We start from the raw sequence: 57,671 nt of genomic DNA, 5'->3' as shown, positions 1-57,671 counted from the left end.
ACCAGCCGCACGACCTCCAGTGCGTAGGACTCGCCGTCCGCCGCCCAGTCCCACAGCTGCACGGTCACCTGCCGCTCGGGCCCGCGCCCGGACACCTTCGGCGGCGGCGCGGTCGGCCGCAACCGGCCGAGCTTGTCCAGCTCGGGCACCGCGGCCACGAACAGGCCACCGGGCCGCAGCACCGTGCGGGCCAACAGCAGCGCCTGGTCGAGCGCGTTCTCGTGGGCCAGCCGGGGCAGCAGGTCGTCACCCGCGCGGACCGCGTCGACGGGCGGGCCGTCCTGGTGCCGCCCGACGTCCAGCAGGTCGATCACCACGTGGCTGCCGTCGCCGAGCACGGCGGCGACGACCTCCGTCAGGGGGTCCTCCGGCAGGGGTACGACGTCCGGGGCGGCGGTCACCGGGCACACAGTAGGCCCAACGGATCAACGACCGCCAACGCCGGGACCGGCGGGGCGTGGAACGCCCGTGACGGGGGCATACCAGTACCGAAGGGTCACCGCCTAAACCCCGCAGCGGCCGTTGCACAATGTTACCGACGGGTTTACAAAGGGGAGAGCCCGGATGTTCACCACTTGACAGAACGATGCCCATCCCAGTGAACTCGTAACCCGTACGGCCCAATCAATGACTCCACCTGGAAGGCACCAACGCCCTGCGTTGGCGGGTAGGGTCACTGGGGCGTGATCTCATGACAGCGGGGAGTCACAATGACCAACGCTGCCGGTCGACCCAACCTGTCCGTCGACGAACTCGACTCGACGGGCCACGGCAGTCTTGCGCAGCTTCTCACCACGGGACCGTTCCCCGAGGCGCTGAGAGCCGCGATCAAAGCGAGCAGGCTGAGTCTCGACCGCATCCAGCACAGGCTCGCCCTGCGCGGGGTCACCATCAGCGTCGCCACGCTGAGCTACTGGCAGTCCGGCCGCCGCCGCCCCGAGCGACCCGAGTCCCTGGAGGCGCTGCGCCACCTGGAGACCGTGCTCGGCGTGCCGCAGGCAGGCCTGTCCGCGCTGCTCGGACCGCCGCGCCCGCGCGGCAGGCGCTCCCGGCCGACGACGATGATGCCGATCGACGCCCTGTGGGCGCGCCGCGAGCGGGTGGCGAACCTGCTCACCAAGGTGGACACGTCCTCGGACGTGAAGCTGGGTCGGATCAGCCAGCACGACCGGATCGAGATCGCCGCGGACGGCGGACAGCGCTCGGTGTGGGTGCGCCAGATCCTGCGCGCGGAGCAGGACGGCCCGGACCGGTGGGCGCTGGTGTTCGAGACCGAGCAGGCGAACGTCCTGCCGCAGGTCGTGAACCTGCGCAACTGCCACCTCGGCCGGGTGGTCGAGGACACCGAGGCCAACATCATGGCCGCCGAGATGATGTTCGACCGGCCCCTGACCAGGGGCGAGACCATCATCATGGAGTACGAGCTGCTGTTCGCCGAAGGCCACTACCCGGCGGGCAACAACACGTTCGCCCGCAAGTTCCGGCTGCCGGTGCGCGAGTACGTCATCGAGGTGCGGTTCGACCAGTCCAACCTGCCCGCGCGCTGCCAGCAGTTCAGCGTGCCCGCCGGCGACGACACCCCGTCGCGGCGGCGCAACCTGGCCTTGGACGCGGCGGGTGGCGTGCACGCCGTGGCGCTCGGTTTCGGGCCCGGCGTGTTCGGCATCCGCTGGGAGTGGCCGAAGTAACACGTAACGAAAAGGGCCCCGGGAGCGCGCTCCCGGGGCCCTTTCCCGTCGATCAGATGTAACCGTTGATCTTCAGCGAGACCGAGCGGATCGAGCCGCGGTCGGACGAGACCGCGTCCACGACCTTGAACGTCCACGTGCCGTCCACCGGCGCGGCGAGCAGCGCGCCGAGCGGAGTGGTGGGCCGCCACGTGCCGGTGTACGGCGCCAGGTTGCTGGTCACCGAGGAGAACGGCTGCGCGGCGGTGTCGTCGAACACGACCTGGCACAGGTTGTTGCCGGTCGAGCCGTTGCGCTGGAACACCGTCGCGGTCGCGCCGGACGGCGAGGTCAGCGTGCCGACCAGGTCACCGACGAACGAGTGGTCGATCCCGACGGTGGTCGCGCCGGTGGCCGAGCTGCACGTGTCGCCGTCGACCGAGAACACGAGCTTGGAGCCCGCGCCGACGCCGCTGACCGGGATCTGCACCGTGGCGCCGGTGGGGTCGTTGTCCGGGATGGCCACGGCCGGCCCGGCGTAGGCGAAGGTCTTCGCGTCGCGGGACGGCTCGCCGACGTTGAGCGTGAACGAGCTCGTGGTGGGCGAGGTGGTGCCCGCGAACGTCACCTTGGCGTCCAGTCGGACGGACGAACCGACGCCCAGGGACGCGGGCACGGTCACCTTGAACGTGTTGGTGACCGTCTGGCCGACCTCGACGTTGCCGTAGTACTTCGACCGCGGCGCGATCGTCACACCCGCGGTGGGCGTGGTGAGCACGAGGCTGGTCGACGCGGCCGTGCCGTCACCGTTGTTGACCACCGGCACGGTGACCGTGGCCGTGGTGCCCGGCTTGAGGTACTGGCTGCCGTCGCTGTCGTTGACCACGGACGGCTTCGCCGCCTTCGCCAGCGCCTGCGGCGAGGCGCCGGTGTAGGCCAGCACCAGGTCGGCGCGCACGACGCCCGCGCCGGTCCGGTTGTCGGGGCCGGCCTCGGCGATGTCGATCGCGGTGGCGGTCAACGCCTCGCGCACCTCCGCGGGGGTCAGGCCGGGGTTGCCGGACAGCACCAGGCCCGCGATGGCCGCCGCGTTCGGCGCGGACGCCGACGTGCCGAAGAACGGGTTGAAGCCCGCCACGCTGGTCTGCACGCCGTCCGCCGCGGTCAGGTCGGGCTTCTGCCGGACCTCCTCGCGCGGGGTGCCGTCGGGCGCGAAGAACACCCGGCGCGGACCGTCCGAGGTGAACCGCTCGGGCTTCTGCGTGCCGTCGAACGCGTTCGGGTACGGGCCGCGCGGGTTGGCCGGGTCGCCCGGCTCCAGGTCGAACGGCAGCGGGTTGTTCGCGGGCGCCGCCGCGACGCTGATCGCGCCCTTGGCCGCCGAGTGACCCCGGGTCACGCCGGGCGTGGCGAACTTCTTGAGCCCGTCGGAGGAGTCCTTGAACCGGCCGCCCAGGGCGGACAGCGCCAGGTACTTGTCCTCACCGCGGAACTTCACCACGGCCAGCCGCAGGCCGAACGCGCTGGTGGGCGTGTTCAGCCGCTCGTACGGGTCCTGGCTGCCGTCCTGCACGCCCTGGCTGAACGCCACCACGTTGCCCTGCGCGTTCGCCAGGTACAGGTCGTAGTCGTTGAACGACGACGCCAGCGGGTCGGACCAGAACAGCGTCACGGGCACGTTCGCGGAGCTGTCCGACAGCGGGTTGAACACCTGCTTCGCGTCCGGCGACGGGTTGAAGTCGTGCGCGGTGCCGGCGAACTTGCCGACGCCGACACCGGAGTCGACGAACTGGCCCTCCCAGTGGCCCGAGGTGCCGTCGGCGACGTTGCCCTCGTTGCCCGCGGAGGAGAAGAACAGCGCGCCGTCGGCGGTGACCGCGTCCACGGCCTGCGCGATCACGCCGTCCTGGAACGGCGACTCGTTGAAGTAGAGGATGTCGTCGACGATGACGTCGCAGCCCAGTTGGAAGCGCAGGGCGCGGATGTTGTCGGCGAAGCTCGCGTCGCCGTTGATCGCGGTGGCGAAGCCGAGGCTCGCGTTCGGCGCGATGTCGTGGAGGATCTCCAGCATCGCGGTGCCCTCGTTGCCGTCGCCCTCCTGACCGGCCAGGACCTCGACGCCGGCGGGGAGCTCGCCCGCGGCCTGCGAGAGGGACAGCGAGTCGACGCCGTCGGACAGCGCGCACAGCTTCACGCCCGTGCCCGTGACGCGGAAGTCGTCGCGGGCGGTGTCGGCGGCGTGCGCCCGGTCGCCCTCACCGGTGCGGACGGCCTGCGGCGCGATCAGCGCTCCGCGGGTGCGCTCCTCGATCTGCCGGGCCTTCTCCTCCTTGGAGGGAGCCTGGTCGGCCTTGCGGCCCTGCTCGTGGAACGTCTTGAACTCGACGGCCGTCTCGACCCGGCGGACGTCGCCGCGGGCGGACAGCTTGGTCAGCGCACCGAGCGGTAACTGGGCGCGGACCGTCTTGCCCTCCGTGGACACCGCGCGGATGCCGCCACCAGCGGCACGGACGGCGGCGACCAGGTCGTCGGTCACCTTGAACGCGCGGATGTCCACCACGACGGTGTTTCCGCTGTGGACCTTCACCCCGGTCTGGAGGGCGGGGAGCTTGCCGAGCGTGGTGGCGTTCGACCGCCGGCGCTGCTCGACGACGAGCGCGCTGTCCACCTTGGACTCGGCTTCGGTGAGCGACTTCTTGATGTCCTGCAGCGCCGCGATCTGCGCGGCGGTCCGATCCTCGACGCCCTTGGACGCCCTGGTCGGGTCGGCGGCCGCGGGCAACACGACGCCCGCGGTCAACAGCACGGCGGCACCCGCCGCGATCAGGGCGTTTCTTCGTGAACGGCGTTTCGGTGAGCGCACAGGCGTCTCCCCCAGATCGTGCGTGCCCCCGACGCACGCGGCCTGCGGTCGGATGTCTCCGGCCGAGGGGTCAACGTATTGCGCACGGACAAGTACCGTCTGCCACCGTTCGGCCTACTTCTCAGACGGTGAATCCATCACATTTCACAGTACAAAAGCATCTGTCCACAGCTGACCGGTCCGCCCGGACAGGGCGTCGAGCAGCGCCGCGGCCTGGTTGTCGGTGAGCGAGGCGATGAAGTCGACCACCGCCCGGCCACGGGCCAGCGCCCGCACCGCGTCGGGGCCGGACGGCGTCTCGCCCGTCGCCCCTACCAGCACCGACGGGTCCGTCCTGGCCAACGTCGCGTACTCCTCACCCGCCAGCTCGACCAGGTCGTGCAGCCGGCGCGGCAGCCGGTTCGCCTCGTGCCGGTCGGTTACCCACTGCTCCAGCGCCTCGACCAGCGCGGTCAACAGCCTCGCCTGGCCGCGCTGGTGCAGCGCGAGGTCCGGGCGCAGCAGCACGAACCGGCGGTGGACGAACTTCAGCACCTGCACCTCGTGCCACTGCGGCACGGCCAGCACCACGTGCCCCGAGCGGGTCGTCGGCTCCTCGACCACGCCGACCGAGTCCACCAGGCGACGCGTCCACCGGGCGGAGAACCCGGCCACGGCCTGCTCCGCCTCCACCGAACCGTCGAACGGCACCGCCAGCAGACCGTCCACCAGCTCGGCCCGCACCTTGGCCACGGCCTGCGCGAACGCGCCGTCGTCCACCGCCCACGAGTCCTTGGCGTGCAGCCGGCGGCGCAACGCCTCCAGCGAACGGCCCGGTCGGCGTTGCTGGGCGGCCAGGTCGGCGGCGCTCAGCGCGGCCAGCTCCAACGCGTGGTCGAGCCAGGTGTTCAGCTCGGTCGACACGGTGGCGTGCTGCAGGACACCGACCCGGTGGAAGTCCTCCAGGTCGTGGATGGCGTAGGCGATGTCGTCGGCCGTGTCCATGACCGACGCCTCGACCGTCTGCTGCCACGGCTCCAACCGGCCCCTGTAGAACGCACGGGCCTGCTCGACGTCGTCCACCTCGGTGACGTAGGCGGAGAACTTGCTGGAACCGGTGCCCGGCCCGTCGGGCGGCTCGGCGGCACCGCGCGGCGGCGCGGGCAGGTCACGCGGGTGCGGCTTCGGGTACGACAGGCGCGTCCACGGGTACTTCAGCATCGCCGCCCGCACCGCCACGGTCAGGTCCAGCCCGACCGCGGCCGGCCCCCTCACGTCGGTGGTCGTGACGATGCGGAACGACTGCGCGTTGCCCTCGAACCCGTCCGACAACCCGAACCGGTGCCGGGCCAACCGGTCGAGGACCTGCTCACCGAGGTGCCCGAACGGCGGGTGCCCCAGGTCGTGCGCCAGGGACGCGGCCTCCACCACGTCCGGGTCGCAACCGCCGAGCTTCTCCAGCACGGTGGCGACGTCCGCACTGGTGTGCAGGCGCTCGGCGATGGCACGAGCGGCTTGCGCCACTTTCAGGCTGTGCGTGAGGCGGTTGTGCACCAGGAGGCCGGACCCGGTCGAGCTGACGACCTGCGTGACGCCGCCCAGCCTGGCGAAGAACGGCGAACTGGCCACCCGGTCCCGGTCGACCCGGAACGGGCTCGTGGCCAGGTCGGCCTGGACGGTGGCGGTCCCGCCGGAACGGCGCTGCGTCCGGGGGTCGGCGGGGTCGTGGTGCATGGCCGAGAACTTAGTCGCGCGGTTCAGCGGCGTCGACCCGACGCGTGACGCGAAAAAGCCTTCAGGGGCACTCGGGTGGACGAGTGCCCCTGAAGGCGAAGTTATGTTCGGCGGCGTCCTACTCTCCCACACCCTCACGAGTGCAGTACCATCGGCGCTGGAAGGCTTAACTACCGGGTTCGGAATGGGACCGGGTGTTCCCCAACCGCTATGACCACCGAAACACTATGAAATTACCAACCCGTAGGCACCCGACCAGACACTCTCGTGCCCGACCAGATGGTCCGGTTCGGTTCTTTCAGAACCGCACAGTGGATGCGTAGCGTCTTCGTAACAAGTCCTCGGCCTATTAGTACCGGTCAACTCCAGCCGTTACCGACCTTCCATCTCCGGCCTATCAACCCAATAGTCTCTTGGGGGCCTTAACCCACAAAGGGTGGGATACCTCATCTAGGAACAGGCTTCCCGCTTAGATGCTTTCAGCGGTTATCCCTTCCGAACGTAGCCAACCAGCAATGCCCTTGGCAGGACAACTGGCACACCAGAGGTCCGTCCGTCCCGGTCCTCTCGTACTAGGGACAGCCTTCCGCAAGTATCCTACGCGCGCGGCGGATAGGGACCGAACTGTCTCACGACGTTCTAAACCCAGCTCGCGTACCGCTTTAATGGGCGAACAGCCCAACCCTTGGGACCTACTCCAGCCCCAGGATGCGACGAGCCGACATCGAGGTGCCAAACCATGCCGTCGATATGGACTCTTGGGCAAGATCAGCCTGTTATCCCCGGGGTACCTTTTATCCGTTGAGCGACCACGCTTCCACAAGCCATGGCCGGATCACTAGTTCCGACTTTCGTCCCTGCTCGACCCGTCGGTCTCACAGTCAAGCCCCCTTGTGCACTTGCACTCGACACCTGATTGCCAACCAGGCTGAGGGAACCTTTGAGCGCCTCCGTTACCCTTTGGGAGGCAACCGCCCCAGTTAAACTACCCACCAGGCACTGTCCCTGATCCGGATCACGGACCGAGGTTAGACATCCAGTACGACCAGAGTGGTATTTCAACGACGACTCCACCATGACTGGCGTCACAGCTTCACAGTCTCCCACCTATCCTACACAAGCCGAACCGAACACCAATACCAAGCTATAGTAAAGGTCCCGGGGTCTTTCCGTCCTGCCGCGCGTAACGAGCATCTTTACTCGTAATGCAATTTCGCCGGGCCTGTGGTTGAGACAGTCGAGAAGTCGTTACGCCATTCGTGCAGGTCGGAACTTACCCGACAAGGAATTTCGCTACCTTAGGATGGTTATAGTTACCACCGCCGTTTACTGGCGCTTAAGTTCTCAGCTTCGCCCCGAAGAGCTAACCGGTCCCCTTAACGTTCCAGCACCGGGCAGGCGTCAGTCCGTATACATCGTCTTGCGACTTCGCACGGACCTGTGTTTTTAGTAAACAGTCGCTTCTCGCTGGTCTCTGCGGCCGAAAAATCCTAGCCCGCAAGGGGCTTCAAATCCCTCGGCCCCCCTTCTCCCGAAGTTACGGGGGCATTTTGCCGAGTTCCTTAACCACAGTTCGCCCGATCGCCTCGGTATTCTCTACCTGACCACCTGTGTCGGTTTGGGGTACGGGCCGCATGAACACTCACTAGAGGCTTTTCTCGGCAGCATGGGATCACCCTACTTCGCCTCAATCGGCTATGCATCACGTCTCAGGATATATGAGCTGCGGATTTGCCTACAACTCTCCCTACACGCTTACACCAGTACTACCACTCACTGGCGGAGCTACCCTCCTGCGTCACCCCATCGCTTGACTACTACAAGTTCAGGTCCCGCGCTCCACGTAGTCCATCATCCGAAGAATCAGAACAGGCTTCGGGCGGTTAGTATCACAAGGTTCGCCATGGGCGCGTTCACACGGGTACGGGAATATCAACCCGTTGTCCATCGACTACGCCTGTCGGCCTCGCCTTAGGTCCCGACTTACCCTGGGCGGATTAGCCTGGCCCAGGAACCCTTGGTCATCCGGCGGCAGAGTTTCTCACTCTGCTTTCGCTACTCATGCCTGCATTCTCACTCGTCCAGCCTCCACCACTAGGTTCCCCTGCAGCTTCAGTGGCTGAACGACGCTCCCCTACCCATCCAGAGACAAGCTCTGAATGACACGGCTTCGGCGGTGTGCTTAAGCCCCGCTACATTGTCGGCGCAGGACCACTTGACCAGTGAGCTATTACGCACTCTTTAAAGGGTGGCTGCTTCTAAGCCAACCTCCTGGTTGTCTGGGCGACCCCACATCCTTTCCCACTTAGCACACACTTAGGGGCCTTAGCCGGCGTTCTGGGCTGTTTCCCTCTCGACTACGAAGCTTATCCCCCGCAGTCTCACTGCCGCGCTCTCACGTACCGGCATTCGGAGTTTGGTTGATTTCGGTAAGCTTGTGGGCCCCCTAGACCATCCAGTGCTCTACCTCCGGCACGAAACACACGACGCTGCACCTAAATGCATTTCGGGGAGAACCAGCTATCACGGAGTTTGATTGGCCTTTCACCCCTAACCACAGCTCATCCCCCAGGTTTTCAACCCTGGTGGGTTCGGGCCTCCACGCGGTCTTACCCACGCTTCACCCTGGCCATGGCTAGATCACTCCGCTTCGGGTCTAGACCACGCGACTCTGACGCCCTATTCGGACTCGCTTTCGCTACGGCTACCCCACACGGGTTAACCTCGCCACGCAGCACTAACTCGCAGGCTCATTCTTCAAAAGGCACGCCGTCACCCCTAAAGGCTCCGACGGATTGTAGGCACACGGTTTCAGGTACTATTTCACTCCCCTCCCGGGGTACTTTTCACCTTTCCCTCACGGTACTAGTCCGCTATCGGTCACCAGGGAGTATTCAGGCTTAGCGGGTGGTCCCGCCAGATTCACAGCAAATTCCACGAGCTCGCTGCTACTTGGGAACATCACTAGGAGATGTCGGGTTTTCACGTACGGGACTTTCACCCTCTACGGCCACGCTTTCCAGACGCGTTCCGCTAACCACGACATTTTATGACTCCTTGCCAGTCCGGCAGAACTAGCCAGTAAGTCCCACGACCCCGTACACGCAACCCCTGCCGGGTATCACACGAATACGGTTTAGCCTCTTCCGCTTTCGCTCGCCACTACTCACGGAATCACGGTTGTTTTCTCTTCCTGCGGGTACTGAGATGTTTCACTTCCCCGCGTTCCCTCCACATACCCTATGTGTTCAGGTATGGGTGACCCCACATGACTGGGGCCGGGTTTCCCCATTCGGAAATTCTTGGATCTCAGCTCGGTTGACAGCTCCCCAAGACTTATCGCAGTCTCCTACGTCCTTCATCGGCTCCTGGTGCCAAGGCATCCACCGTGTGCCCTTAATAACTTGCCACAAAGATGCTCGCATCCACTGTGCAGTTCTCAAAGAACAACCAGACACCACCTCGCTACTGCCAACGCCTACCCAGTCACCTGAGCGGTTCGAAGGCGGAGGTCGCCCTGTCGTTTCTCGCTGAAAGAGACACTCACGTGTTCCCTCAGGACCCAACAGCGTACCGAACACTAGACCAAGCCCCCACACGACCCTTCCACGCCCCCGAAGGAACAGTACTAACTCGTGCGGCAACAAGACCGAATGCATTAGCCAGCATCCACATCATTGAGCGACCATCCGACGATCGTTCGCCGCCGGCATGGCTCTCCACCGACCACCCGAAGGTGACCGATGAGGAATGCTCCTTAGAAAGGAGGTGATCCAGCCGCACCTTCCGGTACGGCTACCTTGTTACGACTTCGTCCCAATCGCCAGTCCCACCTTCGACCGCTCCCCCCAGCAAGCTGGTTGGGCCACGGGCTTCGGGTGTTACCGACTTTCGTGACGTGACGGGCGGTGTGTACAAGGCCCGGGAACGTATTCACCGCAGCGTTGCTGATCTGCGATTACTAGCGACTCCGACTTCACGGGGTCGAGTTGCAGACCCCGATCCGAACTGAGACCGGCTTTGTGGGATTCGCTCCACCTCACGGCTTAGCAGCCCTCTGTACCGGCCATTGTAGCATGTGTGAAGCCCTGGACATAAGGGGCATGATGACTTGACGTCATCCCCACCTTCCTCCGAGTTGACCCCGGCAGTCTCCCATGAGTCCCCGCCATTACGCGCTGGCAACATGGAACGAGGGTTGCGCTCGTTGCGGGACTTAACCCAACATCTCACGACACGAGCTGACGACAGCCATGCACCACCTGTACACCAGTCCGAAGAGGCCTACATCTCTGCAGGTTTCCGGTGCATGTCAAGCCCAGGTAAGGTTCTTCGCGTTGCATCGAATTAATCCACATGCTCCGCCGCTTGTGCGGGCCCCCGTCAATTCCTTTGAGTTTTAGCCTTGCGGCCGTACTCCCCAGGCGGGGTGCTTAATGCGTTAGCTGCGGCACGGAGGACGTGGAAGTCCCCCACACCTAGCACCCACCGTTTACGGCGTGGACTACCAGGGTATCTAATCCTGTTCGCTCCCCACGCTTTCGCTCCTCAGCGTCAGTATCGGCCCAGAGACCCGCCTTCGCCACCGGTGTTCCTCCTGATATCTGCGCATTTCACCGCTACACCAGGAATTCCAGTCTCCCCTGCCGAACTCAAGTCTGCCCGTATCGACTGCAGGCTCCACGTTAAGCGTGAAGTTTTCACAGCCGACGCAACAAACCGCCTACGAGCTCTTTACGCCCAATAATTCCGGACAACGCTCGCACCCTACGTATTACCGCGGCTGCTGGCACGTAGTTAGCCGGTGCTTCTTCTGCAGGTACCGTCACTTGCGCTTCGTCCCTGCTGAAAGAGGTTTACAACCCGAAGGCCGTCATCCCTCACGCGGCGTCGCTGCATCAGGCTTTCGCCCATTGTGCAATATTCCCCACTGCTGCCTCCCGTAGGAGTCTGGGCCGTGTCTCAGTCCCAGTGTGGCCGGTCACCCTCTCAGGCCGGCTACCCGTCGTCGCCTTGGTAGGCCATTACCCCACCAACAAGCTGATAGGCCGCGGGTCCATCCTGTACCGCCGGAACTTTCCACCCACCACCATGCGGAGGCAGGTCATATCCGGTATTAGACCTAGTTTCCCAGGCTTATCCCAGAGTACAGGGCAGGTTACCCACGTGTTACTCACCCGTTCGCCGCTCGTGTACCCCGAAGGGCCTTACCGCTCGACTTGCATGTGTTAAGCACGCCGCCAGCGTTCGTCCTGAGCCAGGATCAAACTCTCCAATAAGGAATGAGTTCGATCGCTCCGAACAACACTGACAAGTAATGTCAGTTGTCCAGTAACAATCTCAAAGGAAACCTCTTGACGAGGTTCATAAATTTACTGGCTATTCGGCACGCTGTTGAGTTCTCAAAGAACACGCGCTCACCATCTTGTCCCGCGTCTTACCGCGGTTCATTCCGGGGCTTTGTGTTTCGTTCTGGTTGAAGCTTAGCTCGTTCGTTTTCGCGGTGTCAAATCGGCCGGTTTCGGCTTCTCGGCTCCGCGATGAACTCGCTTCGCATTCACTTTGTCTTACCGTCCGGAGCCGAGGCAGCACGCTGTGCTGCTGATTCTGTCCCGGGGGCTTGTGTTCGCCGCGCTCCGTTCCGGTCTCTCTCCGGCCCGTTCCGCGCTGGCAGAGAGAAAGTTACACCCCGGCCCACGTGGAGACAAATCGGGGGGTCACTTACGGCGTCTCCGCAGCTAGGCGTGGTGCGCTCCTCCGGGACAGTGGATGCTGTGCCGGTGCAGCTCTCCCCTCGGCTCGGCCGGTACGCGGTCCACGTCGTCGTGGTCGCGGCTTGCTACTACGCGGGTGCCCGGGTCGGTCTCCTCCAGGCCCTGGTCAACGACCAGGTGACGCCGTTGTGGCCGCCGACCGGTGTCGCGGTGCTCGCGCTGCTGCTGGGCGGGCAGAGGATGTGGCCGGGCGTCGCGCTGGGCGCGTTCGCGACCAACTCGACGCTGGCCGATCTCGGCGCCACGTTCCTCATCACGGCCGGCAACACGCTCGCACCGGTGGTCGCCTACCTGTTGCTGAAGAGAGCCGGCTTCCGGCCGGAGATGGATCGCACGCGGGACGCGCTCGCCCTGGTGTTGTTGGGCGGGTTCGTGGGCATGGCGGTCAGCGCCACGATCGGCTCGGGCACGTTGCTGGCGACGGGCGTGATCGACGGTTCGCTGTTCTGGTCCACGTGGACGGTGTGGTGGACCGGTGACGCGCTGGGCGTGTTGGTGTTCGTGCCGATCGTGCTGGCACTGCGCCCCCTGCGCCTGCGCGACCACCCCGTGCGCCGGTGGGTGGAGGCGGTCGCGCTGGTGGTGAGCACGGCGGTGGTCATGGCGGTGGCGAGCACGCACGACCTCCGGCTGATGTACTTGGTGTTCCCTTTCCTGATCTGGGCGGCGCTGCGCTTCCAGCACCTGGGCACGGCACCGTGCGCGTTGATCGCGACGACCCTCGCCGCACGGGGTGCGGCGCGCGCCACGGGCCCGTTCGCGGATTTGGACCTGGTGGTGCGGATGGTGACGTTGCAGGCGTTCAACAGCACGGCGGTGTTGACGGCGCTCTTGCTGTCGGCGGTGATCGCGGAGCGCAACGCGGCGCGGGCGGCGATCGAGCGCACCGTGGCGCAGCTCTCGGACGTGGTCGCGCGGTACCAACCGCTGGCACTCGGCGACCTGCTGCCCAAGCCCCCGGAGAAGCGTTGATGGACGTGGTGGTGGTCGGCGGCGGGCCGGCCGGGCGGGCGTTGGCTCGGGCGTGCGCGGCGCGTGGTCTCGGCACGACGGTGGTCGACCCGAACCCGGCGCGTCCGTGGCGGGCGACGTACGCGGCGTGGGCGGACGAGTTGCCGGACGACGCGCCGGTCGCGGTGAGCACGTCGAGGGCGCGTGCGGTGACGACGGCGGAGCACCTGATCCCGAGGGGTTACGCCGTGCTGGACAACGAAGGGCTGCGGCGGCTCCCGGACGAGGTGCGGGTGGTCGCGGGTCGGGTGGTCGACCGCACGACCACGTCGGTGACGTTGGCCGGCGGGCGGGTGCTGACCGGGCGGGTGGTGGACGCGAGCGGCGCGCTGGGTGGTCGCGCGGCGCAGACGGCGGTGGGGGTGGTGGTGCCCGCTGCGTCGGCGACGCCGTTCGTCGGACCGGACGAGGCGTTGATCATGGATTGGCGCAAGCCGCCCGCGGCGGCGACGAGCGACCCGACGTTCCTCTACGCGATCCCGGTGTCGGCCGACGAGGTGTTGTTGGAGGAGACGTCCTTGGCCCGCCGGCCGGGTCTGCCGTTGGCCGAGCTGCGGCTCCGGCTGCACGCGCGCTTGGCCGCGTGGGACATCGCGGTGCCGGAGGGCGAGGAGAGGGTGCGCATCCCGTTGGACGGGCAGGCGCGGGACGGGGCGTTCGGCGCGGCGGCGGGGTGGGTGCACCCGGCGACCGGGTACAGCGTGGCGGTGGCGTTGCGGCGGGCGTCGGTGGTGGCGGACGCGCTCGCGCACGGCCGGGAGGTGGAGAGGTCGGCGGCGGAACGGGCGGTGCGCGCGTTGCGGCTGAGAGGTCTGGCGGCGTTGCTCGCGTTGCCGCCGGACGAAGTCCCGGAATTCTTCAACAGCTTTTTCGAATTGTCCGCCACTCATCAACGCGCCTACCTCGGCGGGCCCGATGACCTGCGCGGCACCGTCCAGGCGATGCTCCGGCTGTTCGGCTCGGTGCCGTGGGTTATGCGCGGTCGGCTGGCATTCCCTGTGCAATCGGCCAAAAGTGCGAGAACACTCGGTTAACGGTCTCGGCAAAAGAAGATCGACCGGGCACGATCGACCGCGTGCCCGCCTTGCTGGATGACGTTCGCTTCGCCTTCCAGCCGTTGTTCAACCTCCACACCGGAGGGGTCGTGGCGGTTGAAGCGCTGGCCCGACCGCACGACGGCACCGTGCAGGACCTGCTGCGGATGGCGTTCCGCGCCGGGTACCTGGCCAACACCGACGTGGCGCTCGCGTGCCGCGCGATCCGGCACGCGGCCGACCACGGCCTGGGCGTGCCGCTGCACGTCAACCTGCTCGCGCTGACCATCGCGGACAAGCCCGAGCTGATGGCCCCGCTGTACGGGGCGCTGCGCGACGTCGGACGCGGCCCGGCCGACCTGGTGGTCGAGGTCGGCACGCCGTACTCGCGCGCGCCGCGCCGGCTGCTGGTCAAGGGCATCGAGCGGCTGCGGCAGGACGGGTTCCGGATCGGGCTGGACGGCGTGGGCGAGGGTGACTCGCCGTTGTCGCTGCTGGCCGAGGTGCGGCCCGACGTGGTCAAGCTGGACCGCGAGGTGGTGGTGGCGCTGCCCACCGACGCCGCCCGGTACGCGACGGTGCAGGCGTTGCAGCACCTGTGCGAGCACACGGGCACGCAGGTCGTGGCCGAGGGTGTGGAGACGGAGGCGGAGCTGGCCGCGTTGCGTCGGCTCGGCGTGCGGCTCGCGCAGGGCAACCTGCTGGCGAGCCCCCAGCGGCGGCCGAAGGTGGACGCGACGATCGCGGCGGTGTTGAGCGAGGTCAACGACCCGGAGGCGGTCACGAGCACGATGACCGGGCCGTTGCGCCGCAAGGCGGGGCCGAGGGTGACCGACTTCCTGCACCCGGCGACCACGCTGCCCGACTCGGCGACGTCCGAGGAGGTGCGGGACGTGCTGGCGAACCAGCCGACGGTCAGCGGCGTGGTGCTCGTGGACGGCGAGGGCAGGCCGCGGTGGACGGTGGACCGCAACCGGTTCCTGCTGGCGGTGACGGGGCCGTTCGGGCACGCGCTGCACGCCAAGCGGGAGGCGGCGCGGTTGGCGGACCGGCCGAAGCTGATCGGGGCCGAGTCGAGCGCGTTGGAGCTGCTGGACGTCGTCGCGCACGCCAACCGGGAACGCACCAACGACGACCTGGTGGTCGTGGACGACGACGACCGCTGCCTGGGCGTGGTGCGGGTCGCGGACGTGGTGCGCGGGGTGGCGGAGATGAAGGTGGAGCAGGCGGCGGCGCTGAGCCCGTTGACGCGGCTGCCGGGCAGCGACTCGATCGCGCGCGAGGTGGACCGGCGCATCCTGGGCGGCGAGCTGTTCGCGGTGGCGTGGCTGGACGTGGACGCGTTCAAGCGGGTGAACGACTCGGTGGGGTTCGCGGCGGGTGACGACCTGATCCGGGCGATCGGGCGGGCGCTGACCGACGGCGCGGCGGCGTACCCCGGTGTGCAGGTGGGTCACGTCGGCGGCGACGACTTCCTGGTGGTGGCCGGGTTGAACGAGATCGTGCCGTTCGCCGCGGGTGTGCTGGACGCGCCGTTCGAGGCGGAGGGTCGTGGGGTGACGTTGTCGTTGGCGACGTTGATCTGCGCGGCCGGGTCGGTGGGGTCCTACCGCGAGGTGTCGCGGTTGCTCGCGCCGTTGAAGGAGCACGCGAAGTCGCTGCGCGGCACGAGCTGGGTGCTGGGGCGGCCGGGCAGCGACCACGTGGACGTACTGCGCGGCGGTCCGCATCTGGCGGTAAGTTAGGAAAGTTCACCGCAAAGCCGCATGTGCGGCCCGTTTGGTTACTCATAGCATCAGGCGGACTACCCAGCGTCGGGAGGTCCCTGGTGAGCGAGGTTACCGCCCTACCACTTCCGCGAGCCGTCTCGGACCTGCCGCTGTCGGTGGGGGTCGAGGAGGAGTTCCTGCTGGTCGACACGGACACCGGGGTGCTGGTGCCGCTGGCGGGCGCGGTGCTGGGCGGTGTCCGTTCCGCGCTGGACCTCCAGCAGGAAATGACGCTGTACCAGGTGGAGAGCGCCACCGGGGTGTGCCTGAGCATGTCCGAGGTGCGGGAGCAGCTCGTGGCGGCGCGGCGGGCGCTGGCGGCGTTGGCCGGTCCGCACGGCGCGCGGATCGTGGCGACCGGGACGCCGGTGCTCGGGGGCGTGCGGCCGCCACCGCTGGCCGAGGCCGACCGCTACCGCACGATCGCCGCCGAGTACGGGTCGCTGATCGACGGGCTGACCATCTGCGGGTGCCACGTGCACATCGGCATCCCGGACGAGGACACCGGGGTGCTGATCAGCAACCACCTGCGGGAGTGGCTGCCGGTGCTGTTGGCGATCAGCGCGAACTCGCCGTTCACGGACGGCCGCGACTCGGGGTACGCGAGCTGGCGCTACCTGGCGTGGAGCCCGTGGCCGTCGGCGGGCGCGCCGCCGTGGTTCGAGTCGGCGGAGGACTACCACCGGTGCGCGGGGGTGCTGCGCACGGGCGGGGCGGCGTTGGACCCGGCGATGGTCTATTGGGACGTGCGGTTGTCGGCGCGTCACCCGACCGTGGAGCTGCGGGTGTGCGACGTGGCGGCGACCGTGGACGAGGCCGTGGTGCTGGCGGCCCTGGTGCGGGCCATCGCGGTGACGGCGCTGGCCGGTGCGCCCGCGCAGCGCGTGCCCGACCTGCTGCTGCGGACGGCGTTGTGGCGGGCGGCGCGGGACGGGTTGGACGGCGCGGGTATCGAGCCGCGCAGCGGACGGCTGGTGCCGGCGGCGGACATGGCGCGGGCGTTGGTGGACTGGACCCGGCCGGCGCTGCGGGCGGCCGGGGACGAGGACCTGGTGGTCGACGGCGTCGACCGGGTGCTGGTGGACGGCACGGGCGCGGTGCGGCAGCGGCGGGCGTTCCGGCGGCGCGGTTCCCTGGCGGACGTGGTGCGCATGCTGGCGGCGCAGACCTGAGGTGTGGGCCCGGTGGTCGGGGGCACCCCTGTCGTACGCCCCTGTCGTACGCGAACGAAGGAGGTTCGGCATGACCACCGCACGGGAGATCATGAACTCCGGTGTCGAGTGCATCAAGGAGGACCAGAGCCTGCTCGACGCCGCGAGGATGATGCGTGACCTGGGCGTGGGCTCGTTGCCGATCTGCGGCAAGGACGACAAGCTGCACGGCATCATCACCGACCGCGACATCGTGCTGCGCTGCGTGGCCGACGGTCGTGACCCCGCGTCCATGAAGGCCGGTGACATGTCCGGTCACCTGCACTGGGTCCAGGCGGACGACGACCTGTCGCACGTGCTGCGGACGATGGAGGACAACCAGATCCGCCGGCTCCCGGTGATCGAGGACCACCGCCTGGTCGGCATGGTGTCGGAGGCGGATCTCGCCCGTCACCTGAGCGAGTCGCAGATCGCGGAGTTCGTGGAGCGCGTCTACGCCCGGTGACGGTCCGCGGTCGAAGCGGATCGGCGGAACGGGTCGGAAACGCGAAGAGCGTCCCCGCCGGACTGGCGGGGACGCTCTTCGCGTCGACGGGTGTTCCGGGTCAGACCGTGAACCCGAGCGCGCGCAGCTGCTCGCGGCCGTCGTCCGTGATCTTCTCCGGACCCCACGGCGGCATCCACACCCAGTTGATGCGGAAGTCGTCGACGATCCCGCCGCCACCACCGCCGACCAGCGCGGACCGGGTCTGGTCCTCGATGACGTCGGTCAGCGGGCACGCGGCCGACGTCAGGGTCATGTCGATGAGCGCGACGTTCTCCTCGTCCACCCGGATGTCGTAGACCAGGCCCAGGTCCACGACGTTGATGCCCAGCTCGGGGTCGACGACGTCGCGCATGGCCTCCTCGACGTCGTCCACCGCGGCCACTTCGGCCTTCGGCGCGGGCGGTTCGGGCATGCCCTCGATGCCGCGCACCACGTCCTCTTCGGCGGTCATGCCTTTGCTCCCTCGCTGCGTGCCACCGCGTCCTTGAACGCCATCCAGCCCAGCAGCGCGCACTTCACGCGCGCCGGGTACTTCGCCACGCCCGCGAACGCGATGCCGTCCTCCAGGACGTCCTCGTCGGGCTCCACCTGGCCGCGGCCCTGCATCAGCTCGACGAACGCGTCCATCTTCTCGAACGCCTCGCCCAGCGGCCGGCCCACCACCAGGTCGGTCAGCACCGAGGTGGACGCCTGGCTGATGGAACAGCCCTGCCCGTCGTACGACACGTCGCGCACGGTGTCGCCGTCCAGGGACACCCGCAACGTCACCTCGTCGCCGCACGTGGGGTTGATCTGGTGCGACTCGGCGTCGTACGGGTCGCGCAGGCCGCGGCCGTGCGGGTTCTTGTAGTGGTCCAGGATGATCTCCTGGTACATCTGCTGCAGCTGCATCAAGCCCACCCGGAAGTCATCGAACGCCGAAGAACGTCTGCGCCTCGCGGACGGCGTCGACCAGGGCGGTCACCTCGTCCAGCGTGTTGTACAGGTAGAAGCTGGCCCGCACGGTCGCGGCGGCGTCCATCCGCCGGTGCAGGGGCCACGCGCAGTGGTGGCCGACGCGCACCGCGACACCCAGGCTGTCGAGCACCTGTCCGGCGTCGTGGGCGTGGATGCCCTCCACCACGAACGACACCGCGCCGCCCCGGTCCACCGCGTCCAGGGGGCCGACGATCCGCACGCCCGGGATGGCGGACAGGCCGCGCAGCGCCGCCTCGGTGAGCTGGTGCTCGTGCGCGGCGACGCGGTCCATGCCGATGGCGTTGAGGTAGTCGACCGCCGCGCCCAGCGCCACCGCCTGCGACGTCATGGGCACGCCCGCCTCGAACCGCGCGGGCGGCGGGGCGAAGGTCGACTTCGCCATCTGGACCATCTCGATCATCGACCCGCCGGTGAGGAACGGCGGCAGCGCCTCCAGCAGCTCGCGGCGTCCGTAGAGCACGCCGATGCCGGACGGGCCGAGCATCTTGTGGCCGCTGAACACCGCGAAGTCCACGCCGAGCGCCTTGAAGTCGACCGGGCCGTGCGGCACGGACTGGCACGCGTCCAGGACCGTCAGGGCGCCGACCTCACGGGCGGCGTCCGCGAGCACGCGCACCGGGTTGACGGTGCCGAGCACGTTGGACTGGTGGGTGAACGCGACGACCTTCGTCCTTGGGTTGATCAGCTCGTCGAGGTCCGACAGGTCCAGCCGGCCCTCGTCGGTGACGCCGAACCAGCGCAGCGTGGCGCCGGTGCGGGCGGCGAGCTGCTGCCACGGCACGAGGTTCGCGTGGTGCTCCATCTCGGTCACGACGATCTCGTCGCCGGGACCGACGCGGAACCGCTCGGCCTCGGGACCGGCGGTGGCCGCGTTGCCCATCGCGTACGCGACGAGGTTCACGCCCTCGGTCGCGTTCTTGGTGAACACGATCTCGCCGTAGTCGACCCCGACGAAGTCGGCGATCTTCTGCCGCGCGCCCTCGTAGGCGTCGGTGGCTTCCTCGGCCAGTTGGTGCGCCCCGCGGTGCACCGCGGCGTTGGCGGTCTCCAGGAAGGCGCGCTCGGCGTCGAGGACCTGCCTCGGCCGTTGCGAGGTGGCGCCGGAGTCCAGGTAGACCAGCCGCTTGCCCTCCCGCACGGTGCGGCCCAGGATCGGGAAGTCCGCTCGGACGCCGACGACGTCCAGTGGCGTGGCGGTGGTGGTCACTGCTCCGACGCCTCCTCTCGATACGTGTTCACGGACGGTTGCACGACAGGTGCAACGTCAGCCGATGCTGGCGGCTTCCTGCTTCCCGATGTACTTCACGTAACCCTCGGCCTCGAGCTTGTCGGCCAGCTCCGGGCCGCCGGACTCGGCGATGCGGCCCGCGGCGAAGACGTGCACGAAGTCGGGCGAGATGTACTTCAGGATCCGGGTGTAGTGCGTGATCAGCATCACGCCGACCTCGCCGGACTCCTTGTACCGGTTCACGCCCTCGGACACCACGCGCAGCGCGTCGACGTCCAGGCCGGAGTCGGTCTCGTCCAGGATCGCGATCTTCGGCTTGAGCAGGCCGAGCTGCAGGATCTCGTGCCGCTTCTTCTCACCGCCGGAGAAGCCCTCGTTGACCGAGCGCTCCGCGAAGGCCGGGTCGATGTCCAGGTCGGACATCGCCTCCTTGACCTCCTTGACCCAGTGGCGCAGCTTCGGCGCCTCGCCGCGCACGGCGGTGGCGGCGGTGCGCAGGAAGTTCGACATCGAGACGCCGGGCACCTCGACCGGGTACTGCATGGCGAGGAACAGGCCGGCGCGGGCGCGCTCGTCCACGGTCATCTCCAGCACGTCCTCGCCGTCCAGCAGCACGCTGCCGGAGGTGATCTCGTACTTGGGGTGCCCCGCGATGGCGTAGGACAGGGTGGACTTGCCCGAGCCGTTGGGACCCATGATCGCGTGGGTCTCGCCTGCCTTGATGGTCAGGTCGACGCCCTTGAGGATCTCCTTGGCACCGTCCTCGGTGTTGACCGAGACGTGCAGGTCCTTGATCTCCAGAGTGGCCATTGGTGCTTCGTTCTCCTGGTGTTGCGAGCGGAAGTCAGTTCGTGGTGGTGGCGACGTCCACGTAGACGTCACCACCGCGGAGCTCGACGGCGAACACGTCGACCGGCTCGGTGGCGGGCGGCGAGGACGGGCGGCCGGTGCGCAGGTCGAAGCACGACCCGTGCAGCCAGCACTCCACGCCCTTGCGCGTCACCTCGCCCTCGCTGAGCGCGACCTCGGCGTGCGAGCACAGGTCGCGCAGCGCGTGCACGGCGTCGCCGTCGCGGACGAGCACGACCGGGGTGCACTCGTCGCCGACCTCGAACGCCGCGGGCTTGCGGTCGTCGAGGTCGGTCAGCGAGCACACCCTGATCACGCGCCCACCGCTTCGAGCTCCGCCTCGATGGCGGCTTCCAGGCGCTCGCGCACCTCGGGGACACCGATCTTGAGCAGGATCTCGTGGAAGAAGCCGCGCACGACCAGCCGGCGCGCCTGCTCCTCCGGGATGCCGCGGGCCTGCAGGTAGAACAGCTGCTCGTCGTCGAACCGGCCGGTGGCGCTGGCGTGGCCCGCGCCCTCGATCTCGCCGGTCTCGATCTCCAGGTTCGGCACCGAGTCGGCGCGCGCGCCGTCGGTGAGCACCAGGTTGCGGTTGAGCTCGAAGGTCTCGGTGCCCTCGGCCGCGGCGCGGATCAGCACGTCGCCGATCCACACGGTGTGCGCGTCCTCGCCCTGCAACGCGCCCTTGTAGACCACGTTGCTGCGGCAGTTGGACACCGCGTGGTCGATGAAGGTGCGATGCTCCAGGTGCTGGCCCGCGTCGGCGAAGTACAAACCGAGCAGCTCGGCGTCGCCGCCGCGCCCGGTGTAGGTGACCACCGGGGTGAGGCGGACGAGGTTGCCGCCGAGGGTGATGACGGTGTGCTTGAACGTGGCGTCACGGCCCAGCTTGGCGTGGTGCGCGGAGACGTGCACCGCGTCGTCGGCCCAGTCCTGGACGGCGACCACGGTCAGGTGCGCGCCGTCGCCGACGACGAACTCGACGTTGTCGGCGTACGCGCCGGAGCCGCGGTGGTCGATGACGACGACGGCCTCGGCGAACGGCTTGGCGTGCACGTGCAGGTGGCCGTAGGCGACCTGGCCCTCGCCGGCGCCGGTCACGGTGATCGTGGTCGGCCCGGACTTCGCGTCACCCGGCAGGGTGACGACGGTGGCCTCGGTGAACGACGACCAGGCCTGGGCGGCGATGCGGTCACCGGGGGTGCCCGCGGTGCCCAGCCGCTCGTCGCCGCGCGCCGCGGTCTCGACCGCGACGCCCTCGGCGGCATCGACCTCGACGGTCGCCGTGCCGGTCGCCTCGGCGCCGTGGTGCAGGTTCGCCAGGCGCTTCATGGGGGTGAAGCGCCAGATCTCCTCGCGACCGCCGGGCACCTCGAACGCGTTCACGTCGAACGACGTGAAGTGGTCCGCGCGGGAGGACACCGGGGCACCCGCACCGTGCGAGTGGGCCGTCAGGCCGTGTTGCTGTTGTTCGGTGGTGACGGCCATGTCAGCCGACGGCCCCTTCCATCTGCAGCTCGATCAGGCGGTTCAGCTCGAGGGCGTACTCCATCGGCAGCTCGCGCGCGATGGGCTCGACGAACCCGCGCACGATCATCGCCATGGCCTCGTCCTCGTTGAGACCGCGGGACATCAGGTAGAACAGCTGGTCCTCGGAGACCTTCGAGACCGTGGCCTCGTGGCCCATCGACACGTCGTCCTCGCGGACGTCGACGTACGGGTAGGTGTCCGAGCGGCTGATGTTGTCCACCAGCAGCGCGTCGCACTTGACCGTCGACTTCGAGTGGTGCGCCCGCTTGTTGACCTGCACGAGGCCGCGGTAGGAGGTGCGGCCGCCGCCGCGCGCCACCGACTTCGACACGATCGTGGACGACGTGTGCGGCGCCATGTGGACCATCTTCGCGCCCGCGTCCTGGTGCTGGCCCTCGCCCGCGAACGCGATCGAGAGGACCTCGCCCTTGGCGTGCTCGCCCATCAGGAACACGGCCGGGTACTTCATGGTGACCTTGGAGCCGATGTTGCCGTCGATCCACTCCATGGTCGCGCCCTCTTCGGCCTTCGCGCGCTTGGTGACCAGGTTGTAGACGTTGTTCGACCAGTTCTGGATGGTCGTGTAGCGGCAGCGACCACCCTTCTTGACGATGATCTCCACGACGGCGGAGTGCAGCGAGTCCGACGAGTAGATCGGCGCGGTGCAACCCTCGACGTAGTGCACGTAGGCGCCCTCGTCGACGATGATCAGCGTGCGCTCGAACTGGCCCATGTTCTCGGTGTTGATCCGGAAGTAGGCCTGCAGCGGGATGTCGACGTGGACACCCTTCGGCACGTAGATGAACGAGCCGCCCGACCACACCGCGGAGTTCAGCGCGGAGAACTTGTTGTCACCCGACGGGATGACGGAGCCGAAGTACTCCTTGAACAGCTCCGGGTGCTCGCGCAGACCGGTGTCCGTGTCGAGGAAGATGACGCCCTGCTCCTCGAGGTCCTCGCGGATCTTGTGGTAGACGACCTCGGACTCGTACTGGGCCGCGACGCCGGACACCAGGCGCTGCTTCTCCGCCTCCGGGATGCCGAGGCGGTCGTAGGTGTTCTTGATCTCGTCGGGCAGGTCGTCCCAGGTCGCCGCCTGCTTCTCGGTCGACCGGACGAAGTACTTGATGTTGTCGAAGTCGATGCCCGACAGGTCCGAACCCCAGGTGGGCATCGGCTTGCGGTCGAACAGGCGCAGCGCCTTCAGCCGGAAGTCCAGCATCCACTCGGGCTCGTTCTTCTTCGCCGAGATGTCCCGAACGACTTCCTCGTTCAGGCCCCGGCGAGCGCTCGCGCCTGCCACGTCCGAGTCGGCCCAGCCGAACTCGTAGTTGCCGATGCTCGCCAGGGTCTCTTCCTGGGTGAGCGGGGCTGTGGTGGTGCGCTGCTCGGCAGCGGCAGTCATGCGGGCTCCCCTCCATCTGGGATCCGGGGTGTGTTCGGGATGTGCGTCGTGCACACGGCATCGCCGCGGGCGATGGTGGCCAGGCGCTGGACGTGCGTGCCGAGCAGGTCGGCGAACGCCGCCGTCTCGGTCTCGCACAGCTGCGGGAACTCCGCCGCTACGTGCGCCACCGGGCACAGGTGCTGGCAGAGCTGCTCGCCCGCCCCCACGTGGCGCGCCGAGGCAGCGTAGCCCTCCCTGGTCAGGGCCACCGCGAGGGCCTTGGCCCGGTCCGCGGCGTCGGGCTGGGTGACGATGGCCGCGCGGTGCCGGTCGACGAAGGCGGACACCCGTCGTTCGGCGAAGGCCCGTACCGCCTCCTCCCCGCCCTGTTCGGCGAGGAACCTCAGCGCGGCCACGGCGAGGTCGTCGTAGGCGTGCCCGAAGCGGGCCCGCCCCTGCTCGGTCAGCAGGAAGAGTTTGGCCGGGCGACCCCGGCCGCGCTGACCCCGGCGCGGGGCCTCCCTGCTGGTCGCCTCGCCGTCGGCCACCAGCGCGTCGATGTGCCGGCGCACCGCCGTGGGGCTCAGGCCGAGCTGTTCCGCGACCGAGGCCGCGGTCACCGGGCCCTGCTCCAGGAGGAGCCGTGCGACGGCGTGCCGGGTCCGGCCGTCGTGCCCGGACGGCACAGCGGTCGGTTCGATCCCGGCGTTTTTCACAACACCAGTGTTGCGTATTTCGCGGGCGGTCGCAAAGATCGGCCCTCGTCGGGTGACCCGAGTCACGCGAGGGGCCCGGTCGCTACCCTTCGGACGTGGCGGCGGGCGGAATGGTGATGGCGAACCGGAGCGGGATCGGCGAGGCAGCACCCCTCGACGCCCCCGAACGGCGGCAGCTCGACGTGATCCGCCGCTGGGGCACCGTCGGCGCGCTGCTGATGGCGGTCGGTTCCCTCGGGTCCGGGGCCGCGCCCGTGTTCAGCCCGTTGCCGGGGACGCCGCTGCTGGGGCTGTTCGTGCGGATGCCCAGCGCGTCCATGGGCGCGGTGTGGACCGGCATGTTCCTCATCGTGTCGGCGTGGCTGTGGCTGGGCCGGTTCGCCCGGCCGGGCCGACCCCGGCTGGTGACGCGCAGCCAGCTCGACCGCACGCTGCTGATGTGGATCACGCCGCTGGTGTTCGTGCTGCCGATGTTCAGCCGTGACGTCTACAGCTACCTGGCGCAGTCGCAGATCGCGGCCAACGGGCAGGACCCGTACGAGCTCGGCCCGGCCACGGCGCTGGGCGTGGAGCACGACCTGACCAAGAACGTGCCGAACATCTGGCGCGAGACGCCCGCGCCGTACGGGCCGCTGTTCCTGGCCGCCGGGCGGGTCATCTCCATGGTGACCGGCGACAGCGTGCTGCCGGGCATCTTCCTGCACCGGCTGCTGGGGCTGCTGGGCCTGGCGATGATCGTGTGGGCGCTGCCGCGGCTGGCGCGGCGGTTCGGCGTGCCGCCGGTGAGCGCGCTGTGGCTGGGCGCGGCGAACCCGCTGGTGCTGTTCCACCTGGTCGTGGGCGTGCACAACGAGGGCTTGGCGATCGGCCTGATGCTGGTCGGGCTGGAACTGGCGTTGCGGAAGATGCCGGTGACGCCCGGTGCGCCGACGACGCGTGAAGAGCTGCTGTGGATCGTGCTCGGGGCGACCATGATCACGATGGGCGCGGCGGTGAAGATCCCGGCCGCGCTGGCGCTCGGGTTCCTCGGCGTGATGATCGCGCGGCGGTGGGGCGGCCGGTTCTCCGACCTGGTGCGGGCGGCGCTGTTGTTGCTGGTCATCTCGGGTGTGGTGATGGTCGGGACGTGCGTGGGCACCGGGCTGGGGTTCGGCTGGGTGGAGACGCTGAACGTCGCCGGCACGGTGAAGAGCTGGATGTCCCCGCCGACCGCGATGGGGTTCATGGGCGGCGGGCTGGGGCTGCTGCTCGGGCTGGGCAACCACACCGAGTCGGTGATCGTGCTGATGCGGATCGTGACGCAGGCCGTGTCGGTGGTGATCGTGGCGACGCTGCTGTGGAAGGCGTTCCGGGGCCGGATCAAGGCCATGAACGGCCTGGGGGCGGGCTTGGGCGCGGTGCTGGTGCTCGGGCCCGTGCTGCAGCCGTGGTACGTGCTGTGGGCCGCGTTGCCGCTGGCCACGGCCGTGCTGGCGCGTCGCTTCCGGGTCTTCGCCACCACCGCGAGCGCCGTGATCGCGGTCATCCTGCCGCCGACGGGATCGGCGTTCGACGGGCGCGCCTACATCGTGCCGCAGGCCGTGACGGCCGCCCTGATCGCGTTCGGCGTGTGCCTCTTCGTCGCCCGCAAGCAGGTCATCCCCCTGATCAGACGCGACCCCCTCCCCGGCTCCGCCTGACCCGAGAGTCGAACCTCCAGGTCCCGCGTGTCGAACGCTCAGGACCTGCGAATTCAACGCTCGCGGCCGCCTGGCCGAACGCGAACGCAGAACTCGGGGGTCCTGGAGGTTCGACACGCGGGACCTGGACGTTCGACTCTCGCGGGTGTAACCGGGAGGCGGCGGTGGGCGAGGTAGGGGGTGCGGGAGGATCGGGGCCGCGGGGAGGAGGGTGTGATGGTGGACGTGCCCAGGGAGCAGATCCGGTTCGCCGTCGTGCTCAACGGCGGGGTCAGCCTCGCCGTGTGGATGGGCGGTGTGGTGCTCGAGCTCGACCGGCTGACCAGGGGTGACGGCCCGTACGCGGACCTGCTGGACATGGTCGGCAGCACGGCCCGCGCCGACGTCATCACGGGCACGTCGGCCGGCGGCATCAACGGGGCCGCGCTGGCGTTGTCCCAGGTCAACGCGAACGCCCGGCTGGAACGGCTGCGCGACCTGTGGGCCGAGCAGGGGCGCATGGAACAGCTGCTGCGCACGCCGTTCCGCGGCCAACCCGTGTCGCTGCTGCGCGGTGACGAGTTCTTCCTGCCCCGGCTCCAGGAAGCCCTCGAACGCCTGACCACCGACTTCACCCCGCAGGAGGACCGACCGGTCGACCTGCGCATCACCACGACGCTGCTCGCGGGCGTGCCCACGGTCCACCACGACGACCTCGGCCAGACCCTCGTGCAGGCCACCCACCAGGGCAGCTTCTCGTTCCGCCGCGACCCCGACGGCCGGGACGACTTCGCCGCCGAACGCCTCCCGACGCTGGTCAGCCGGTTGGCGCTGGCCGCCCGCTCGTCCGCGTCCTTCCCGTTCGCGTTCGAGCCGTCGTTCATCCCGGTCGCACCCGGCGCGCCCGACGGCGACAAGCCGAACATGGCCGACGTCGCCTCCTGGGCCAACGACACCGACAACCGGTCCCGCTACGCCGTCGACGGCGGCGTCCTGGTCAACACGCCCACCAAGGAGGCGTTGGAGGCCATCGACCGGATGCCCGCCGAAGGCCCCGTGCGGCGGGTGATGCTGCTGGTGTTCCCGCACGCCCCCGAGGCGGTCGTGGAGCCGGTGGCCCCGGTGGACGGCGCGCTGCCCAGCACCATGGCCACCGGCGGCAAGCTGCTCGGCGCGTTGACCAGCCAGAGCGGCCGCACCTACGTCGACCGCATCGAGGAGCACAACCGCAACGCCGCCTCACGCCGCGGCGGGCGCAACGCCCTGCTGGACCGGCTGGCGTCGGGCGGCTCGGTCACGGAGAAGCTGTACGCGCTGGCGGAGACCCTGCACGACCACTACGAGGACGTGCGCATCCGGCACGCCGCCCGCGACGTCACGACCCGCCAGTTCGAGGTGCCGGGCGCCAACACCGCCGGCTGGACGTTCGAACGGGTCCGCGCGGCCGCCGAAGCCGCCCAGCGCGAGTACCGCGCGCAGCACGGCAAGCTGCCGTACGTGCCGACCGTGCCGCAGCCGGCCGCGCTGCCCGACCACGGCTGGCCGTGGGGCATCACGATGGCCGAACGGCTCGCGTCCGCCGCGATGGAAGTGCTCAAACGCCTGGTGTGGGTGATGCCGGACGCCCAGCGGCTCGCGATGGCGCGCACGAACCTGTTCGACGTGCGGGCGAAGCTGCGCGCCGCCCGGGTCGAGCTGGACGAGCACTGGACCACCGGCCGCGCGGAGGAGCTGGACCAGGAGTACTGGGAACGGCGGGTCCGCCGGTTCGCGGCGAAGATGCTGGACGAGCCGGACGGCGTCGGCCGGCGGGTGCGGGAGCAGGTGGACCGGATCGCGGGCGTCCTCGGTGACGCGCACGACATCCTCGACCGGCTGGACGACGAGCAGTTGCGGGTCGGCGAGCTGCGGTCGTGGCACCGGCTGCTGACCGAGCCGCGCACCGACGCCGAGGCCGGGGCGGGGCTGGTGGCGGGCGACCTGCTGCTGTCCCGGGCGCTGGCCCTGGAGGTCGCCACGACGTGCCTGGCCGACGACACCCGCGGCGGCTTGGACCAAGCCGTGGAGCTGGTGCAGATCAGCCTGCAGACGCGCAACGCGTTCGCCGAGTACAGCGTCACCGCCGAGGACAAGGCCGGTGGGGCGTCGCTGAACCGGTTCTCCGGGTTCCTCAAGCGGTCCTGGCGGGTCAACGACTGGATCTGGGGCAGGCTCGACGGCGCGACCATGCTGTGCAAGGTGGTGTTCGACCCGAAGCGGTTGCTGCGGGTGGACCGGCTCACCGGCGGTGGCGGCGACCCGGTCGCCCGGGCCGCGGCGAAGGTCGACGAGCTGGTGCTGGCGTTGTTCGGCGACGGCGTGCCGGACGAGCTGGTGCCGTACGTGCGGCGGGCGAAGGACGAGCTGGGCGCGGTCTACGCGAACCCCGACGGCGACCACCCGCCGACGTGCGCGGCGCTGGCCGAGCTGGCCGCGTGGGGCCTGCACACCCGGATCATCTGCGAGGAGCTGCCCGCGTTGCGCGCGGCGATCCTGGCCGACCGGCACGAGGGCGCGGACCGGCGTTCGCGCGGCGAGCTGTTCCTGGAGGAGCAGGCGGCACTGCTGTCCCGGCTGCCCGTGCGGACGGACGCGGAACGGGTCGAGGTGGGCGTGCGGGGGCTGAGCGCGTTCGACCGGGCGGGCATCGGGCGTGAGCCGCTGGTGCAGGAGGCGAGCAGCGACCAGGTGATCCGCACGGCGGCGACGGCCGCGGCGGTGGCGATCACCGTGGCCGACAGCGACAACTCCGGGCTGGGCACGGCGAAACCGCTGACCAGGACGTTGCGCGGGGCGGCGCTGCTGCCGTACTGGACGATCACCGGGCTGACCAGGGGTGGGCGGCTGGCGCAGTTCCTGGGGTTGCTCGGGTTCGCGTTGGGCGGGGCGCTGCTGGTGCTGTCGCTGTTCGACCTGCTGCCGCCGTGGGCGGTCGGTCCGGCGGCGGCGTTCGGCGGCGGCACGCTGCTGGCCGCGTTCGGCTACGCGGCGCTGCGGTCGGGCACGCTGCTGCACGGGCTGGTGCTGCTGTCGCCGGTGATCCCGCTGGTGACGGTGGCGATCGACCGGACCCGGGACGCGTTGGCGTCCGGGCAGACCGGCGACCAGGCCGTGACGGGCATGGTGGCGGTCGGCGGCGTGCTGCTGGTCGTGGTGGGGTTGCTGGTCATCGGCAGCCTGCCCGCGCCGGTGGGCACGCCGCTGGCCGTGCTGGGGAAGGTGCGGTTGAAGCCGCGGCTGCTGGTGCGGGTGCTGGTGGCGGCGGCGATCGTGGCCGGTGTGTGGGCCGTGGTGCGGTACCGGCTGTACGACCTGAGCCCGGCGCCGGTGGTGATCGGGACGGTCGTCGCGATCGTGTTCGGCGGGGTGACGTCGTACGTCCTGGGCAGCTCGCTGCGGCGGTGGCGGCAGGTGGACGGGGTGTGGGACACGGAGGCCGCCGAGCCGCCCGCGTCCGCGACCGCCGGGTGGGCCGCGGTGTACGGGTCCGCGCTGTTGGTCATCGCCGCGGTGGTGCAGGTGTTCTCGTTGCGGTTCACCGGGTGGGAGGCGGTGCTGGGCACGGCGTTGGCGTTCGGGCTGGTGCTGCTGCTGGTGACGACGTGGTGGGTGCCGTTGCGGGCTCGGCGGACCATCGCGACGTCGTTGGTGGAGCAGCTGTCCATCCTGGACTTCGACCCCGACGACGTGGCCGCCGTGCTGCTGAAGCGGCTGGAGGGCCACGGGATGCTGTTCAAGTTCCTCACCGACCTGGACGACTCCGGCCGCCCCCGCCTGACCACCACCGGCCACCGCGTCGCGCACCGCGCCGCCCACCGCTCCACCACCGGCTCCGACCTCGACTAACCCGAGTGTCGAACGCTCGGGACCCGAGTGTCGAACGCTCGGGACCCCCGAGTTCTACGTTCAGGACCCGGCGGTGGTGTCCTGAACGTTGAATTCGGTGGTCCTGAACGTTCGACACTCGGGACCTGGAGGTTCGACTCACGCGGCCAGGGCGGGGGTGAGGGTCGGGGTGGGCAGGCCCAGGGCGCGGGAGTAGAGGGATTCGAAGGTCTCCAGGGTGGTGTCGATGGCGTGGGCGGCGATCAGGTCGCTGGACGCGGCACCCATGCGGACGGTGACGGTCGGGTCGACGGTCACGGCGTGCAGGCGGTCCGCCAGGCCGCGCACGTCGCCCGGCGTGAACAGCCAGCCGTTGCGTCCCGGCTTGCACAGGTGCGGCAACGCCATCGCGTCCGCCACCACCACCGGCTTGCCCGCGGCCATCGCCTCCATCGTGGCCAGGCTCTGCAGCTCGGCGATGCCCGGCATGCAGAACACGTCCGCCGACGCGTAGGCGTCCAGCAGCTCGGACTCGCTCACGAAACCGCGGAAGCGGACGCGGTCGGTGATGCCGAGGTCACGCGCCAGCAGCTCCCACTCCGCCCGGCACGAGCCGTCGCCCACGATCTCGGCGTGCAGCCGCGGCACGAGCGCGAGGGCGCGCAGCAGCTCGTCCACCCGCTTCTCCTCGTCCAACCGCCCCACGAACAGCACGGTCGGCGCGTCGGTGCGCCGCACGGGGCGCCGCGACCGGTACCGGTCGATGTCGATGCCGCACGACACCGGCACGGCCCGCTCCGGGAAACCGTTGTCGTGCAGCAGCCGCACGGCCCGCGGCGTCGGCGCGGTCACCACGTCGGCCACGCCGAACACCCGCCCCAGGTCCCGCCACGCCCACCGCGACGCCATGCCCTGCAACCACGCCGGCACGTGCGCGTGCCCGAACAGGTTCTCCGGCATGAAGTGGTTCGTCGCCACGGTCGGGATGCCCGACGCCGCCGCCTGCCGCAGCACGTGCCGCCCCACGACGAAGTGCGCCTGCACGTGCACCAGGTCCGGCCGCAGCTCCTCCAGCAGCACGGCGACGTCCTTGCGCACCTGCCACGGCAGCCCGACCCGGAACGTGCGGTGGAACGGCGTGCGGTGCGACCGCACCCGGTGCACGGTGATCCCATCGGCCCGCTCGGTGCGGGCCGCGCCGTCCGGCGACACGCAGATCACGTGCACGTCGTGGCCGCGGCCGGCGAGCCCGGTGGCGAGGCGGTGGGCGAACCGGGCCGCGCCGTTGACGTCCGGCGGGAACGTCTCCGCGGCGATCACGATCCGCATGGCGCGTCCGTTGGTCACTGTCGTCTCCGATCTGGTGGGTACTGCGGGAAGAGTTCGGGTGCGGGCCAGCGCGACGACACCGCCGACGGCGATCGCGGCGCACGCCACCTGGGCGGCGGCCACCAGCGGGCTGGTCCGGGTCGCCTCGCCGAGCAGCCCCGCGCCGATGCCGACGGCCACGAGCGGGTCCACCACGGTGAGGCAGGCGACCGCCAGGTGCGGCGGTCCGCTGGCGTAGGCGTGCTGGGTGAACCAGCCGCCGACGACGAGGGCGGCGGCGATGCCCGCCGCCGAGAGCGCGGTCGACCACGCCAGGCCGCCCTGCTGGACGTCCTGCGACACCGACCGCATGAGCACGGACACGAAGCCGTAGGCGACACCGCCCGCCGCGCCGAAACCGAGGGCGCGCACCGCCGGGCGGGTCGACAGCACGCCGACCAGGCCCGGGACCGCGATCAGGCCGAGCGCCAGCAGCGCGGCCTTCACCTCGGCCTCCGGCACGACCGCGGTGGACGTGGCGCTGCCCGCGGCCAGGAGCACGAACGCGCCCACGCCGAACGTGGTCCACGCGACCGCGGGCAGCTCACGGCGGCGACCGTCGAGGACCGCGGTGATGCCGATGGCCACCACGCCGACCGGTTGCACCACGCTCAACGGCGCCATCCCCAACGCCGCCGCGTGCACACCGGCGCCGAGGACGAGCAACACCAGGCCCAGCAGCCACCGCGGCCTGCGCAGCAGCTCCAGGACCTTCAACGCGCCCTCGCTCGCCCGCACGGCGTCGTGCTGCAGGCGTGCGGCGAAGGCGAAGAACACGGCGCCGAGCACCGCGAGCAGGACGGCGAGCCACGTCATGACGCCTCCTCGCGGCGCAGGACGGCGGAGGCCAGGGCGAACAGCAGCCCGTACAACAAGGCGAACAGAACGCGCTCGAAAAGGCCGAGCACGACCGCGCCGTTACCCGGGTACACCACCGAGACGTGACTGACCATGAATGCCACCGAGGTGATGCCCGCGGCTACGGAAATACGACGCAGGGCGGTACTGGAGATGAACGTCCGGGAAATCAGCCACCCGGCCAGCGGCAGGCTCGCGAACATCACCGCGCCCGCGTACCGGTGCACCGCGCCGGAGAACGACGTGGGCGTGCCGGTCGGGTCGGTCGGGAACACCGCGGCCACCGCCAACCCCGCCGCCCACAGCCCCAGCAGCACTGCCACCGGCCCCCGTCTGGGCAGACCCGACCGGACCAGGGCGACGAGCAGGCCGATCGACGCCGCCGCCAGCGTCAGCGCGGTCGCGGCGAGCAGGCCGCTGCCGTTGTCCACGAAGATGTAATCGCTGATCGTGTGCGCGATCGGGCTCAGTTCGCCGACCGACGACACATGCAGGTAAACAATCGGGAACAGCGACAGGACGAGCCCCACGACAGCCAGCGGCACCACCGCCGTCCGCGTTTTCCCCCGGATCTCCACCACGAGGAAAATCTTCGTCCGGAATGGCGACCGAAGATATCGGGAACACCCCCGAGACGACCCTGAAGCCACCCGGAGAACCCCGGTGGGGCTGACCCCACCACCGGGGTGGGGCAGGCCACGCCCTAGGCTTCCCCGTCGTGAGCCCGCACCCCCAGCACCCTGCCGTGGAAGTGTCGGGGCTGGTCAAGCGCTACGGCTCCACCGTCGCGGTGAACGGACTCGACCTCACCCTGGACACCGGCACGGTCCTCGCGCTCCTCGGCCCCAACGGCGCCGGGAAGACGACCACCGTCGAAGTCTGCGAGGGGTTCCGGGCGGCCGACGGCGGCGAGGTCCGCGTCCTCGGGCTCGACCCCCGGCGCGACGGCGACCGGCTGCGCCCCCGCATCGGCGTGATGCCGCAGGGCGGCGGCGGTTACCCCGGCGTGCGGGCCGACGAGATGCTGCGCCTGGTGGCCGCGTGCGCCGCGAACCCCCTCGACCCCCGGTGGCTGCTGGACGTGCTCGGGCTCTCGTCGGCGGTGCGCACCCCCTACAAGCGGCTGTCCGGCGGGCAGCAGCAACGCCTGTCCCTGGCGTGCGCCCTCGTCGGGCGGCCCGAGCTGGTGTTCCTGGACGAGCCGACCGCCGGCATGGACCCCCAGGCCCGCCGCCTGGTCTGGGAACTGGTGTCGGCACTGCGCGCGGACGGCGTCAGCGTGCTGCTCACCACCCACCTCATGGACGAGGCCGAAGCGCTCGCCGACCACGTCGTCATCGTGGACGCGGGCCGCGTCGTCGCCCAGGGCAGCCCGGCCGAGCTCACCGAGCACCACGCCGACGACCGGCAGCTGCGCTTCCGCGCCCGGCCCGGCCTGGACCTGACGTTGCTGCGCGACGCCCTGCCGGAGGGTCTGGAGGTGCGCGAGGCGACTCGCGGCACCTACCTCGTGCAGGGCCACATCGACCCGCAGGTCCTCTCCACGGTCACCTCGTGGTGCGCCCAGCAGGGCGTGCTGGCCGAGGAGCTGACCGTGGCCAGGCGCAGCCTGGAGGACGTGTTCCTGGAGCTGACCGGCAGGGAGCTGCGCTCGTGACCGACTCACCCTCGTTCGCGCCCGGCACGTTCACGCCAGCGCCCGGCCGCGGCAAGCTCGGCCGGATGCTGCTCGCCCAGGCCCGCACCGAGACCGTGCTCACGCTGCGCAACGGCGAGCAGATCCTGCTGACCGTGCTCATCCCGGTGGCGCTGCTGGTCGCGATGAGCCTGATGGACGTCATCCCGGTGCCCGACCCGCGGGTCGGCTCGGCCACCGCCCGCATCCTCGCGCTGGCCGTGATCTCGTCCGCGTTCACCGGGCAAGCGATTGCGCTCGGCTTCGACCGGCGTTACGGCGTGCTCAAGCGCCTCGCCGCGACCGCGCTCCCCCGCTGGCTGCTCGTCGCCGGACGGGTCGTCGCGGCGCTGGCCGTGGTCGCCGTGCAGGTCGTCATCATCGCCGTGGTCGCGCTGCTGCTCGGCTGGCGGCTACCGTCCGCTACCGGTCTGCTGTGGGCGGCTCTGCTGATCCTGCTCGGCACGTTGTCGTTCGGCGCGCTCGGCGTGCTGCTCGGCGGCGCGCTGCGGGCGGAGATCGTGCTCGCACTGGCCAACATCGTGTGGTTCGCGCTGCTGCTCGTCGGCGGCGTCGCGCTCGGCGTGGACGCGCTGCCGGGGTGGCTGGCGACCGTCGTGGACGCGCTGCCGTCCGCCGCGCTCGCGCTCGCCCTGCACGACGCCGTGGTCGAGGGGGCCGCGCCGAGCCCCGGTCACGTCGCCGTGCTGGTCGTCTGGGGCGTGGCCGCGGGCGTGACGGCGATGCGGACCACCAAGCTCAGCTGACCCCCGGGCAGCGGTTCTCAGCTAGTGGTACCTACCATCGGGTCGTGTCCGTTCCATCCTGGTTCACCGCCTTCCTGAGCACGTTCCAGCGTGCGTTCGCCATCGCCGTCGTGATCGCCCAGGGCGGCATCGCGGTGACCGGGTCGATCGTGCGGGTGACCGGGTCGGGACTCGGCTGCCCCACCTGGCCGCAGTGCTTCGAGGGCAGCCTCGTGCCGGTCGAGCACCCCGAGGTGGCGTCGCTGCACCAGTGGGTCGAGTTCGGCAACCGCACGCTGACCGGTGTGGTCGGCGTGATCGCGGCGCTGTGCGTGCTGGCGGCGTGGTTCAACCGGCCGCGGCGCAAGCGGGTCGTGGTGCTGGCGCTGGTGCAGTTCGGCGGGGTCGTGGCGCAGGCCGTGATCGGCGGGTTCACCGTGCTCACCGGGCTGCTGTGGTGGACGGTGAGCGTGCACTTCCTGGTGTCGATGCTGCTGGTCTGGTTCGCCGTGCTGCTGGTCGCGGCGCTGGGCGAGGGTGACGGGCCCGCCCGGCCGCTCGTGCCGCGGGGATTGCTGAAGCTGCAGGTCGTGCAGGCCGTGACGCTGGGGTTGCTGCTGCTGGCGGGGACGTTCGTGACCGCCGCCGGGCCGCACGCCGGTGACGCGGCCACCCCGCGCCTGGACCTGCCGGTGGACACGTTGTCGCAGCTGCACGCCGACCTGCTGTTCCTGTTCCTCGGCATGCTCATCGCGCTCGGCTTCGCGTTGCGCGGCCACCCCGTGCCGCGGCGGCCGTACTACGCGCTGGTGGGCGTGGTGCTGGCGCAGGGCGCACTGGGCATGGTCCAGTACTGGACCGGCGTGCCCGAGGTGCTGGTCTCGCTGCACGTGCTGGGTGCGGGCGCGGTGGTCGTCGCCACCGCCGCCCTGTGGGTGTCCACCCGTGAACGCGCCGGGGGTCAGCGTGACGACGAGGGCCTGCGGTCCCAGACCGCGGGCAGTTCGGTCGCCAGCCACGTGTAGAGGTCGTCCACGGTCCGCAGCCGCATGGCGCGTTCGGGGTCGCCGCTCATCAGCCGCATCCCGGCCTCGGTCAGCTCGCGCACGCTCACCAGGGCGTCGAGCTTGCGCTGGATCAGGTCGACCCACCGCTTCTCGTTGATCCGGTACTGCGCCGCTTGCCGGCCGCGCCGCGTGCGCTTGGTCACCAGACCGGCGTTGACCAGGAACTTCAGGTTCGTGCTGATCGAGCCGCTGCTGGCCTCCAGCTCCTGGGACAGCTCGGCGGCGGTCCGTTCCGTGGGCTGGCACACCAGCAGGTAGCCGAGGATGCGGCCGCCGATCAGCGGGATGCCCTCCTCGGCGAAGTGCGCGGCGAACCGCTCGATCCACGCCGACAGCCGCGTTTCCCGTCCGACGCTCATCAGACCCCCTCGGCTCCACGCCGACACTTCGGTCGGCACTGAAACCACGATAGGTCGTGTGCTGATCATCACGCAAAGGCGGCGCGCCGGTCCTGAGCGTTGAATTCGGGTGTTCCGAACGTAGGACTCTCGGGACCTGAGTGTTCGACACTCGGGACCTGGGGGTTCGACTCGCGCGGGGGTCAGAGGCGGCGGAGGCCGGCGAGGACGCGTTCCATCAGGCCCAGGTCCGGCTGGGCGCCGTCGGTGGACGCGGTGTCGTGGACGTCGATCAGGCCGCGTTCGGCCATGTCGCCCAGCAGCACCTTGGCCACGCCCAGCGGCAGGCGCAGCAGCGCGGCGATCTCCGCCACCGACCGCGGCCGGGCCACGAGGTTGATCACCTCGTGGTACTCGGACTTCATCGCGCCCGGGTAGTCCCAGTCCACCGCCGACACCAGCGTCTCGATCTCGAGCTGGAACGACGAGGTCGTGCGGCCGCCGGTCCACGAGTAGGCGCGGACGATCGACGCCGCCTCCTCGCGCGGGTACTCGAAGTCGTCCTCGTCGTCGTCGAAGACGGGGCGGTGGGGCCTGGTGTCCCCCGTGTCCCGGCTGTCGCCGGTCGGGGCGGCGGGTTGCTCGGCCCTCGGCTTCTCCTGCTTGCGACGGCGGGAGGAGTCGAGGCTGAACCCGTTGAGCAGGGCGGCGAACGTCTCGTCCGACGTCCCAGGCTCCTCGTTCCGGTCCATGACCACCTCACGCAGACGGGCGGGCCATCATCCGCTTCACGCCGTGGAGCTGGGCGCGCAGCTCCGGGGTCAGGAGCTGGCCTACCTGGTCGACGACCACGGTCATCTCGTAGGCGACCTGGCCGACGTCGGCGTCCGGGGCGGCGAGCACCGCCAGGCACGAGCCGTCCCGGATGGACATCAGCAGCATGATCCCGTACTGCATCTCGATCACCGAGCGCAACACGCCGCCGCCGTCGAAGCACCTCGCCGCCGACTCGGTCAGGCTCGCCACGCCCGCCGCGATCGCGGCCAACTGGTCGGCCCGGTCGTCGGGCAGGCCGTTGGACGCGGTCAGCAGCAGGCCGTCCACCGAGATCACCACGGCGTGGGCCACCCCGGGCACGCGATCGGCGAAGTTGCTCACCAACCAGCCGAACTGGTCGACCTGCCGCGACTTCTGCGTGCTCATCCGTTCTCCTGCCCAGCTCGATTCTCACCGGATCCCCGGACACCTTGCCGGATACCGGTCTGGTAGCTGGCGAGGAACCCGCGTGTCGCCTGCGGATCCCTCCGTACGGGTGCCACCGCGTCGGGCGCACTCGGCCGTTCGGCCACCAGATTGGTCCGCGGCTGCCTCTTGGGCAGTTCCGCCGGAATGTCGTTCACGGGCTCGTCGTTCACGGGCGCCTCCCCGCGCGCGTGGGTGTCCGCGGCGCGGTGCCGCGCCGGTTCCGCCGGTGCGGGCGGCACCGGGGCGCCGCCGAACCAGGTCGAGGCCGTCCGCCGCGGCGCGGAGGCCGGCGGGGCGGGCGGTGCGGTGTCGGGCGGGTCGATCGCGCGCCCGCGAAACGGGCTCCACCCGTCCTCTTTCAGGGGCACGGGGGGCGGCAGCACGGGCTGCGGCGGCAGGCCGGCGCGCGGCAGGACCGGCTGGGGCCCGGTCGAGTGGTGCGGCACGCCGTTCGGCGGCGTGGCGGCCGGTCGCGGGCCCGTGGAGGGGTGCGGCACGACGGGCTGCGGGCCGGTCGACGGTGACGCGGGGTGCGGCACGCCGTTGCGCGGCAGGACCGGCTGGGGTCCGGTCGAGGGCGGCGGCACGGGCTGGGGCCCGGCGGTCGGGGCGGCGGCCTGGGCGGGCACCGGGCGACCCGTCAGCGGTCCGGTCGCGCGGACCAGCTCGGCGGGCAGCGCCACGACCGCGCGCAGCCCGTCGCCCTGCTCGCGCAGCACCACCTCGATGCCGTGCCGACCGGCGAGCCGGCCGACCACGTACAGGCCGAGCTGCCGGGACACGGGCAGTTCGCCGCTGTCCTCCGACGCGGCCAGCGCGATCCGGCGGTTGGCCTGCGCCAGGTCCTCCTCGGACATGCCGACGCCGAGGTCGACCACATCGACGAGCACACCGCCGCCGGTCCGGGGCCGGCCGCCGACGATCACCTGGGTGCGCGGCGGCGAGAACGTCGTCGCGTTGTCCAGCAGCTCGGCGACCAGCCGCACCAGGTCGCCCGCCGCGTAGCCGACGACCTCCACCGACGGCGTGGTCTGCACGACGACGCGCTGGTACTGCTCGATCTCCGACGCCGCGGCGCGCAGCACGTCGCCCAGCGGCACGGGGCGGGTGAAGCGGCGGGCCACGTCGCTGCCGGACAGCACCATCAGGTTCTCGTTGTTGCGGCGCATCCGGGTGGCGAGGTTGTCCAGCTTGAACAGGTTCGCCAGCTGCTCGGGGTTCTCCTCCTGCCGCTCCAGCTCCTCCATGAGCTTGAGCTGCCGCTCCACCAGGCCCTGGCTGCGGCGGGACAGGTTGATGAACGCGTTGCGCATGCCGGTGCGCAGGTCGGCCTGCTCGGCCGCGGAGCTGACGGCCTGCCGGTGCACCGCGTCGAACGCGCGCGCCAACTGGCCCAGCTCCTCCTTCGTGTGCACGGGCACGGGCTGGACGGTGACGTCGTGCGCGGCGTTCTCCCGCAGTTGCGCCACCAGGGTGGGCAGGCGGTGCTCGGCGACGTCCAGCGCCGCAGTGCGCAACGCGCGCAGGGAGCGCAGCAGGTAGTTGCCGACGACGAAGCCCACCGCGGCGGCGGCGAACATCGACGCCAGCAGGATCACGGCCGCCGCGCCCGCGCGGTCGCTGGTGGAGTCCTGCAACCGGCCGGCCGTGGCGGTGAGCTGGCCTTCCAGGGACCGCAGCACCACGCCGAGCTGCTTGAGGGTCGCCTCCGAGCCGCTGTTCCACGCGTCGGCCTTGACCAGCAGCTCGACCGCGCCGGAGTTGGTGCGGACCTGCTGGAACAGGCTGTTGCGCAGATCGACGGCCTGGCCGGAGACGGTGCTGCGGTAGTCGGCCTGCTGCTGGGGCGTCGCGACGGCGGAGAAGTCGGCCAGCTTGTCCTGCTGGCGGGTGTAGGACTGCTCCAGCGCGGTGACCTCGTTGTCGGTCAGCCTGCCGCGGCTGATGCCGGCCAGCACGGTGGCGTGCTGCCAGGACACCTGCTCGCCCGCCATGGCGAGGTTGTGCAGGGCGGTCGCGGTGCCGGACAGCGCCGGGTCGCCGAAGTCGCCGACCATGGCCTGGTCGAAGTCGAGCAGGGCGCGGGCCACCACGGTGTAGCCGCCGATGGCGCCTTCGAGGTCGACGCTGCCGGACACGACGCGTTCGCGCAGTTGCGGCAGGCCGTCGAGCTGGGCGGCGGCGTCGCGGAACCGGGCGTTGGCGACCTCGCCGAGGGTCGTGGTGCGCTCCATCAGGTTGCGCACACCGGCGGCGGCGTTGTCGGTGATGCCGGTGAGCTCGCGGAACTTCTTCTCGTCCACCCCGGAGCCCTCGGCCCGCTGCGCGGCGAACGCGCGCTCGGCCTGCACGCCCGCGATCAGCGGGTCCATGCCGGCGCGCAGCGTCACGACGCGCTGCACCGAGGCGTAGGCGTCGGCGCTCTTGACGTACCCGCGGATCTGCACCAGGCCCGCGCCGACGGCGACGAGCACGGGCACCGCCAGGACGGCGGCGAGCTTGACCGGCAGACGCCAATTCCGCCAGTCCGCGACGGCACTCCACCACTGCCCGCGCGCGTTGTTGTCGCCAGTCACCAGACAAGCCCCGGAAAGTCCGTAGTTGTTTCGAAGTTGAACGACGTCGACGTATTGATGACCGACGAGCGTGGGTGTTGCTGGGCGGATAGTAGGTGGTGGACAGGCGTGGGACAACGACCTTGCGGTAGGTCCTCATCCGATCGGCGCAGCGTGACGACCGGGGGTACCCCGGACGCCGCCCGAGGCAACGGTCCGGCATCGACTGAGCAGCGGTGACCCGACCGTCGGCGGTACGCCGTTGACTGACGGCGCAACGCGGTTACGCTGAGCGCTCGCCGCCGGCCCGCGCATCCGCGTGCGCGGCGAGGCAAATCCCCGTGGAGGATTGATGACGAAGGCGATCCTGCCTCCGACGGATTCGAGACCCGCCCGCGGCGGGCGCGGCTTCGCCACTTTCGACGACCCGGGCACGCCCCTGTTGGTCGACGAAGCGGGCGACCCGGACTTCGTCGCGCTTCAGGCGAGCGCCGATTTCCGCGAGCTGCGCCGGCGGATCACGGTCTTCGTGGTGCCGGTCACGTGCGGGTTCCTGCTGTGGTACCTGGGTTACGTCGCGCTGTCGGCGTACGCGCCGGACCTGATGGGCACCCCGGTGTGGGGCGTGATCAACCTCGGCCTGCTGTTCGGCCTGCTCCAGTTCGTGACGACGATCGCGCTGACGCTGGCGTACGCGCGCTACGCCCGGCGCAAGCTCGACCCGCAGGTCGACGCGGTCCGCTCGCTCACCGCGGAGGACCGGGCCTGATGGGCGGCAACACCGCGATCAACCTGGGCGTCTTCAGCGTCTTCGTGTTGATCACCCTCTACATCGTGTACCGGGCGGGCAGCCGCAACGCCACCGCGTCGGACTACTACGCCGCGGGCAGCAGCTTCACCGGGCCGCAGAACGGCATCGCGCTGTCGGGCGACTTCCTGTCCGCCGCGTCGTTCCTCGGCATCTCCGGCAGCATCGCGGTCAACGGCTACGACGGGTTCCTGTACTCGATCGGCTGGGTCGTGTCCTGGCTGCTCGGCCTGATGATCATCGCGGAGCGGTTGCGCAACACCGGCCGGTTCACCCTCGGCGACGTGCTGGCGTTCCGGATGCGGCAGCGCCCGGTGCGCGCCGCGGCGGCCAACGTGACCCTGGTGATCTCGCTGTTCTACATGATCGCGCAGATGGCGGGCGCGGGCGCGCTGATGGCGCTGCTGCTGGACGTGCACAGCAAGGTCGGCCAGTCGGTCATCATCGCGGTGGTCGGCATCGTGATGGTGCTGTACGTGCTGCTGGGCGGCATGAAGGGCACCACGTGGGTGCAGATCATCAAGGCCGTTTTCCTGATCATGTGCGTGACCCTGATGTCGGTGTTCCTGCTCGGCAAGTTCGGCTTCAGCCTGTCGGCGATCCTGGAGACGGCGTCGCGGAACACGCCGCTCGGGCCGGAGGTGCTGGAGCCGGGCGTGCGGTACGGCGCCACGCCGACCAGCCGGCTCGACTTCATCTCGCTGGCGCTGGCCCTGGTGCTCGGCACGGCCTCGCTGCCGCACGTGCTGATGCGGTTCTACACCGTGCCGAACGCCCGCGAAGCGCGCCGCTCGGTGGTGTGGGCGACGTGGATGATGGCCACGTTCTACCTGTGCACGCTGGTGATCGGGTTCGGCGCGCTGGCGCTGGTCGGGTCGAAGGAGATCACGGCGGCGCCGGGCGGCGAGAACTCGGCCGCGCCGCTGCTGGCCTACGAGGTCGGCGGCGCGGTGCTGCTGGGCGTGGTGAGCGCGGTGGCGTTCGCGACGATCCTCGCGGTGGTGGCCGGTCTGACGTTGACGGCGTCGGCGTCGTTCGCGCACGACGTGTACGCGAACGTGATCAAGCGGGGCCAGGCCGACCCGCGGTCGGAGGTGCGGGTCGCCCGGCTGACCGCGATCGTGGTGGGCCTGCTGGCGATCGTCGGCGGCATCGCGGCGAACGGCCAGAACGTGGCGTTCCTGGTGGCGCTGGCGTTCGCGCTGGCCGCGTCGGCGAACCTGTCGACGATCATCTACTCGATGTTCTGGAAGCGGTTCAACACGCCGGGGACGCTGTGGGCGGTCTACGGCGGGCTCGGGTCGTGCGTCTTCCTGCTCGTCTTCTCCCCCGCGGTGTCCGGCGCGAAGTCGTCGATCTTCCCGGACGTCGACTTCGCCTGGTTCCCGCTGAGCAACCCGGGCCTGGTGTCGATCCCGTTCTCGTTCCTGTGCGGCTACCTGGGCACGGTCCTGAGCAAGGAGAAGTCCGACCCGGCCAAGCAGGCCGAGATGGAGGTCCGCTCCCTGACCGGCATCGGCTCCGGCCTCAAGTAGGACGCGCCGGACGCCGGAGCACTCCGCTCCGGCGTTCGGCGTTGCGGATGTCCTACCGCCGGGCGAGGGCCGCGCGGACGGCCGAGGCGAAGCGGAGCGGGGCGGTCGAGTCGGTCTGGCGGAAGCCCAGCGACGGTTCGACCAGTTCCAGTTCCAGCAGCAGCGGCGCGTCGTCGGTGCCCGGGATCAGGTCGACCCGCGCGTACAGGAAGTCGTGGCGGCGCAGGCCGGTCAGCTCGGCGGCGGCGTCCATGACGTCCTCGGCGACCCGGCGCTGCGCCGGTGACGGCGTCGCACCGGACAGGCGTTCCAGCAGGTACAGGCCGGACTCGTCGTACTCGGCGTCCGGGACGAGCATGGCGCCCTTGGTGAACGCGTGCGAGTACTGGCCGCCGAGGAACACCATCGCGGTCTCGCCGGCCGAGTCCACCCGCGACTGGTAGGGCTGCACGAGCGCCGGCACGCCGAGGCCGGCCAGGTGCGCGGCGGCCGACGCGTGATCGCCCGCCGCGACGCGCAGCGCGCCCCGCGAACCGGCGCCGACGGTCGGCTTCACCACGAACTCGCCGTCCGGCCAGTCGGTGAAGCCCGGCCCGGCCACCGCCGTCGGCACGACCGGCACGCCGTGGCGCGCGAGGTCGACCAGGTAGGTCTTGTCGGTGTTCCACCGCACCACGGACGCCGGGTTCACCAGCGCGGGCTCGGCGTCGCACCACGCCAGGAACTCCGGCAGCCGCTCGGTGTAGTCCCAGGTCGACCGCAGCACGACCAGGTCGGCCCGCACCGGCGTGCCCCACGTCGTCCACGACACCTGCACGCCGACGTCGGCCAACGCGTCCACCAGGGCGTCGTCGTCGCCGTCGCCGGCGGGCAGCGAGTCGCAGGTGGCGAAGAGGACCTTCATCGGCCGCCCATCTTGCGCCGGTGCGCCGGGCCGATCTTCACCGCGGCCGTGGTCTCGCGGTCCCACTCGTGCCGCTCCAGGTCCGCGACGGCCTCGACCACGGCCTCCGCCGACGCCACGTCCGGCAGCACCACGTCGCCCAGGGCACCGTCGTCGCCGACCAGCACGACGCGCGCGCCCGCCCGCCCGACGTTCTCCACGACGGCGCGGGCGGGCTTGCCGTGCGCGGCCACGAACGCCGTCGCCGTCTTCACCGCACGCCCGATCTTCTTGTCCTCTGCCACGTCGGCCAGACTAGAACCTGCCGGTAACTTGCGCGCACGTGACCGCACTCACGACCGCTCGTCAGGCCGCAGACCACACCGTCGACCACACCGACTCGTAGGCCTCGACCAGCCACTTGTCGGCGCGGGCGTGGTCGGGCCGCTCGGGCAGCGACGAGTCCAGGAGCAGCTCCTCCAGCCTGGCCTCCAGCGACGCGGCCGCGTCCATCGCCTCCTCCCGCGCGTGCCGCCCCTGCCGCAGGTCGCGGATCCAGGTCAGCCACGGCTCGGGCATCGGCAGCGTGATCCGGCCGGTCTCCAGCAGCTCGACGCCCTGCACGCCCAACCGCACCATGTGCGCGGCGTACTTGGTGTCGTAGCCGTGCCGCGCCACCAGCTCCGGCCGGTTGACGCGCCGGGCCACCGTGCCGTCCACCATGCGCCGGCGCTGGCTGTGCAGGTAGCCGATGAACCGCCGCCCGGCCAGCCGCGACACGATCATGTCCGCGTTGTCGCGCAGCTCACGCCCCAGGTCGGTGATCTCGACGATCTCGTGCTCGGGCGCGAACAGCGGCAGCAGCACGGTCGGGTTGCCCTGCAACGCCAGCCGCAGCCACTTGCGGAGCGAGTAGGTGACCAGGTCGAGGTCGCCGGGACCGGACGGGGTGTTGACCACACCGGTGCGTTCCTCGGCGCTGCGGTGGATGTACTGCTCGAAGCGGCGCAGCCCGATGACGAACTCCGGCGGCTCGACGCACACACCCATCTCGTCGCGGTCGTCGGTGCCCTCGATGGCGGTGCCGTGCACGCCCGACCCCACCTGCGTGCGCAGGATCGTGGCGCGCCGCGCGATCTCGGCGAATTCCGGGTTGTTGTGCTTCACGGTCATTACCTCCCCCTGTGACGCGGTGAACCTAAAGCGTCAACAGGCAAATCCCAACGGAATTTGCGCCACCTCCCGGACCGACCGGTCGGGAGGTAGCTTGCGGGTCGTGACGGATACCCCACAGCTCACCCACCTGGTCGAACAGTTCCTCGCCTGGCACTTCGACCGCAACCCGGGCAGTGCCGCGATGCTCGGCTCGCTCGCCCATGACCACACCCTCGGCGATTTCAGCGCGGCCGCGTTCACCGAATACGAACGCGGCGCGGACGCGTGGCTCGACCGGTTCGCCGCGGTCCGCGCGGACGACCTCCAGGGCTCGGTGGACCGCGACCTCGTCGTGTCCGTGCTGCGCGGCGTGCGGGCGAAGGCGACGTGGCCCGCGTGGCGTCGTGACCCGTCGACCTACACGACCGCGGTGCTGTACCCGTTGTTCAGCGCGTTCCTCAACCGGCTGCGGCCGGAGCCGGAGCTGGTGGCGAGCGTGGTGCAGCGGCTGGCCGAGGTGCCCGCCGTGCTGGCCGCGTGCCGGGCGAACCTGGACCCGGACCTGGCCGCGCCGAGGATCGTGCGGCGGGCCGCCGACCAGGCGCGCACCGGCCGGGCGTTCCTCACCGCGACCCTGCCCGCCGAGGTGTCGGACCCAGGGCTGCGCGCGGAGCTGGCCCAGGCCGCGGAGCCGGCGGCGCGGGCGTTCGACGAGCTGGCCGCGTTCCTGGACGGGTTCGCCGGGCGCGCCGGTGGCGACTGGCGGATGGGCGAGGCGCTGTACTCGACGCTGCTGCGCGAGCAGGAGGTGCTGGGCTACGGCGCGGCCGAGCTGCACGAGCGCGGCCGGGCCGCCTACGCCGAGCTGGACGCCGAGATGCGCGAGCTGGCCGGCACCGACGACTGGCACGCGGTGATGGCGTCGTTCCAGGACGACCACCCGCCGACGCCGGAGGCGATGCGCGCCGAGTACGAGGCGGAGACGCGGCGGGCCCGGGACTTCCTGGTCGAGCACGGCCTGGTGACCTTCGCCGAGGGCGAGGAGTGCCGGGTGGTGCCGTCGCCGACGTTCCAGCGCCCGGTGCTGGCGGTGGCGTCCTACATGTCGCCGCCACCGCTGACCGACCAGCGGACGGGCCACTTCTTCGTGCCGTTCCCGCCGGACGGGTTCACCGCCGAGCAGACCACCCAGCGGCTGCGCACGAACTCCCGCGCCCAGCTGGCCACGATCGCCGTGCACGAGGCGTACCCCGGTCACCACTGGCACCTGTCGTGGCTGGCCGCGCAGGACCGGCCGGTGCGCAAGGTGTTCCGCACCCCGTACTTCTCCGAGGGCTGGGCGCTGTACGCGGAGAAGCTGCTGCGCGAGCACGGCTACTTCACCGCGGCGGTCGTCGGTGACGCGGCCAAGGCGCGCGCGCAGGAGCTGGCGCACGTCGAGGCGCGGTTGTTCCGGGCGGCGCGGATGATCGTGGACACCGCGCTGCACTGCGGCGACATGGGTGTCGAGGAGGCCGAGGAGTTCATGACCACGAAGGCGTCGCTGACGCCGGGCACGGCCGTCGGCGAGGTCAGCCGGTACTGCGCGTGGCCGACGCAGGCGCCGTCGTACCTGACCGGCGCGTTGGAGATCGAGCGCATCCGGTCGGAGTTCACCGGGTCGCCGCGCGAGTTCCACGACACCGTCGCGGGCGCGGGCGCGTTGCCGCTCGGGCTGGCCCGCAAGGTCGCTCTCGGTGGGTGAGAAGCGGAACACACCGGCCGCCGCGGCGGTTGGTGTGCTGACGTAGGACATCGCGACAGGAGGACGAACACATGCCCAAGGCAGTGGTGGTGCGCGCGACCGGCGGGCCGGGAGCGCTGGAGTTCACCGACGTGGAGGCGAAGTCGCCGGGCTCGGGTGAGCTGCTGGTGGACGTGGCCGCCGCCGGGGTCAACTTCATCGACTGCTACCACCGCGAAGGCCGCTACCCGCTGGCCCTGCCGTTCGGGCCGGGGCTGGAGGGCGCGGGCCGGGTCAGCGCGGTCGGCCCGGACGTCACCGGCTTCGCGGTGGGCGACCGGGTGGCCTGGGCGCAGTCCCTCGGCAGCTACGCCGAGCAGGCCGTGGTGCCGGTCGGGGACGCGGTGCCGGTGCCCGACGGGGTGGACGACGACACGGCGGGCGCGCTTCTGCTGCAAGGCCTGACCGCGCACTACCTGGTCGCGTCCACGTACCCGGTCCAGAAGGGCGACACGGTCCTCGTGCACGCCGCGGCCGGTGGCGTGGGTCTGCTGCTGGTGCAGTTGGCCAAGGCTCGGGGCGCGCGCGTGATCGGCACGGTGTCCACCGAGGCGAAGGAGGCGTTGGCGCGCGAGGCCGGTGCCGATGAGGTGATCCGGTACGACCGGGTGGACTTCGCGCCCGTGGTGCGCGAGCTCACCGACGGCGTGGGCGTCGCGGCCGTGTACGACGGCGTCGGCGCGACCACGTTCGACGGGAGCCTGGCCAGCCTGAAGCCGCGCGGCATGCTGGCGCTGTTCGGCGCGTCCAGCGGCGCGGTGCCGCCGTTCGACCCGCTGCGGCTCAACCAGGCGGGCTCGGTGTTCCTGACCCGGCCGTCGCTGGGTGCGCACGTGGCCACCCGCGAGGAGCTGGAGTGGCGGACCGGCGAGCTGTTCGAGGCCGTGGTGGGCGGTGCGCTGACCGTGCGGATCGGCGGGCGCTACCCGCTGGCCGAGGCGAGGCGGGCGCACGAGGACCTGGAAGGCCGCCGCACGACGGGCAAGCTGCTGCTGGTGCCCTGAGCTCCCCGGTCCCGGCACGCGGAAGGGCGGTCCCGCTGCGGGACCGCCCTTCGTCACGTCCGGGTGCGGGTGGAGCTCAGCCCTCGACCTTGACCGCGTCGACGACGAAGATCAGCGTCTCGCCGGGCTGGATGTCGCCCGAGCCGTTCGGGTAGCCCTTGTCCGAGGGGACGACGAGCAGCCGCCGGCCGCCCTCCTTGAGCCCGATCAGGCCTTCGTTCCAGCCCTTGATGACCTGCGCCTGGCCGATGTTCTCGACCTCGAACGGCTCGCCGCTGTCCCACGAAGCCTCACGGGTCTTCTGGTCGCGGAACGTCGCCAGCACGTAGTGCACCTGCGCCGTCGAGCCCGGCTTGATCTCCGCGCCGGTGCCCTCGGCCAGGTCCTCGACCAGCAGGCCGTCCTGCGGCGTGCACCCGGTCGGGACGGTGATCGTGGGCTTCTCCCCCGCCGCGCCGGTCACCTGGTACTGCGCCACCTCGCACGGCGGGCCGCTCGGCTCGGGCAGGTCGGCCTCGGTGGGCTCCTGCGCCTCGGGCTGCGCGGCGGTCGCGGGCGGGGTGTTGGTGAGGGTGGACGGCCGGTCGCTAGCGGTGCACGCGGTCAGCGCCAGACCGGCGGACAACAGGGAGACGAGAGCCAGGGCCGTACGGCCGACAGTACGCATGGTTGCCGAGCTTAGGGTTCACGCCCGCGCGCCGCGCCGCGGCCCCACCAGCAGCCCAACGCCGGTCACGGTCCGCTGCTGTCGATCTACGAAACAATCCGCAAATGTGCCACTAATTACCGCTACCGCAGTTGCGTACTCGCGCGTACAGTAACTCCGCGCACTTGATCGCATACCCAGAGCATTCGGCCGATCGAGTGCCCACCAAGGAGGTGACATCGTGTCCGCGGAGCCCGAGGGCGTCCGCAGCAACCTGTTACAGCAATTGTTCTGGACCAGAACAGGTCTGCTCCTGCTGACCCTCGTCGTCACTTCCGGCAGCAGTCTGGCCATTTCCAGCACAATGGATCAAGGAGCGCTGCGCACGTTCCTGACGTCGGTCGGCACCGGCACGCTGATCTCCGCCGTGGTCGGTTTCGGGCAGACGCTGATCACCAGTTCGGCCGCGCAGCGGGCGCTGGTCACCCCGGTCGTGGAGGAGAGCCGCAGGGCGTTGCGGGACCTCACCGCCGAGTACCGGGCGCTGGACCGCGAGTTCTTCCCCACTCACGTGTTCGAGCCGACCGCGCGACCCGACCCGGCGTTCAACCAGGTCATGATGCAGGACCTGGAACGGACCCGGCTGTACGTGTTCCGGGGCTTCGCCGGCCGTTACGCGGCGGGCAGGCTGTTGCTGTCGCAGTCGGAGTGCGAGCTCAGAGCCGTGCTGGCCGATCCGCGTGACGACGACGCGATCAGCGGCCGGGCGCGCTACCTGCTGCGCAACGAAGGCGTGGACGGCGACTACGACGCCATCGCGGCGAGGCTGCGCGAGCAGATCTCGATCGGTCTCGTGGGCCTGTTCCTGGCCCGCGGCCGCTGCTCGCGGATCGACCTGACGATCGTGTCCGACCCGCCGCTGGACCGGCTGGAGCTGTTCGACGACAGCGTGTGGCTCACCCTCTACAGCAACACCAGCGCGGGCGTCATCCGCCTGTACCCGCGCACGGTGCGGTTCGCGGAGGGCTCGTTCATCTACGGGATGGAACGCGCCGAGTTCCTGCGCATCAGCAATTCCAAGGCAGGGCTCCACGTCGTCATCACACCGGGCACCAGTCGGGCGGACTTCCTCGCCCTGTTCGAGAAGATCACCGGGAACCCGCTCACCGAGGCCGGGTTCCGATCCCTCGAGGAGAAGTTCCACCGATTCCGCAAAGAATTCTCCGCCTCCGCTCAGTTGGGGAGCTGATAAGTCGTGCTCACCGAGTTCACCGGGTTCTCCGCCCTCGCGGAGCTCGCCACGCTCATCACCGTGGCCGACCCCCCTGTCGTCGACCACTGGGGACACGTCGAGAGGCGTTTCCAGGAGTGGGCGGGCCGACCCGGCCTGCGGGAGAGGCTGCGCGGGCACCTGCGCGCCCTCTCACCGCAGGACGAGATGCGGGTGGTGGCCAGATCCCGCGAAACGACGACCCACTTCGCGTGGTGCCTGCGGGACGAGCCGGCCGAGCCGTTCACGTTCTGGCTGCACGAGTACAAGCCGCAGCGGGACTGGCGACCCGGCTACGCCGACTCCATCCACAACCACCGCTACCACTTCTGCACCATCATCCTGTCGGGCTCCTACCTGCACGAGCGCTTCACCGCGGACGTCGCCGACGACGGCACGCGGATCGTGTCCACCACCCTGCTGCGCAGCGCCGAGGCCACCGAGGGCGCTTCGGGCACGATGCTCGCCCACGAGTTCCACCGCATCCCGAAGGCCGCCGACGACACCATGACGTTCCTGGTCAAGTCGCGCGCGGTCAGCCCGTGGAGCCTCAGCTACGACCCCGACACCCGGACCAGCCACCGGCACGTGCCGGTCGAGGCGAGGTTGGAGGACCTGACCAGGAACCTGTAATCCGCGCCAAGGATCATCGCGCGCGCCTACCATCGGCCCACCCGGCACGGGAGGGTCCAATGAGTACTGTCACCAGGACGGTCACGGCGCAGGCGATCTCCGCGGTCGAGGGCGAGGTGTGGCGGCTGTGCCGCGACCTCGCCGCGAAACTGCAGTTCCACGGCTGGCACCACGTCAGCTTCGTGCGGGACAAGGCCGTCCACTTCGCCCGGCGCAACGGCTCGGACGCGGCGCTGGTCGAGGTGGCCGCCCTGGTCCACGACGTGAACTACATGGTCCGGCGCAACTCGCTGCCGGTGGACGGCCGACGGCTGCGGCTGGACATCCTGGCGCGCGCGGGCGTGCCGGACGAGGTCGCGGCGCGGGTCGACGCGGTCGTCGAAGAGGCCGAGATGCGCACCCGCCACCGCGACATCTCACCGGAGGCGCAGGCGCTGTCCGACGCGGACACGCTGTTCAAGGCCCTGCCGGTGACGCCGGTGGTGCTCGCGCCCAAGTACCTCGAAGAGAACGGGATCACGCTCAGGGAGCTGGCGCACAAGATCGTCGGCGAGCAGCGGGACAAGCACGACGAGGGGTTCTACTTCTACGACCCCGAGGCGGCGGCCACCTACTCGCGGTGGGCCACGGCGAACCTGGAGCTGTGGTCGTGCATCGTGGAGTCGCTGGACGACCCCACGGTGAACGAGCTGCTGTCGGCGGTCTCCTAGGCCTGCTTCTCCCAGACGACGAGGTCGAACTTGACTTTGTTGTACGACTCGACGTCGACCACCACCAGACCGGCCCAGCGGCCCTCCGTCGTCTTCACGCAGAAGGACGCGCCCTGCACGACGGCGTCGCCCTCGATGTAGTCGTCCACGGCCGTGGCGGCCGCGCACTCCTGGTAAGTGGGCGGCGCCTCGGCGAGCTTCTCTGCGACCAGGACGATGGGCGTGGCCCGGAACCCGCCCTCGTACTTCAGGTCGGTCCGCTGCGTCGACTTGGCGGTGACACCGCCGTTCTCGTCGGTGGTCGAGTCCAGGTCGATGGAGTAGTCGTAGTTCATCGTCACCTGGCCGGCACGGACCTGCCCACCGACGGGCGGCGCCGGGACGACGGTGGTCGTGGTCCGGGTGGTCGTCGCCCCGGTCGTCGGCTCCTCGGTCGGCGTGGACGGGGATCCACCCGCCTTTGCGGCGACCGTGGTCGTGGTGGTCGTCGCCGCAGGCTGGCCGGTGCCCGGGGTGGGACGGAGCTCCAGGCCGCCGAGCACACCGCCCGTGGCGGCGCCCACCACCGTCAGCAGCACCGGCACCACGAAGTGCTTGGTCAGCTGCTGCCGGGGGCGGCGGCCCCAGCGGTAGAGCAGCCAGACACCCACGAGGGTGACCACACCGGCCGCGACCAGGGACAACGGCACCTGGTCCTGGATCCCGCCGACCACGGACAACAGCAGGCCGGCGACGCCCGCCATGCCGCCGAAGACCTGCCAGCGGTCCACCGTCGCCCTGTCGAACGTTCCCCGATCGGGTGGCGGCCCATCCCCCTGCACGACCATGCGATCAGGCTAGCTATCCGCAAATATGCGGAAAGTGCATCAAGCTCAGAACGGCCAGCCGAGCACCGGCAGCCCGATCACCGCGTCCACGGCCAAGCCGCAGAACACGAGCATCAGGTACAGGTTCGACATGTGGAAGAACTTCATGGTGTTGGTCGACCCGCCGCGCCGCACGACGCCGTGCAGCCGGTGCGCGAACACCGCGAACCACACGCCCGACGCCGCCGCGACGGCCACGTAGATCCACGACGTCACCGGGGCCAGCAGCAGCGTGCACGCGACCGTGATCCACGAGTAGATGACGATCTGGCGCGTCACCTGTTGCGCCGTCGCCACCACCGGCAGCATCGGCACGCCCGCCCGCGCGTAGTCCTCCTTGAACTTCATCGCGAGCGCCCACGTGTGCGGCGGCGTCCAGAAGAAGATCACGCCGAACATCACCAGCGCGGGCCACGCCACCGTGCCGGTCACCGAGGACCAGCCGATGATCACCGGCATGCAGCCGGCCATGCCGCCCCAGATGATGTTCTGCGACGTCCGGCGCTTGAGCACCAGGGTGTAGACGAAGATGTAGAACAGGATCGTGGCCACCGCGAACACGGCCGACATGAGGTTCGTGGTCAGCCACAGGAACCCGAACGACACCACGCCCAGCACGATGCCGAAGATCAGCGCGTTGCGCGGCGGGATGGCGTCCTTGGCCAGCGGCCGGGCGCTGGTCCGCTTCATCACCGAGTCGATGTCGGCGTCGACGTAGCAGTTCAGCGCGTTCGCCGAGCCGGCGGCCAGCGTGCCGCCCGCCAGGGTGCACGCGATCAGCCACAGCGGCGGCAGGCCGCGGGCGGCCAGGAGCATCGCCGGGATGGTGGTGATCAGCAGCAGCTCGATCACCCGGGGCTTGGTCAGCGCCACGTACGCGCCGACGACCTGCCGGGGCGACCGCGCCGGAGCCTCGGTGACGGCACTCATGGCGTCGCGCTCCTCAACAGGTCGGGGGATGCCGCAGATCGTAACCGCGCGTTCCCCGGGCAGCCCGTTCGGGTACTCCCTGAACGCACCCATCACACCTGTGCGTACACCCACAGAGCGTGAGTAGTACGAGGGTCCGCTCGGCGGACTAGGCTGGCCGGCGGACCTTGGTAGCCGCGGATCGGGCCTGACGGGATCGATTAAGTTCACGCCGGCCGTCACAACCGCCGCCTAGTGAGTTTGGAGCTGGAAGTCAGTGTCCGTCACCGATGACATCGCCCGGTTGACCGAAGCCCACCTGCCCGAAGATTGGACCGACCTCGACAAGCGCGCGGTGGACACCGCCCGCGTGCTGGCCGCCGACGCCGTGCAGAAGGTCGGCAACGGCCACCCCGGCACCGCCATGAGCCTCGCGCCGCTGGCGTACACGCTGTTCCAGCGCGTGATGCGGCACGACCCGGCCGACGCCGACTGGATCGGCCGCGACCGGTTCGTGCTCAGCGCCGGCCACTCGAGCCTCACCCTCTACGTCCAGTTGTACCTCAACGGCTACGGCCTGGAGCTGGACGACCTCAAGGCGTTGCGCACGTGGGGCTCCAAGACCCCCGGCCACCCCGAGCACCGGCACACCAACGGTGTGGAGATCACCACCGGCCCGCTGGGCCAGGGCCTGGCCTCCGCGGTCGGCATGGCGATGGGCGCGCGCCGCGAGCGCGGCCTGTTCGACCCGGACACCCCGGTCGGCGAGAGCCCGTTCGACCACCACATCTTCGTGATCGCCTCCGACGGCGACATCGAAGAGGGCGTGACGTCCGAGGCGTCGTCGCTGGCGGGCACCCAGAAGCTGGGCAACCTGACCGTCATCTACGACGACAACAAGATCTCCATCGAGGACGACACGACGATCGCGCTGTCCGAGGACACCGCGAAGCGCTACGAGGCCTACGGCTGGCACGTGCAGGTCGTCGAGGGCGGCGAGAACGTCAAGGGCATCCTGGAGGCCCTGGAGAACGCCAAGGCCGAGACCGAGCGCCCGTCGTTCATCCTGCTGCGCACGATCATCGGCTTCCCCGCGCCGAACAAGCAGAACACCGGCGCGGCGCACGGCGCGGCCCTGGGCACCGACGAGGTCGCCGAGGTCAAGCGCATCCTGGGCTTCGACCCGGAGCAGACCTTCGAGGTCGCCGACGAGGTGCTGGAGCACACGCGCGCGGTGGTCAAGCGCGGTGAGGCGGCCAAGTCGGAGTGGCAGCGCTCGTTCGACGCGTGGGCGCAGGCCAACCCGGAGCGCAAGGCGCTGCTGGACCGCCTGGTGAACAACCGGCTGCCCGAGGGCTGGGCCGACGCGCTGCCGTCGTGGGACCCGGACCCGAAGGGCGTGGCGACGCGCAAGGCGTCCGGCGAGGTGCTGAACTCGCTCAAGGACGTGCTGCCGGAGCTGTGGGGCGGCTCGGCCGACCTGGCGGAGTCGAACAACACCACGATGAAGGGCGTCGACTCGTTCGGCCCGGAGTCGATCTCCACCAAGATGTGGAGCGCCAACCCGTACGGTCGCACGCTGCACTTCGGCGTTCGCGAGCACGCGATGGGCTCGATCCTCAACGGCATCGCGCTGCACGGCCCGACCCGCCCGTACGGCGGCACGTTCCTCGTGTTCAGCGACTACATGCGCCCGGCGGTCCGCTTGGCGGCGCTGATGAAGTCCCCGGTCGTCTACGTGTGGACGCACGACTCGATCGGCCTCGGCGAGGACGGTCCCACGCACCAGCCGATCGAGCACCTGGCCGCGTTGCGCGCGATCCCCGGCCTGACCGTGCTGCGCCCCGGTGACGCGAACGAGACGGCCGCCGCGTGGCGCGCCGTGATCGAGAACGCCGAGGGCCCGAAGGGCATCGCGCTGACCAGGCAGAACCTGCCGGTGCTGGAAGGCACCAAGGAGAAGGCCGCCGAGGGCGTCGCGCGCGGCGGCTACGTGCTGGAGGGCGACGAGGAGCCCGAGCTGATCCTCATCGCCACCGGCTCGGAGCTGCAGATCGCGGTCGAGGCGCGCAAGGTGCTCCAGACCGAGGGCGTCACCGCCCGGGTGGTCTCCATGCCGAGCGTCGAGTGGTTCGACGCGCAGGACAAGGGCTACCAGGAGCAGGTGCTGCCGTCGTCGGTGAAGGCGCGCGTGGTGGTCGAGGCGGGCATCGCCCAGCCGTGGCACCGGTTCGCGGGCGACGCGGGCGAGATCGTCTCGATCGAGCACTTCGGCGCGTCGGCGGACTACCAGACGCTGTTCCGCGAGTTCGGCTTCACGACCGAGAACGTCGTCGCGGCGGCCCGCCGGTCGCTCGCCAAGGTCAAGTGAACCCCGGACCGCTGGACCCAGACCTCTCAGGGAGTTGGAAGAGATGAGCACCAATCCGCTGGCCGCGCTCAGCGACGCGGGCGTGTCGATCTGGCTGGACGACCTGTCCCGGGAGCGGCTGAACACCGGCAACCTGGCCGGCCTGATCGCCGACCAGCACGTCGTCGGCGTCACCACGAACCCGACGATCTTCGCCACGGCCCTGTCCAACGGCTCGGTCTACGACGAGCAGGTGCGCGAGCTGGCCGCCCGCGGCGCCGACACCGACGCCGCCGTGCGCGAGATCACCACCACGGACGTGCGCAACGCGTGCGACCTGTTCCGCGACCTCTACACCGCCACCGACGGCGTCGACGGCCGCGTGTCGATCGAGGTCGACCCGCGGCTGGCCAACGACACCGAGGCCACCGTCGCCGAGGCGCTCGACCTGGCCAAGGCCGTGGACCGGCCGAACCTGCTGGTGAAGATCCCGGCCACGGTCGAGGGCCTGCCCGCGATCACCCGGGTGCTCGCCGAGGGCATCAGCGTGAACGTGACGCTGATCTTCTCCGTCGAGCGGTACCGGCACGTGATGGAGGCGTTCGTCGCAGGCCTGGAGCAGGCCAAGGCCAACGGCCACGACCTGCGCGGCATCCACTCCGTGGCGTCGTTCTTCGTGTCCCGGGTGGACACCGAGATCGACAAGCGGCTGGACGCGCTGGGCACGCCCGCCGCCGCCGGGCTGCGCGGCAAGGCGGCCATCGCGAACGCGGTGCTGGCCTACGCGGCGTACCAGGAGGTGTTCCGGGGCGAGCGCTGGGAGGCGCTGGCCGCCGCGGGCGCCCGCGCGCAGCGTCCACTGTGGGCGTCCACCGGCGTGAAGGACCCGCAGTACTCCGACACCCGGTACGTCGACCAGCTCGTGGTGGCCGACACGGTCAACACGATGCCGGAGAAGACGCTGCACGCGGTCGCCGATCACGGCAAGATCGAGGGCGACAAGGTCACCGGCCGCGCGGCCGAGGCGCAGGAGGTCTTCGACGCGCTGGTCGAGGTCGGCATCGACCTCGACGACGTGTTCGTCGCGCTCGAGACCGAGGGCGTCGACAAGTTCGAGAAGTCGTGGGCCGAACTGCTCGACACGGTGACCGGACAGCTGAACCAGGCCAAGGGCTGAGAGCCGAGAACGGGACAGGACTGACATGACCGAGGTGATCTCCGTGGAGATCGTCCGCACGCCCAACCAGAACCAGGTCGACACCGTGATCGGCGACCTGGTCCGGGATTCGGCTCCGAGCAGGCTCACCGCGGGGGACGCCACCCTGTGGGGTGCCGACGCGGAGCCGGAGGCGTCGATCCGCCTGGCGTGGACCACGCTGCACGAGACGTCCCGCCCGCTGGTCGCGGAGATCACCGCGCTGCGCGACGAGCTGCTCGCCGAAGGCGTGGACCGCGTGGTCCTCGCCGGCATGGGCGGCTCGTCGCTGGCGCCCGAGGTGATCACCGGCACCGCCGGCGTGCCGCTGGTGGTGCTCGACACCACCGACCCCGGCCAGGTGGCCGAGGCGCTGGCCGGCGATCTGGAGCGCACCGTCGTGGTGGTGTCGTCCAAGTCGGGCGGCACCGTCGAGACCGACAGCCACCGGCGGATCTTCGAGGCCGCGTTCACCGCGGCGGGCGTCGACGCGGCGTCGCGCATCGTCGTGGTGACCGACCCGGGCTCCCCGCTGGAGGCGGCGTCCCGGGAAGCCGGCTACCGCAAGGTGTTCCTGGCCGACCCGCACGTGGGCGGCCGGTACTCGGCGCTGACCGCGTTCGGCCTGGTGCCCTCGGGCCTGGCCGGCGCGGACGTCGGCAAGCTGCTCGACGAGGCGGCGTCGGCCGCGCCGCTGGTGTCGGCCGACTCGCCGGACAACCCGGCGGTGGTGCTGGCGGCCACGTTCGCGGTCGCGCACGCGCACGGCGCGGAGAAGATCGTGTTCGCCGACACCGGCTCGGGCATCGTCGGGTTCGGCGACTGGGCCGAGCAGCTGATCGCCGAGTCGACCGGCAAGAACGGCACCGGCCTGCTGCCCGTGGTGGTCGAGGGTCCGGGCGCGCCCGGTTTCGTGGACGCCCGCACGGACGCCACGACCGTCGCGATCGGACCGGCCACCGGCTCCTCGACGCTGTCGGTCGAGGGCACGCTCGGCGCGCAGTTCCTGGTCTGGGAGTACGCGACGGCGCTGGTGGGCCGGGTGCTGGAGATCAACCCGTTCGACCAGCCCGACGTCGAGGCGGCGAAGAAGGCGGCCCGGTCCCTGTTGGACTCCCCCGCCGCGTCCTCGACCGAACCGGCCTTCGTGGACGGTCCGATCGAGGCCTACCCCAGCGAGGGCTGGCTGCCGTCGGACGTCAAGACCGTCGCCGAGGCGTTGCGGGCGCTCGTCGCCGCCGCGCCCGAGCACGGCTACCTGTCCGTGCAGGCCTACCTCGACCGGATCGACGACGCGTCGTTCGCCCTCGTTCGCCCGGAGTTGGCGCAGCGTTCACACCTGCAGACCACGTTCGGGTGGGGACCGCGGTTCCTGCACTCGACCGGCCAGTACCACAAGGGCGGTCACCAGAACGGCGTGTTCCTGCAGCTGACCGGGGCGTCCGAGCAGAACCTGGACGTGCCGGGCCGGCCGTACGACCTGAGCACGTTGCAGCTCGCGCAGGCGCTGGGCGACGGGCAGGTGCTGGCCGAGCGCGGGCGACCGGTGCTGCGGCTGCACCTGACCGACCGCGTCGCCGGGCTCGCGCAGCTCGTGGAAGCGATCCAGGAGGACGGTTCGTGACGGCGTCCATCAAGCGCAACCCGTTGCGCGACGCGCGGGACAAGCGGCTGCCGCGCATCGCCGGGCCCTCCGGCCTGGTGATCTTCGGCGTGACCGGTGACCTGTCGCGCAAGAAGCTCATGCCCGCCATCTACGACCTGGCCAACCGCGGCCTGCTGCCGCCGGGCTTCGCGCTCGTCGGCTTCGCCCGCCGCGACTGGGCCGACCAGGACTTCATGCAGGTGGTGCACGAGGCCGTCAAGGAGCACGCGCGCACGCCGTTCCGGCAGGAGGTCTGGGACCAGCTCGCCGAGGGCATCCGCTTCGTGCAGGGCACCTTCGACGACGACGCCGCGTTCGACTCGCTCGCCGCGACGCTGTCCGACCTGGACCGCGAGCGCGGCACCGGCGGCAACCACGCGTTCTACCTGTCGGTGCCGCCCAGCGCGTTCACCACGGTGGTCAACCAGCTCAAGCGCGCCGGCCTGGCCACCCCGCCCACCGACAGCCCCGACCAGTGGCGGCGGGTGGTCATCGAGAAGCCGTTCGGCCACGACCTGGCCAGCGCCAAGCAGCTCAACAAGACCGTCAACGACGTCTTCCCCGAGGAGTCGGTGTTCCGCATCGACCACTACCTCGGCAAGGAGACGGTGCAGAACATCCTGGCGCTGCGCTTCGCCAACCAGCTCTACGAGCCCATCTGGAACGCCAACTACGTCGACCACGTGCA

The 57,671-nt window shown here is 70.2% G+C and carries 45 protein-coding genes and 3 rRNA genes (2 of these 48 only partly in view); 22 read left to right on the top strand and 26 right to left on the bottom strand.

What is annotated here, in order from left to right; translation table 11 throughout:
- Positions 1–401, bottom strand: partial view of a hypothetical protein gene (locus FHX81_RS33225; protein WP_141982477.1) — the 5' portion only. Its footprint begins 169 nt before the window's first position; 401 of the gene's 570 nt are visible here — the first part of the coding sequence; its start codon is at positions 399–401; the stop codon falls past the left edge of the window.
- 309 nt (positions 402–710) lie between these two features.
- On the opposite strand from FHX81_RS33225, the gene FHX81_RS33220 reads away from it, so the two are divergent.
- Positions 711–1,688 carry a helix-turn-helix domain-containing protein gene (locus tag FHX81_RS33220; protein WP_077005242.1) on the top strand — a complete coding sequence of 326 codons (978 nt, stop codon included), beginning with the start codon at positions 711–713 and terminating at the stop codon, positions 1,686–1,688.
- A 52-nt stretch (positions 1,689–1,740) separates the two neighbouring features.
- Here the strand turns inward: FHX81_RS33220 and FHX81_RS33215 are convergent, their stop codons facing one another.
- The 5 genes from FHX81_RS33215 to FHX81_RS33195 form a co-directional block, all read right to left on the bottom strand.
- Positions 1,741–4,530 carry a S8 family serine peptidase gene (locus FHX81_RS33215; protein WP_141982476.1) on the bottom strand — a complete coding sequence of 930 codons (2,790 nt, stop codon included), beginning with the start codon at positions 4,528–4,530 and terminating at the stop codon, positions 1,741–1,743.
- Positions 4,531–4,674: 144 nt separating this feature from the next.
- On the bottom strand, positions 4,675–6,243 hold the full coding sequence (locus tag FHX81_RS33210) for a deoxyguanosinetriphosphate triphosphohydrolase family protein (RefSeq protein WP_141982475.1): 1,569 nt from the start codon (positions 6,241–6,243) through the stop codon (positions 4,675–4,677).
- 105 nt (positions 6,244–6,348) lie between these two features.
- Positions 6,349–6,465, bottom strand: a 5S ribosomal RNA gene (gene rrf / locus FHX81_RS33205).
- Positions 6,466–6,572: 107 nt separating this feature from the next.
- A 23S ribosomal RNA gene (locus FHX81_RS33200) occupies positions 6,573–9,653 on the bottom strand.
- 351 nt (positions 9,654–10,004) lie between these two features.
- Positions 10,005–11,522, bottom strand: a 16S ribosomal RNA gene (locus tag FHX81_RS33195).
- Together the 16S, 23S and 5S rRNA genes form the textbook arrangement of a ribosomal RNA operon.
- Before the next feature lie 501 nt (positions 11,523–12,023).
- Between FHX81_RS33195 and FHX81_RS33190 the strand changes: the two genes are divergently transcribed.
- From FHX81_RS33190 to FHX81_RS33170, 5 genes are all read left to right on the top strand, one after another.
- On the top strand, positions 12,024–12,989 hold the full coding sequence (locus FHX81_RS33190; RefSeq protein ID WP_246108092.1) for an MASE1 domain-containing protein: 966 nt from the start codon (positions 12,024–12,026) through the stop codon (positions 12,987–12,989).
- Complete coding sequence (locus tag FHX81_RS33185; RefSeq protein ID WP_211363625.1) at positions 12,989–14,062, top strand: lycopene cyclase family protein; 1,074 nt, start codon at positions 12,989–12,991, stop codon at positions 14,060–14,062. Before FHX81_RS33190 ends, FHX81_RS33185 begins: the two co-directional genes overlap by 1 nt.
- A gap of 41 nt (positions 14,063–14,103) precedes the next feature.
- On the top strand, positions 14,104–15,807 hold the full coding sequence (locus tag FHX81_RS33180) for a GGDEF domain-containing protein (RefSeq protein ID WP_141982472.1): 1,704 nt from the start codon (positions 14,104–14,106) through the stop codon (positions 15,805–15,807).
- 83 nt (positions 15,808–15,890) lie between these two features.
- Positions 15,891–17,003, top strand: a complete 1,113-nt coding sequence (locus FHX81_RS33175) for a carboxylate-amine ligase (protein ID WP_141982471.1) — start codon at positions 15,891–15,893, stop codon at positions 17,001–17,003.
- A 70-nt stretch (positions 17,004–17,073) separates the two neighbouring features.
- Positions 17,074–17,487, top strand: a complete 414-nt coding sequence (locus tag FHX81_RS33170) for a CBS domain-containing protein (RefSeq protein ID WP_141982470.1) — start codon at positions 17,074–17,076, stop codon at positions 17,485–17,487.
- Between the two features lie 100 nt (positions 17,488–17,587).
- On the opposite strand, the gene FHX81_RS33165 is transcribed toward FHX81_RS33170, so the two are convergent.
- Genes FHX81_RS33165 through FHX81_RS33130 form a run of 8 tightly spaced genes read right to left on the bottom strand, consistent with a single transcriptional unit; the run spans position 17,588 to position 24,217 of the window.
- Positions 17,588–17,980: a metal-sulfur cluster assembly factor gene (locus FHX81_RS33165; protein ID WP_141982469.1), complete on the bottom strand. Its 393-nt coding sequence runs from the start codon at positions 17,978–17,980 to the stop codon at positions 17,588–17,590.
- Positions 17,977–18,420, bottom strand: coding sequence for a Fe-S cluster assembly sulfur transfer protein SufU (gene sufU, locus FHX81_RS33160; RefSeq protein ID WP_141982468.1), 444 nt, complete (start codon positions 18,418–18,420; stop codon positions 17,977–17,979). Before sufU ends, FHX81_RS33165 begins: the two co-directional genes overlap by 4 nt.
- Positions 18,421–18,436: 16 nt before the next feature.
- Positions 18,437–19,714, bottom strand: coding sequence for a cysteine desulfurase (locus FHX81_RS33155; RefSeq protein WP_141982467.1), 1,278 nt, complete (start codon positions 19,712–19,714; stop codon positions 18,437–18,439).
- Positions 19,715–19,771: 57 nt separating this feature from the next.
- Positions 19,772–20,545 (bottom strand): Fe-S cluster assembly ATPase SufC, encoded by a 774-nt coding sequence (sufC, locus tag FHX81_RS33150; protein WP_141982466.1) that lies wholly within the window; start codon positions 20,543–20,545, stop codon positions 19,772–19,774.
- 34 nt (positions 20,546–20,579) lie between these two features.
- Positions 20,580–20,900, bottom strand: coding sequence for a non-heme iron oxygenase ferredoxin subunit (locus tag FHX81_RS33145; RefSeq protein ID WP_141982465.1), 321 nt, complete (start codon positions 20,898–20,900; stop codon positions 20,580–20,582).
- Entirely contained in the window at positions 20,897–22,072 is a 1,176-nt protein-coding gene (gene sufD / locus FHX81_RS33140; RefSeq protein ID WP_141982464.1) for a Fe-S cluster assembly protein SufD, read from the bottom strand. The genes FHX81_RS33145 and sufD overlap by 4 nt, the downstream gene beginning before the upstream one ends.
- A 1-nt stretch (position 22,073) precedes the next feature.
- On the bottom strand, positions 22,074–23,519 hold the full coding sequence (gene sufB, locus FHX81_RS33135; protein ID WP_141982463.1) for a Fe-S cluster assembly protein SufB: 1,446 nt from the start codon (positions 23,517–23,519) through the stop codon (positions 22,074–22,076).
- Positions 23,516–24,217, bottom strand: a complete 702-nt coding sequence (locus tag FHX81_RS33130; RefSeq protein ID WP_141982462.1) for a helix-turn-helix transcriptional regulator — start codon at positions 24,215–24,217, stop codon at positions 23,516–23,518. The genes sufB and FHX81_RS33130 overlap by 4 nt, the downstream gene beginning before the upstream one ends.
- 95 nt (positions 24,218–24,312) lie before the next feature.
- Here FHX81_RS33130 and mptB point away from each other — a divergent pair, with 95 nt between their 5' ends.
- Positions 24,313–25,896 carry a polyprenol phosphomannose-dependent alpha 1,6 mannosyltransferase MptB gene (gene mptB, locus FHX81_RS33125; protein WP_141982461.1) on the top strand — a complete coding sequence of 528 codons (1,584 nt, stop codon included), beginning with the start codon at positions 24,313–24,315 and terminating at the stop codon, positions 25,894–25,896.
- 216 nt (positions 25,897–26,112) lie between these two features.
- A complete protein-coding gene (locus FHX81_RS33120; RefSeq protein WP_141982460.1) occupies positions 26,113–29,760 on the top strand; it encodes a patatin-like protein in 3,648 nt (1,215 codons plus the stop codon).
- Positions 29,761–29,898: 138 nt separating this feature from the next.
- On the opposite strand, the gene FHX81_RS33115 is transcribed toward FHX81_RS33120, so the two are convergent.
- On the bottom strand, positions 29,899–31,923 hold the full coding sequence (locus FHX81_RS33115) for a glycosyltransferase (RefSeq protein WP_141982459.1): 2,025 nt from the start codon (positions 31,921–31,923) through the stop codon (positions 29,899–29,901).
- Complete coding sequence (locus FHX81_RS33110; protein ID WP_141982458.1) at positions 31,920–32,546, bottom strand: DUF998 domain-containing protein; 627 nt, start codon at positions 32,544–32,546, stop codon at positions 31,920–31,922. Before FHX81_RS33110 ends, FHX81_RS33115 begins: the two co-directional genes overlap by 4 nt.
- Before the next feature lie 137 nt (positions 32,547–32,683).
- Here FHX81_RS33110 and FHX81_RS33105 point away from each other — a divergent pair, with 137 nt between their 5' ends.
- The 3 genes from FHX81_RS33105 to FHX81_RS33095 all read left to right on the top strand — a co-directional run bounded on the left by FHX81_RS33105 (position 32,684) and on the right by FHX81_RS33095 (position 35,411).
- The gene (locus FHX81_RS33105) at positions 32,684–33,622 is read left to right on the top strand and encodes an ABC transporter ATP-binding protein (protein WP_246108091.1); all 939 of its coding nucleotides are present in this window, start codon (positions 32,684–32,686) and stop codon (positions 33,620–33,622) included.
- Positions 33,623–33,687: 65 nt separating this feature from the next.
- On the top strand, positions 33,688–34,407 hold the full coding sequence (locus FHX81_RS33100) for an ABC transporter permease (RefSeq protein ID WP_141984267.1): 720 nt from the start codon (positions 33,688–33,690) through the stop codon (positions 34,405–34,407).
- Between the two features lie 44 nt (positions 34,408–34,451).
- Positions 34,452–35,411, top strand: coding sequence for a COX15/CtaA family protein (locus FHX81_RS33095; protein ID WP_141982457.1), 960 nt, complete (start codon positions 34,452–34,454; stop codon positions 35,409–35,411).
- Here the strand turns inward: FHX81_RS33095 and FHX81_RS33090 are convergent.
- From FHX81_RS33090 to FHX81_RS33075, 4 genes are all read right to left on the bottom strand, one after another.
- Positions 35,348–35,812 carry a GbsR/MarR family transcriptional regulator gene (locus tag FHX81_RS33090; protein WP_141982456.1) on the bottom strand — a complete coding sequence of 155 codons (465 nt, stop codon included), beginning with the start codon at positions 35,810–35,812 and terminating at the stop codon, positions 35,348–35,350. The two genes, FHX81_RS33095 and FHX81_RS33090, sit on opposite strands and share 64 nt — an antisense overlap.
- A 182-nt stretch (positions 35,813–35,994) precedes the next feature.
- A complete protein-coding gene (locus tag FHX81_RS33085) occupies positions 35,995–36,543 on the bottom strand; it encodes a DUF742 domain-containing protein (protein WP_141982455.1) in 549 nt (182 codons plus the stop codon).
- Positions 36,544–36,550: 7 nt separating this feature from the next.
- A complete protein-coding gene (locus FHX81_RS33080) occupies positions 36,551–36,994 on the bottom strand; it encodes a roadblock/LC7 domain-containing protein (RefSeq protein WP_141982454.1) in 444 nt (147 codons plus the stop codon).
- Positions 36,991–39,612, bottom strand: coding sequence for a nitrate- and nitrite sensing domain-containing protein (locus FHX81_RS33075; protein ID WP_141982453.1), 2,622 nt, complete (start codon positions 39,610–39,612; stop codon positions 36,991–36,993). The genes FHX81_RS33080 and FHX81_RS33075 overlap by 4 nt, the downstream gene beginning before the upstream one ends.
- Positions 39,613–39,943: 331 nt before the next feature.
- Between FHX81_RS33075 and FHX81_RS33070 the strand changes: the two genes are divergently transcribed.
- Together FHX81_RS33070 and FHX81_RS33065 are read left to right on the top strand one after the other, a co-directional pair.
- Positions 39,944–40,360: a DUF485 domain-containing protein gene (locus FHX81_RS33070; RefSeq protein WP_141982452.1), complete on the top strand. Its 417-nt coding sequence runs from the start codon at positions 39,944–39,946 to the stop codon at positions 40,358–40,360.
- Positions 40,360–41,934: a solute symporter family protein gene (locus FHX81_RS33065; RefSeq protein ID WP_141982451.1), complete on the top strand. Its 1,575-nt coding sequence runs from the start codon at positions 40,360–40,362 to the stop codon at positions 41,932–41,934. The genes FHX81_RS33070 and FHX81_RS33065 overlap by 1 nt, the downstream gene beginning before the upstream one ends.
- Before the next feature lie 52 nt (positions 41,935–41,986).
- On the opposite strand, the gene FHX81_RS33060 is transcribed toward FHX81_RS33065, so the two are convergent.
- The 3 genes from FHX81_RS33060 to FHX81_RS33050 form a co-directional block, all read right to left on the bottom strand.
- On the bottom strand, positions 41,987–42,838 hold the full coding sequence (locus FHX81_RS33060; protein WP_141982450.1) for an ATP-grasp domain-containing protein: 852 nt from the start codon (positions 42,836–42,838) through the stop codon (positions 41,987–41,989).
- A complete protein-coding gene (locus FHX81_RS33055; RefSeq protein WP_141982449.1) occupies positions 42,835–43,122 on the bottom strand; it encodes a hypothetical protein in 288 nt (95 codons plus the stop codon). The genes FHX81_RS33060 and FHX81_RS33055 overlap by 4 nt, the downstream gene beginning before the upstream one ends.
- A gap of 61 nt (positions 43,123–43,183) precedes the next feature.
- Positions 43,184–43,990: a nucleotidyltransferase domain-containing protein gene (locus FHX81_RS33050; protein WP_211363624.1), complete on the bottom strand. Its 807-nt coding sequence runs from the start codon at positions 43,988–43,990 to the stop codon at positions 43,184–43,186.
- A gap of 103 nt (positions 43,991–44,093) precedes the next feature.
- Here FHX81_RS33050 and FHX81_RS33045 point away from each other — a divergent pair, with 103 nt between their 5' ends.
- Positions 44,094–45,716, top strand: coding sequence for a DUF885 domain-containing protein (locus tag FHX81_RS33045; RefSeq protein WP_246108090.1), 1,623 nt, complete (start codon positions 44,094–44,096; stop codon positions 45,714–45,716).
- Between the two features lie 71 nt (positions 45,717–45,787).
- Positions 45,788–46,759, top strand: a complete 972-nt coding sequence (locus FHX81_RS33040; RefSeq protein ID WP_141982448.1) for a quinone oxidoreductase family protein — start codon at positions 45,788–45,790, stop codon at positions 46,757–46,759.
- Between the two features lie 76 nt (positions 46,760–46,835).
- Here the strand turns inward: FHX81_RS33040 and FHX81_RS33035 are convergent, their stop codons facing one another.
- The gene (locus FHX81_RS33035; protein ID WP_141982447.1) at positions 46,836–47,426 is read right to left on the bottom strand and encodes an FKBP-type peptidyl-prolyl cis-trans isomerase; all 591 of its coding nucleotides are present in this window, start codon (positions 47,424–47,426) and stop codon (positions 46,836–46,838) included.
- A 220-nt stretch (positions 47,427–47,646) separates the two neighbouring features.
- Here FHX81_RS33035 and FHX81_RS33030 point away from each other — a divergent pair, with 220 nt between their 5' ends.
- Genes FHX81_RS33030 through FHX81_RS33020 form a run of 3 tightly spaced genes read left to right on the top strand, consistent with a single transcriptional unit; the run spans position 47,647 to position 50,018 of the window.
- Positions 47,647–48,654, top strand: coding sequence for a hypothetical protein (locus FHX81_RS33030; protein WP_141982446.1), 1,008 nt, complete (start codon positions 47,647–47,649; stop codon positions 48,652–48,654).
- A gap of 6 nt (positions 48,655–48,660) precedes the next feature.
- A complete protein-coding gene (locus tag FHX81_RS33025) occupies positions 48,661–49,308 on the top strand; it encodes a cupin domain-containing protein (protein ID WP_141982445.1) in 648 nt (215 codons plus the stop codon).
- Positions 49,309–49,367: 59 nt separating this feature from the next.
- Positions 49,368–50,018, top strand: coding sequence for an HD domain-containing protein (locus FHX81_RS33020; protein ID WP_141982444.1), 651 nt, complete (start codon positions 49,368–49,370; stop codon positions 50,016–50,018).
- Here the strand turns inward: FHX81_RS33020 and FHX81_RS33015 are convergent.
- Together FHX81_RS33015 and FHX81_RS33010 are read right to left on the bottom strand one after the other, a co-directional pair.
- Positions 50,015–50,845, bottom strand: a complete 831-nt coding sequence (locus FHX81_RS33015; protein ID WP_141982443.1) for a hypothetical protein — start codon at positions 50,843–50,845, stop codon at positions 50,015–50,017. The two genes, FHX81_RS33020 and FHX81_RS33015, sit on opposite strands and share 4 nt — an antisense overlap.
- Before the next feature lie 45 nt (positions 50,846–50,890).
- Complete coding sequence (locus FHX81_RS33010) at positions 50,891–51,814, bottom strand: heme o synthase (protein ID WP_141982442.1); 924 nt, start codon at positions 51,812–51,814, stop codon at positions 50,891–50,893.
- A gap of 256 nt (positions 51,815–52,070) precedes the next feature.
- Between FHX81_RS33010 and tkt the strand changes: the two genes are divergently transcribed.
- The 4 genes in view from tkt to zwf are tightly spaced (at most 43 nt apart) and all read left to right on the top strand, a layout consistent with a single transcriptional unit that may run on beyond the window.
- Positions 52,071–54,164: a transketolase gene (tkt, locus tag FHX81_RS33005; RefSeq protein ID WP_141982441.1), complete on the top strand. Its 2,094-nt coding sequence runs from the start codon at positions 52,071–52,073 to the stop codon at positions 54,162–54,164.
- A gap of 43 nt (positions 54,165–54,207) precedes the next feature.
- The gene (gene tal, locus FHX81_RS33000) at positions 54,208–55,320 is read left to right on the top strand and encodes a transaldolase (RefSeq protein WP_141982440.1); all 1,113 of its coding nucleotides are present in this window, start codon (positions 54,208–54,210) and stop codon (positions 55,318–55,320) included.
- Between the two features lie 25 nt (positions 55,321–55,345).
- Positions 55,346–56,962 (top strand): glucose-6-phosphate isomerase, encoded by a 1,617-nt coding sequence (locus FHX81_RS32995; protein ID WP_141982439.1) that lies wholly within the window; start codon positions 55,346–55,348, stop codon positions 56,960–56,962.
- A protein-coding gene (gene zwf / locus FHX81_RS32990; RefSeq protein ID WP_425473858.1) for a glucose-6-phosphate dehydrogenase crosses the window boundary here: on the top strand, positions 56,959–57,671 show its 5' portion. It continues 829 nt past the right edge of the window; the window shows 713 of its 1,542 coding nt (coding positions 1–713); its start codon is at positions 56,959–56,961; the stop codon falls past the right edge of the window. Before FHX81_RS32995 ends, zwf begins: the two co-directional genes overlap by 4 nt.

The organism is Saccharothrix saharensis (assembly GCF_006716745.1).
Taxonomy (GTDB): Bacteria; Actinomycetota; Actinomycetes; order Mycobacteriales; family Pseudonocardiaceae; genus Actinosynnema; species Actinosynnema saharense.
The sequence above is the reverse complement of the archived record's forward strand: the minus strand, read 5'-3'. Positions and strand labels throughout refer to the sequence as shown.

Coding starts and splice junctions, on each gene's coding strand:
- FHX81_RS33220 (WP_077005242.1), top strand. CDS start 711: ATGACCAACGCTGCCGGTCGACCCAACCTGTCCGTCGACGAACTCGAC.
- FHX81_RS33210 (WP_141982475.1), bottom strand. CDS start 6,243: ATGCACCACGACCCCGCCGACCCCCGGACGCAGCGCCGTTCCGGCGGG.
- FHX81_RS33185 (WP_211363625.1), top strand. CDS start 12,989: ATGGACGTGGTGGTGGTCGGCGGCGGGCCGGCCGGGCGGGCGTTGGCT.
- FHX81_RS33170 (WP_141982470.1), top strand. CDS start 17,074: ATGACCACCGCACGGGAGATCATGAACTCCGGTGTCGAGTGCATCAAG.
- FHX81_RS33165 (WP_141982469.1), bottom strand. CDS start 17,980: ATGACCGCCGAAGAGGACGTGGTGCGCGGCATCGAGGGCATGCCCGAA.
- sufU (WP_141982468.1), bottom strand. CDS start 18,420: ATGCAGCTGCAGCAGATGTACCAGGAGATCATCCTGGACCACTACAAG.
- sufC (WP_141982466.1), bottom strand. CDS start 20,545: ATGGCCACTCTGGAGATCAAGGACCTGCACGTCTCGGTCAACACCGAG.
- sufD (WP_141982464.1), bottom strand. CDS start 22,072: ATGGCCGTCACCACCGAACAACAGCAACACGGCCTGACGGCCCACTCG.
- sufB (WP_141982463.1), bottom strand. CDS start 23,519: ATGACTGCCGCTGCCGAGCAGCGCACCACCACAGCCCCGCTCACCCAG.
- FHX81_RS33120 (WP_141982460.1), top strand. CDS start 26,113: ATGGTGGACGTGCCCAGGGAGCAGATCCGGTTCGCCGTCGTGCTCAAC.
- FHX81_RS33115 (WP_141982459.1), bottom strand. CDS start 31,923: ATGACGTGGCTCGCCGTCCTGCTCGCGGTGCTCGGCGCCGTGTTCTTC.
- FHX81_RS33100 (WP_141984267.1), top strand. CDS start 33,688: ATGCTGCTCGCCCAGGCCCGCACCGAGACCGTGCTCACGCTGCGCAAC.
- FHX81_RS33090 (WP_141982456.1), bottom strand. CDS start 35,812: ATGAGCGTCGGACGGGAAACGCGGCTGTCGGCGTGGATCGAGCGGTTC.
- FHX81_RS33085 (WP_141982455.1), bottom strand. CDS start 36,543: ATGGACCGGAACGAGGAGCCTGGGACGTCGGACGAGACGTTCGCCGCC.
- FHX81_RS33080 (WP_141982454.1), bottom strand. CDS start 36,994: ATGAGCACGCAGAAGTCGCGGCAGGTCGACCAGTTCGGCTGGTTGGTG.
- FHX81_RS33070 (WP_141982452.1), top strand. CDS start 39,944: ATGACGAAGGCGATCCTGCCTCCGACGGATTCGAGACCCGCCCGCGGC.
- FHX81_RS33065 (WP_141982451.1), top strand. CDS start 40,360: ATGGGCGGCAACACCGCGATCAACCTGGGCGTCTTCAGCGTCTTCGTG.
- FHX81_RS33060 (WP_141982450.1), bottom strand. CDS start 42,838: ATGAAGGTCCTCTTCGCCACCTGCGACTCGCTGCCCGCCGGCGACGGC.
- FHX81_RS33050 (WP_211363624.1), bottom strand. CDS start 43,990: ATGACCGTGAAGCACAACAACCCGGAATTCGCCGAGATCGCGCGGCGC.
- FHX81_RS33040 (WP_141982448.1), top strand. CDS start 45,788: ATGCCCAAGGCAGTGGTGGTGCGCGCGACCGGCGGGCCGGGAGCGCTG.
- FHX81_RS33035 (WP_141982447.1), bottom strand. CDS start 47,426: ATGCGTACTGTCGGCCGTACGGCCCTGGCTCTCGTCTCCCTGTTGTCC.
- FHX81_RS33020 (WP_141982444.1), top strand. CDS start 49,368: ATGAGTACTGTCACCAGGACGGTCACGGCGCAGGCGATCTCCGCGGTC.
- FHX81_RS33015 (WP_141982443.1), bottom strand. CDS start 50,845: ATGGTCGTGCAGGGGGATGGGCCGCCACCCGATCGGGGAACGTTCGAC.
- FHX81_RS33010 (WP_141982442.1), bottom strand. CDS start 51,814: ATGAGTGCCGTCACCGAGGCTCCGGCGCGGTCGCCCCGGCAGGTCGTC.
- tal (WP_141982440.1), top strand. CDS start 54,208: ATGAGCACCAATCCGCTGGCCGCGCTCAGCGACGCGGGCGTGTCGATC.
- FHX81_RS32995 (WP_141982439.1), top strand. CDS start 55,346: ATGACCGAGGTGATCTCCGTGGAGATCGTCCGCACGCCCAACCAGAAC.